We start from the raw sequence: 57,543 nt of genomic DNA, 5'->3' as shown, positions 1-57,543 counted from the left end.
GCTCTGTACCTGAAAACGCAAAGCTAACAGCGACCATCGTGGCTAAGACTGGCGTAAAACCATTCGGAAACATGCCGCCTTCTCCTGTAAAGTTAGAAAGGAGTGGAGCAGCCTGCCCTTCGATTGAGATAAAACCAAAAATAGCCATTCCTCCGACTATAATGAATACAATAATTGCTACTACTTTAATAAGAGAAAACCAAAACTCTGATTCAGCAAAAAAACGAACTGACAGTGCATTACATACAAAGATTGTAATCGCAAATAATACGCTCCAAATCCATACGGGCGAATCTGGAAACCAGCGCTGCATTAATAGCCCTACAGCAATAAACTCTGACCCTACGGTAACAACCCAAGTTAACCAATATAACCACCCTACAGCAAATCCTGTTCCAGGTCCAATAAACTTTGTCGCATAGACCTGAAATGAACCCGCATGTGGCATAGCTACGCTCAGCTCACCTAAACACAGCATCACCAAATACATAATAAAACCACCGACCAAGTAAGCGAGCATCGCTCCTCCCGGCCCTGCTTGTCCGATTGTATAACCAGAACTTAAAAATAAACCTGTTCCAATTACACCTCCGAGTGAGACCATAAATAAGTGACGACTTTTCATCGTCCGCTTCAGATCATTTTGTCCTTCATGTTGTGCCATTAACTTCACTTCTTTCCTTCTATCTTTCCCAACATTCTTTTACTCGCTTTTCGTTCTAGTTGTTTGACTAAAAGCAAGTATTCCTATCAGAATCATTGTTTGATTATAACATTTTTCTGATTTTTTACAACATTTCATGAATACAAAATAGAAAGATAACGTTTTCAAATAAAAAACGCTAGCTTTTCAGCTAACGTTCTTATTTTCATCTGTTGTATACCAAATAAATTTTCCAGTATAACCATAAATAATAGCAATAATAATAGAAACAAAGCTTAACCACATAAACGGTAGATAAGCAAACGTTGATACACCTAGGATCGTTGCTAAGAAAATACCATTATCGGTCCATGGAACCATACCTGAGGTTAACGTTCCACCTACTTCAGAGTTACGCGCTAATACAAGTCGATTGATTTTTAAACGATCATAGCTATCTTGCATAATCTTTGGCGTTAAGATAAGCGATACGTACATAGCGCAACCGAAGATATTTCCTAGTAGACCTGTAAAAATCGTAGCTGTCGTGACGTTCCCGGCATTTATTAAAAATTGTTCAAATTTAGAGAGAAGTACTTTTAGTACACCTAACTCTTCCAGCAGGCCACCAAAGCCTAATCCAAAAATAATAACAATAATTGAACCAACCATACTCTCAATTCCACCGCGGTTTAGCAATTCTGTTATAAAGGTGATGTCTGACTCGATGGAAAATCCGCTGTAAGCTGTATGAAAAGCAGTTGATACGCTTAAATCTTGAAAAAGGACTCCCCATACTACACCAAGTAAAGAACCCACTGCAATTGATGGTAGTGACGGCTTTTTTAATGCTAATAAAACAATAACAACAACCATTGGAACAAGCATCCACACATTAATTTGGAACACATCGTGTAAAGATGATTTTAAAAACTCTACTCGCTCACTATCAAAGTTGTTACCACCGTACATAAATCCAGCAATGGTAAACAAAATAGATGTAACAATATAAGCTGGAATATCTAAGTAAAGCATTGCTCGCACATGAGCAATTACATCCACTTTTGCCATGGAAGCAGACAAGATTGTACTATCAGATAGTGGAGATAGCTTGTCTCCGAAATATGCTCCAGAAATAACTGCCCCAGCTACGAGCGGTAGAGGCATTCCCATTCCTTCCCCTATCGCCATCATTGCAATACCTGCTGTTCCTACTGTGCCCCATGATGTACCCGTTGCAACAGAAGTGATTGAACAAATAACTAAAGTAGCTAATAAAAAGAACGTAGGGTTAATAAACTCTAAGCCGTAGTAAATTAATGATGGAACAATCCCTCCAGAGATCCATGTTCCAATTAAAGCTCCTACTGCTAATAAAATCAGAATCGCTTCTAACCCGTTCCCAATCCCTTTTGTAATCGCTTTCTGTAAAAAATCATATTTATACCCTAAGCGAATACCTAACGCAATAACAATAAACCATGAAATAAAGAGCGCTAGCTGGATGGGAAGTTCGAAAATGAGTGCGAATGAAACAACAACCGCTAGAAATAAAAGTAACACGATCATAATTTCACCAATTGAAGGTAACCTTGGTGTTTTCAAAATCAAATCCCCCTAAACTTATGACTTGAATACTAGATGGCTGCAGGATGTAAAAGCGCATACATCTTTTGATAAAAATGTATAATTCGAACAAATTTATGTAAATATACTTTCAATTCATTCACCTTTTCACATCTAAAAAGGCCATTTTTATCCCATGTAATATTCACTATTTTCACAAGGCAAATAGTACCACAACCTCACCGGCTCGTTCAAGCCTTTATTTATATCGATTTCTTCACATTTTTTGAAAAGAATAAAAATACGTAACAAGATGTTGTGCATAATGCACAATTGTTTCATCTTTATTTATTGGTAGATAGGCTGTCGTAATCGTATTTTTTTTCATAGAATAGTGTCCATCTTGTAAAATCCAGGGTTGATGAAAAAGCTTTCCTCGAAAAACTTTCTGTTTGTGCACCGTAAAGAGACGATCTCTATCCGTTAACCACTCATCAACGGTCCCTTCTTTTGTATAATAAGGAGCAGATATAGGCTTATACGTCAGCAAAATTTCTTTATGTTGAAATCCTTTATGCTTTCTTCTGCATTGAAATTCAGTCAACTCCCCACGTTTGTTAACCATTATGTCGGCATGTAGATAAGGTAAATGAAAGAAACGTCTAGCAATCCATACCCCAAGAGCATTTGTTGCATCCAAACTAAAGAAATAAACGCCCCTTTCACCTTGATACTCCACATACGTTCGCACATTCAATTCATGAAGCTGAGATATGCGTGGCACAGACGGCGTACCTTTAAAACGAATACCTGTCATTGTAAAAGGAACAAGCGAAATAAATGCCTTCCCTTCAAACGTATCTATATTCAAAGGTTCTGGTAAAAGTTTTTGTAATTCTTCCGCAGGAACGGGCCAATGTATAAATAATAGATTTCTCCACACTTGCTTCATCAACCAATTGCTTTTCATTATCAACACCTCTTTTCAATTTCAAACAGTCTTTCTTTAGTATACACTCGCATTATTTTTAAAATTACGAAAGCTTGTCCATTTACTACTTCTAAATTCTATTCCCTTGCATACTACTAATTAATAACGAGTAAAAAGGAGTGACTTAGGTATGATGCTATATGACTTGCACAATAAGCTTTATTATCAAGTGTTCAATTCAGCTCAACCTAAAATGACCGATTCACACCAAGGAAGAAGCTGGGGGTACGTAAAGAAGCTTGTGAACGGCAAACCAATTAAGTTTTGGCTAGACTATACGTGGGGACGCTTTATGTATTTTAGCTATAATGAGAAATGGTATCGAGTTGAATACCTGCAAGCAAATGATAAAAAGCAGGTGTCTGATTTATTTAATGGTGCCTTAATTGACTTAATTTTAGAGGGAAAAGAGCTTAATTTAGTACGCGGAACTTATGAAAATCGACGTCTTTTATTATAATAAAAAATAAAAACACGGATTAAACCGTGTTTTTACTCATTTTCTGCTGTTGTCCGAGGTGTGATTAAAATTTCTACCCGGCGGTTTTTCTTTTTGCCTTCCTCAGTGTCATTGGAGGCTACCGGCTTAAATTCACCAAAGCCCTTTGCACTGAACATACTTGGATTTAAGCGATTGTTTTCTAGAATAACCTTCATAAAGTTAATTGCTCTCATAACGCTAAGCTCCCAATTTGATTGAAAGCCGGCGTTGCGTATCGGTACATTATCAGTATGACCACTAATGATAATATTACGAGGAGGGTCCATTACAAGCAAATTTGAAATTTCTTTTGCTAGACGTATATCTTCCGGTCGAACATCAGCTCTTCCAGATGCAAAAAAGACGTTATCCCGAATCGAGATTAGTAACCCTTCATCTGTTAATGAGGTTTGCAACTCGTCTTTAAGTCCATTTTCTTCCATATATGCATTTACTTTTTGTTGAACAGTTAACAGCTCTTGCTGGTCGGCATCGTGAGCAATTTTCTGCTTTTGTTCTTCCGTTAACGGCTTTTCTCCTTCTTTTTCACTAGAATCCATTCCGCTATCTCTTGCTACATTTTTTCCCGTTGGGTCTTCAGCCGGGAGGTTTTCTTCTTTTGGAGTAGGTGGTGTTTGAAACTCTAACACACCTGTTCCCCCTTCAAACGTTGCATTAAACGCTTTTGATAAGGCTTGAAACTTTTGAGCATCAACAGAACTTATGGCAAACAAAACGATAAATAACGCAAGTAATAGCGTTAATAAATCCGCATACGGTAATAGCCAGCTCTCGTCAACATGAGCGTCCTCTTTTTGTTTCTTTGAACGCTTTTTACTCATTTTCAGCCACTTCGCTTTCCTGCAATAGCTTCTTACGCTCAGCTGTTGGTAAATAAGATGCCAGCTTTTGTTCAATCACTTTTGGTGTTTCACCTTCTAGTAAAGACAGAACGCCTTCGATCATCATATATTTAACCTTTGCTTCTTGCTTAGATTTACGTTTTAATTTGTTAGCAAATGGATGCCAAAAAACGTACCCCGTAAAAATACCTAGTAGTGTTGCAACGAAAGCAGCGCTGATAGCATGCCCTAAACTAGTTGTGTCAGCCATGTTTCCTAAAGCAGCAATCAACCCAATGACTGCTCCAAGTACCCCTAAACTCGGTGCATATGTACCTGCTTGTGAAAAAATAGCTGCGCCAGCCTGATGGCGGTCTTCCATTGCTTCAATCTCTTCAGATAACACGTCTCTAATGTAACCTGCGCTTTGCCCATCAATTGCTAAATTTAATCCATTTTGCAAGAAAGGGTCTTCCACATCAGCTGTTTTTGCTTCTAATGATAATAACCCTTCTTTTCGAACAACTTGTGCCCATTCAGAAAACATAAACACAAGATCTTTTGGTGTAGCCATCTTTGGCTCTTTAAAAAGAACGCCAAATAACTTAGGTACCCTTTTTATTTCACTTGTTGGAAACGCAATGACTACCGCTCCGATTGTTCCTAGAACAATGATTAAAATGGCCGCAGGGTTCATTAAAACAGCTGGGCTAACGCCTTTAAGAAACATTCCTACCATTAGTGCAACCAATGCTAAAATCAAACCAAAAAAAGATGTTTTATCCATTTCTATGTCTCCTATCTTTGTCCGCTCAGTGCATCGTGATTTTAGTGTATCTGCTTTTTATTTCGACATTTAAAACGAATTTTTGAATGTTTTTTTTGTTTTTCTTAAAATAAATATCAATGTCAGGATGATTTCATAAGGATTTAAAGACCTGCATAAGATAGCAATTTCATTATAAAAAGACTTTCTGCTTTTAGTGATGAACCAAGAGCAGAAAGCCTTCATACATATTTTTTATATTTATTTTTCACTTTGCGATACAAACGATAGACGTGTCTTGTTAGATTCAATAACGATGGTGAAATAGCAAGATGGTACTTTTTTATAATAGGCACATAGATTTTGTGATAAGCTTTCACCAAATCCGTCCACTTTTTATCAATGCCTTTTTTATAGAAATCAGAAATATCAACTACGTATCCGCGCCCTTCCTTCATCATTACGTTTTTCCCATGAACATCAAAGGGATTGAGCCCTCTTGATTTAGCATAAGCTAATGCGTCATTTACATCATCTATAACCGTTAACGGAATTATAACGCGCTTTTGAACAGCTTCATATAGTGTAATGCCTTGCAGCCTCTTTAGAATTAAGTAGTGATCTGTATAATAATAAAGCTGAGAATAAGCAGGATGTTTTCCTAATTTCTTATAGACATTTGCTTCTTTTTTTACCTCTTCAAATGACCGACCGTATACCTTCACTACTAGACCTTCATATAAAGGGTGATAAAAAACGGCTGCGTAGTTGCCTTTTCCAATTAAAATCCATTCACCAGGTACATACTCGACTATAACAGGGTCATGTTCATTTTCACTTTTAATAATTAAGTTAGGCAATAAGGATGTTTCAACAAGTTCAATAAATTGATTGGGTAGTTTATCCATAAGCTCCTCTATCTGTACCTTTCATAATAGATGCACTTAATGATAGATTTCAATGAGTTTAATGTCAATACGTTCATATATCAATAATGAAAAAGCATCTTATAACGAGGTTACTATCGGTGATTTGTCTTTTGTCACAACAATAGAAAAAGGCTCTTTCATCTCCAATAAAATCTCTCCTTTTGGGTGAATAATGGACCGCACTTTTTTTATATTAAATGATGTTACTAACGGGAGGGTAATAGCTTTTACCATGGTCATAACATATTCCACTTGAGCTTCGGTTTCTGCAATCATGCCAAACGGTAAGTAAAGGTGTTGTGGTATATCGACGTTTAAATCTAAACAAAAACGCTCAGGTAAAAACTCATTAGGCTCTAAGAAATAAGCTTCATTACGATGGAGGCTATAAGGACTAATAAAAATCGTTTCATTTTTTTTAAAGAGATAGTTATCCACCTGAACAGCTTCTACCGCTTGTTTACCAAATAACCAAATCGGAGGATAGAGCCTCAGCGACTCTAAAATAACCATACGCATATATTCATCTTGCTCCTGACCTTTTAGCAACTGGATATGTCGTAGAATATCCTGATGCTCACAAAACGTATACATCAGCCAACTACATGCATTGCGAATTAAGTCGTACGTAATAAAGAATCGCTGAAGAATGTCACCTTCACTTTCATTATCAAGTACATTGTAAACATTATTTTGTTCACAAGTTGACCTGTGATTGTAAAGAGATTGAAGGCATGAAAAAACACCTGCTATAGCGTGTGCCTCTATTGGATTTCGCTTTCCAAGCTTGGGGATTGGCACCTTTATCATCGAAGGTTGATGTCTCTTAGTCCGCAACTCAGCCAGTTTTCGTAAGTGTCCTGTCAAATCATGCTTGTTGGCTACGCCAAAAAAGCTGTGTGCTAATAAACAGAGCGCCAAATCTTGCACTTCTTCATTGAATACTTTTAGATCTCCACTTTCCCATAAAGATATATGGGATTGCACGATCGTACGATGCTCAATTCGAAAGGTAGAAAAATGTTTTTTCACAAAGGAACCCTTGACATTTGGCACCCCCGTTGAAAAATTAAATTCATATAAGTCGTGAACCTGTAGTGTTCGAACAACATTTTTAATCCCTACATCCACAAAACTATTGGCATTTGTGAAAACAACATCTTTTACCATTTGCGGATTCGTTGTTAAGTAACATCGTCGATGACCTAGCCGAAAGCTTGTTGCCTCGCCATATTCACTAAGATGTCGTAAAAACAAAAGCGGATTTTCTTGAAAATCTTTCAAATGGCCTGTCATACGATAAGTCGACGGACCCTGTATTCCTTTCATACCCATCACTTCTTTCTATGGAATTAGTAGTTACTAATTACTTCCGCAAAATACTAGATGGTTTATGCAACGTATAATAAAAAAGAGTAGTCCACTAAAGACTACTCTTTTTCACAAATAGATATGCTAATGTTTCTGAAATTGTTTTTAAGATTCCATATTAACCCATACACTTTTTACTTCTGTATAGTTATCAAGCGCATAGCTACCCATTTCTCTTCCAATTCCAGACTGTTTATATCCGCCAAACGGACTAGCTGCATCAAATACATTGTAGCAGTTCACCCAGATTGTTCCGGCTTTGATACCGTGAGCTACATAGTGAGCTTTCTTCAAATCTTGCGTCCAAACGCCCGCTGCCAATCCATATGTCGTATCGTTTGCCTTGGCAATTAAATCATCTAAATCATCAAAAGGCATCGCTGCAACAACAGGGCCAAAGATTTCTTCTCGTGCAATTGTCATGGAATGATCAACATCAGCAAAGATTGTTGGTTCCACAAAATATCCTTTTTCAAACGGCAGCGAACCTCCTGTTAAGATTTCAGCTCCTTCTTCTACACCTTTATCAATATATGATTTGACTCGCTTCTGCTGCTGTGCAGACACAAGCGGGCCCATCGTTGTATCTTCTATTAATCCATTACCCTGTTTAATCACCTTAGACTGTGCCACTAAGTCTGCTATTACATTATCATATAATTTTTTTTGTACGTATAACCGACTTCCCGCACAACAAACTTGTCCTTGGTTGAACATTACACCCGCCAATGCTCCTGGAACAGCTTTTGATAAATCTGCATCAGGTAAAATGATATTTGGAGATTTACCTCCAAGCTCTAACGTAACTTTCTTTAAGGTTTCACTCGCTTGCTTCATAATCGACTTTCCAACCGCAGTTGATCCCGTAAAGGCAATCTTATCTACAAGCAAATGATTAACAAGTGGTTCACCTGCTGTTTTACCGAAACCTGGAACGACATTTAGCACTCCTTTAGGAAAGCCCGCTTCCTCAGCAAGACCTGCTAGATAAAGAGCTGATAAAGGCGTTTGTTCTGCTGGTTTTAGTACAATTGTACAACCGCTAGCTAACGCAGCACCCAGCTTCCATGCTGCCATGAGCAGCGGGAAATTCCAAGGGATAATTTGCCCAACCACTCCTAGTGGTTCATGACGCGTATAGTTAAAGTATGCTCCTTGTACAGGAATAGTTTGTCCAACAATTTTTGTTGTCCAACCAGCATAGTATCTAAAATGTTCAATAGCTAAAGGAATATCTGCATTTGATGTTTCACGAATTGGTTTCCCATTATCGAGCGTTTCTAATTGAGCAAGTTCAAGTTTGTGTTCTTCCATGAGGTCAGCAAGCTTATAAATCAAACGACTTCTTTCCGCTGCAGACATTTTTGTCCACGGTCCTTTATCAAAAGCTTCACGAGCTGCTAACACAGCACGGTCAATATCTTCAGCATTTGCTTCAGCTACATCTGCTAACTTTTCACCAGTTGCAGGGTTTACTGTTTCAAACGTCTTTCCAGATGCCGACTCCACCCACTCACCGTTAATATAAAGCTTCTTTACACCTTGTAAAAATTGCTTCAGTTTTGGACTTACTTCAACTTGTTTTGCTCCAATATTTTGCATCAAATCCATACCTCCTTCAATTTTAGAAAGCGTTACCAATAATTAGTTTACACTACCCTTTTCAAAAAAATCAACCGATATGTTATATTATTTAGAAATTTTAATCTTCTCGCAAAGAAAGAGAGTGAGACATAATTAAATGTTTCCTTCTCAAAGACCGATCATGACGTTTCTACAATCGTTAAGCTGTAAGAACAAGTTCGTTCAAAATGTTTTCCAAACAAAAAAATATCCGAGCTATCGAAAGTAGTTAACTCACGATAGTTCGGATAAATCATTGACCGAAATACTTATGTCCCAGCTTTTTTATGCTTCTGCCGTTTCAGGCGAAATTGTTTTATCATTATAAACTGTTGTATCTAATTCTTTTGTTACTTTACTTGTTATAACACCTGCTGTCATACTTCCGCTGACGTTCAATGCTGTACGCCCCATGTCGATCAGAGGTTCTACTGAAATAAGAAGTCCTGCAAGTGCAACTGGTAAGTCTAGTGCAGATAAAACAAGAAGTGCCGCGAATGTTGCACCTCCACCAACACCTGCTACTCCAAATGAGCTAATAGCTACAATAGCAATCAGTGTGGCAATAAACGATGGTGATAAAGGATTAATACCGACTGTTGGTGCAATCATAACGGCTAGCATTGCTGGATAAATACCCGCGCATCCATTTTGACCAATTGATAAACCAAATGACCCTGCGAAGTTTGCAATTCCTTCTGGAACGCCAAGCTGTCTCGTTTGCGTGTTCACATTTAGCGGTAAAGCCCCTGCACTTGTACGAGATGTGAAAGCAAATGTTAAAACTGGAAATGCTTTTTTTACATACGTAATCGGGTTAACACCGACAAGCGTTAGTAAAAGTAAGTGAACAGCAAACATTGCTCCTAACGCTACATAAGACGCAATAACAAATTTACCAAGCTTCACGATAGCATCAATATCGCTCGTAGCGATTGTCTTTGTCATGATGGCTAATACACCATATGGCGTTAAGCGTAAAATTAATGTAACAACGCGCATCACAATTGCATAAATCATATCAATAATCTTTGAAAAAAGAGCTGCTTCTTCTGGCTTTTTACGCTTTACGCCTAAATAAGCAATTCCGATAAATGCAGCAAAAATAACCACTGCGATTGTTGAAGTTGGTCGTGCTCCTGTTAAATCTAAAAATGGATTCGCAGGCAACAATTCAATGATTTGTTGTGGAATTGTTTGGGCTTGCATTCCTGACAAATTCTCCTCTAATGCTGCTCCACGCTCGGTTTCAGCTGCTCCTTGTTCAATCTGAACAGCTTCTAAGTTAAATCCCGTTGTTGTCACAATCCCAATTGCTGCTGCAATGGCTGTTGTTCCAACTAAAATCCCGATAATTAAACCGCTGATTTTCCCAATGTTACTCGTTAATTTTAAGCGAGTGAATGCGGCCACAATCGAAACTAACACAAGTGGCATAACGATCATCTGAAGAAATTTCACATAACCGCTACCAACAATACTAAACCAATCTGATGTTTGAGCTGTCACTTCTGAAGTTGGTCCATATACCAATTGAAGAGCAAATCCAAATACAATTCCAAGTCCTAGAGCAGTGAATACACGCTTTGAAAATGAAACGTATTTTTTTTGCATCATATATAAACCAGCGATTAATGCCAGCATGATAATGATGTTAAGAATAACTAATAATAAAGTCAAAATAATTCCTCCTACAACACTTTCCAAATATAAGTCTCCTTTATTTATATTATAAGAATTCCAATAAGTCAACTCGGTTTTTGTGTTTTTTACGATTTTTCACTCTAATTGTTCGCCAATTTTTATATTTATCATCGTTAAAGCTTTAGCATACAAAAAAAACATCCCTTTGTAACGGGATGTTTCGCATATGTATTTACATTTCATACAGTTCGTTTAGCCATCTAACAAATAAATGCTTTGGGAGCTCTAAGTAGTGTAAATCTGTATACTGTATATCAGACAGCGTTGTCCCCCTTGACATGTAATAATACCACTGCCAACCAATATCTTTTGCAATGGCATACGACCTTGCCAAGTCTTGGCGCGCATCAGGTTGTTGCATATCACTCATCCACTGCTTTTCATCTGCATCGTATTCATAATAATGTAACGTAAATTTATCACACCAATAAGCGAGCTCTTGATGCGAAAACATATTTTCATCATCACAAACTTGTAACAGTAACATTCTTAGATTCTCAGGCGTATATGGCAATATAATCTTTTGACATGCATCTCTCATTCTTTTACCCTTCCTGCTTCACTTATTTCTTTTATTACATCATGTCCATGAAACTTTATCAATAAGAATTCGATAACGGTTTGATTACTTTTCTTTTACAACCTCTTCTCAATTTTATAATTTCAGACATAAAAAATAGCATTTTACCTTAGAACATTCAAACTAAATAGGAATATTTACCCTTTTTTTATTTTTGGGAATATTATAAATTTTAAGTTGTATCTATAATTTCCCAAAGGAGGAACACAATGAAAAGAACAAAAAAGACAATTGTATCCGTTGCTCTAGCAACAAGCTTAGCCCTTTCAATATCTAGTACATATACTGCAGCTGCTCCTGCTACTCAGGCTTCAGCGAGTCAAGCTTACAATGCGGTAGATAAAAAGGTTCTCAACAAAATTAATGTAGATAACATCTACAATGATATTGAATATTTAGCAAAAACGCCTCGCGTAGCTGGAACTGCGGCTGAACATAAAGCAGCTTGGTATATTCAAAAGAAATTAAAATCATTTGGTTATAAAGCAAACGTCGAGCCATTTACATTCGTTGGCTATACAGAAGCATCTAAAGTTGAACTTTCAGCTGATGGGACAAGCTATTCACCTAGCGCTTTCACATATAGCATAAACGGTAATGTAAGCGCTGAAGTTGTTGATGCTGGCCTTGGAACAAAAGAAGAGTTAACGAATCAAGACTTGACAGGCAAAATTGCACTGATTCAACGTGGCTCTATTAGCTTTGGTGAAAAAGTATTAAATGCAGCTGAAAAAGGAGCCAAAGCCGTTATTATTTATAATAATGCTGACGGTGAGTTAAACGGGACGCTTGGTGGAGCTAATGATGGTTATGTACCAGCTGTAGCTTTACCAAAAGCGGAGGGTGAACAGCTTCTTGAAAAAATAAAAGCAGGCAATCTAACAGCTACTGTAAATATTGAAGGTGCTGAAGTTAGTGAGCGTATTTCATATAACGTAACCGCAACAAAATCACCAACTGAAAAAAAACGCAACACGGATGATATCATCGTAATTGGGGCTCATCATGACTCAGTTGAGGGTGCGCCTGGTGCAAACGACGACGCATCTGGAACAGCAATGGTCATTGAATTAGCTCGCGTATTAAAGTCTCTACCAACAGATACGGAGCTACGCTTTGTAACGTTTGGAGCTGAAGAACTTGGCTTAATTGGTTCTCAAGAGTACGTGGATGGTTTATCTCACGATGAGAAAGATCGTATCGTTGGTATGTTTAACTTAGATATGGTTGGGAGCCGCGATGCTGGTGATTTAGTATTAAAAACAGCAGATGGAAAAGCTAACTTTGTAACAAAATTAGCTCAGGCGTCAAGCTTGCGCCTAAATGGTGCGGCTACTCCATATTCAGAGGGTGGGCGCAGTGATCATGTTCCGTTTGCAGAAGCAGGCATTCCTGCTGCACTATTTATCCATGATCCAGCTGAACCATGGTACCATACACCAGAAGATAGCATTGACAAAATTAGTAAAGAAAAACTTCAAGATGTCGCTGAAATTGTGGGAACTGCCGTGTATGATCGCGCTCGACCAGATCATAAAGGACCAAAAACACAAAAAGGAAAACCATTTAAAGCACCTGAGCTTTATTACCAGCAAGATCTTAAATAAGAATGAGAGAACTCGGTTATACAACCGGGTTCTTTTTTATTAAAAAATACTGAAGCATAATAATCTCTTCTATTCTGACGATTATGGTATACTTTTATTGATACAGCTTTTTTGCTGTAGATTTGGTTATTATAAGGAGGAACATAATGAATTTGACGTTTATTAGCAGCTTTTCATCTGTTATCCATTCAAAAGTAAATTCAACTTAATTATGAAAAAGAGGTGAACAATCATTGAGTTTTACGATTGACAATTTAATTTTCCTTTTATCCATTCTTCTAGTTACGGGAGTCTTAACAGCAAAATTCTCTTCGCGTTTAGGTCTACCTTCCCTCGTACTGTTTATTATTGTTGGTATGATACTCAGTCATTACGTCTACTTTGACAACGCTCTTTTAGCACAAGGTGTCGGAGTAATTGCTCTCATTATCATTCTATTTGATGGTGGTATTCAAACAAAGTGGACCGACGTCAAAAGCGTCGTTCGCCCTTCTATTTCTCTTGCTACATTAGGAGTTTTAATTACAACTGTTGTAACCGGTGTATTAGCAAAGTACATTTTGGATGTTACTTGGCTAGAAGGCTTATTATTTGGAGCGATCGTTGGATCTACTGACGCTGCAGCCGTCTTTTCTGTTTTAGGATCTAAAAACATTCGTCAAAAGCTCACGTCAACTTTAGAAGCAGAGTCAGGTTCAAATGACCCAATGGCGATTTTCTTAACTGTTTCAATTATTGAACTAATCCAAGCACCTGAATCACCTATCTTTACTCTTTTCCTCGACTTTTTCTGGCAAATGGGAATGGGGTTACTAATGGGATTAGTGCTCGGAAAAGCTTCCGTATGGATTATCAATCGCATTAATTTAGATTCATCCGGTCTTTACCCAGTATTATCTCTTGCTTTAGCAGCTTTAACATATGGCGTCACTGCTTTTATTGGAGCAAGTGGATTGCTAGCTGTCTACATAATGGCTGTTATTATCGGAAACTCCCATTTAACATATCGTCATGCAATTGTACGCTTTAATGAAGGTTTTGCATGGATGATGCAAATTCTTATGTTTATTATTTTAGGTCTACTCGTCTTTCCAAAAGAGCTTATTGAGGTTACATGGCAAGGTATCTTATTGTCGTTTTTATTAATGCTCGTTGCTCGACCATTAGGTGTTTTCATCAGCATGCTTTTCACTAAATATACAATGAAAGAGCAGCTATTCATTTCGTGGGGAGGACTAAAAGGAGCCGTTCCAATTGTTCTAGCTACATATCCAATGATGGCTGGCCTTGAAAATAGCACACTTATCTTTAACGTGGTATTCTTCGTTGTTCTTACTTCTGCGTTATTACAAGGAGCAACCATTTCTCCGTTAGCCAATTACTTGAATTTCTCAGATGGTGAAAAAGAAGTGGTTCCACACAGTTTAGAACTTGTTTCGATGGGCAAAACCAATAATGAAATGATTGAGCTAAAGCTGGTTCCAGATGCCGCAATCTCTGGAAAATCACTTGAAGAACTTCCCTTGCCAGAAGATATTTTAATTACGGCTGTTATCCGTGAAGAAAAGCTAATTACACCTCGCGGAAATACTAAAATCTTTTCTGGCGATACTCTGTACGTTCTTGTTTCTAAAAAGAAACGCGAGCGCGTTACGGAATATTTCCAAAAGAAAAAAACCTCTCTCGAAGAGGATGTATCTACCCCTTAAAAAACAAAGGCATCTCCTATTTTAAAGGAGTGCCTTTGTTTTTGTTTTCCTTTTGCATTAAATAAAGCGATTCGTAGTTTGGATGATGCTTCAAAAGCTCTGAAATTGTGACAAAACGATATCCTTTTTCCTTTAGCTCAGGCAGTATTTGTTTCAGTGCTTGAACCGTTTGCGTGCGATCCCCCCCTGTATCGTGAAACAAAACGATGTCGCCAGAGCTTGCATTTTTCAGAACTTGATGAACAATTTTGTCTACACCAGGGTTTCTCCAATCAAATGTGTCTTGATGCCATGACCATAATACAACAGTATACTGCTGATTTTTAGCTGCTTTCACCACTTTATCATCATAGTAACCAGTTGGTGGCCTAAAAAGATAGGGTTTAATACCCGTTATCTGCTGAATTTTGTCATCAGCCTTTTCAATCTCACCTTCTATTTTTACAGTATCTTTACCACGAACTTCTAAGTGACTATACGTATGATTTGCAAGTTCATGCCCTTCTTTAACCTCTCTTTTAGCAATTGTAGGATATTGAGTAACTCGGTCACCTAAAACAAAGAATGTAGCTTTTGCATTGTATTCTTTTAATAAATCTAGAATGAGTGGCGTATACGTTGGATCAGGTCCATCATCAAACGTTAATGCAATAATCTTTTCTTCACTTGTTGGAACTTCCCAAACAATATCACCTTTTTTCTCATAGTAAAAGCGGCTTTTCTTTGCTGCTTGTCCGTTCGATGCACCTGTGAAAAAGAGAAGTGCGCAAAGAAGCAAACAACCTTTTTTCATACGCTTACCTTCTTTCTTGTTTCTCTATTTGATCTTGCTCTAGTTGTGATATGACAATGGCTCGTAAGTCATTCTCAAAAAATGATTCACTGCATACATACGAATGCTTTGACGACTCCTCTTGTTTCGACTTTTGATTCACTCGATATCCACTCTCTTTCTTTTTAGAATGTTCTTTTAGGTTCTCCCAAATAAATGAAAACAAATCGATAAAAACAACCGTATTGCGTTTACTTTTAATGGAATGGGGGAAAATGTAAGAAATTGAACACTATACTCATTGAAGGGTTGATTTTGACAATTTCACTATAGATAAAGGAGACTGTATATGATCTATCGAATAGTAATAGTAGCTCTGTTTATCTTTACGCTTAGTGCGCTTCAAACAAAAACGAACATATTGCCTTTAGCAAGTGAGCAAGAAAACGCTAGAAAAGGTACGTCCAGTCATCAAGGCTTTTCAATAAATGTATTACCTGACTATGAATTACAAAAAGAAGAAGAAGGAAAAGACATTATTTTCTCTACGCATTCACCTCATACTTGGATGAGAATTCAAGTCTTAGAAGTCGATACAGCAAATAAACTTACGTCGGTTAATACGGCTACATCTACTTTTGAAGAACAATTCGGAAAAGCTAAAATGATTGCCGATCAGCACCATATTAAGAAGCCACTCATTACTGCTTTTGAAGCCTACACTGATCAAGAAAAAGCGGCCTTATATATCGTAAAGGCTCCTAGCAAAGCACAAATACTAGTTATTATAACTAATATAAAAAAACATTCACCTGATGAACAAGAATTGTTTACTATGATTAATAGCATTCAATTAAAGGAGAGATAGTGTGCAAAAATATTTGTTAGTTCTGTTTACAGCAATTATGCTGACGGCTTGTGGAACAACACAAGAAAACTCTAAGTCCCATAATTCTTCTCATAGTACAAGTGATCAATCTCCAAAAGAAAAAACATCGAAAGAATCCTCAGACACTTCATCTGATGAACAAACCATTCGTCTTCCTGAACAGATGATGGCGTATGAAAACGAAGGTATGCAAGAAGAAAAAATGGGGTTTTTAAAAACTAGTGAAAACCAAAAATATTCTTTATATGTCTTAGAAGGGTATACGTTTACAGAAGAAGAACCACGAAAAGATGTTATTTACTACGACGCTAACGATAAGCTGTGGATGCGTATTGAAGTTCTTCCTGATAACGTAGATTGGGACAAGGTAGAACAAGAAGCTCTAAAAGGATTAGAAGCTGTATCAACTGACGTTCAAAAAAGCTCTGTCACGTCTTATAATGAGACTTTTTCATTCCACAGTGTACATTCAGCCAGCAACGACAAGAACCGAACTACTTCATATTTAGTGAAGGCATCTGATAAGCGTCCAGCTATGCGGCTCACCATCTTCACTCCGGTTGAAACAGAAAATGTTAACGCCTTTTTAGAAATGGCTAATTCGATTGAAAATTTATAGACTCAAAAAGCCGAACACAAAGGTGTTCGGCTTTTTGAGTCTATTTTAAATCCATTAGCTTTGTTTTCAAGTCAGTTTCCATTTGATACAGCTCTGCTTCTGCTTCTGTTCTTTTTGTACGACCTTCTTCTTGAATTTTTAATACTTCTTCAAGCGTAGTAATTAAATCTGATTGTGTTTGTCTAAGCGTTTCAATATTTACTATTCCTCGCTCGTTTTCTTTTGCTACTTCAATTGTATTTTGCTTTAACATTTCTGAATTACGTGTTAATAAATCATTTGTTGTTTTAGATACTTGTTTCTGAGCTTCCATTGCAGCTTTTTGTCGCAGCAGTGTAGTAGCAATTACAATTTGATTTTTCCAAAGGGGAATTGCGGTCAAAATAGAGCTTTGAATCTTTTCTACAAGCGTTTGATTTACTTCTTGAATCAAGCGAATCTGCGGTGCACTTTGAACAGCAATTTGTCTACTTAACTTTAAATCATGAACGCGCTTTTCTAAACGATTAATGAATTGGCTTAAATCATTTACTTCCTGAGCCATCAAGTAATCATTTTTTGCTTTTGCTTCCTGCTGAAGTGCCGGCAACGCTTCATTTCTAAGCGTTTCTAATCGATACTCTGCAGCTCCGATATAAATATTTAACGCATCATAAAACTGTTTATTTTTATCATACAAACTATCTAACATTGTAATATCACGATAAAGCATTTGCTTTGAACGTTCTAATTTATCCGCAATCTTATCAATTTCAACGTTAATACTTTGATATTTTGTTAATAAATTTTGAATTGGCTTTGACAAACCAGAAAATACTCTGCTGATAAATCCTTTTTTCTTCGTTGTGAAATCATCTGGATTCACCTGACGTATTTTAGACATTAAGTCAGCGATCACATCTCCAACAGGACCTGTATCTTTCGTTTGCACATGCTGTAAAACAGACTGAGAGAACTGCGAAAGCTCCGACTGTGCGGCTACTCCATATTGAAGAATAGCCTGCTGGTTTTTATAATCGATTTGCTCGGCGATTTTCTGTGCTTTTTCTTGGTATTCAGGGGCTAAGTTATTGTATGTTGAAAGCTGCTTAGCTACCGGTTGGTCAAGCTGAGTCGCCAAAGTTGGTGATGCAAACGGATCATTTAAAAGTTCATCTAGCGATTGTTTTTTTTCCACTTCTTTCATATAAACCCCACCCTTATTTCATTCGATTTATTGGCGCATATTCTTCTTCATTTTGAAAATGTTGTTTTAAAACCTTCATTTCTGCATCTAAACTTAGCACATCTTGAGAAAGTGCAGAATTTAAAAGCTGGTCATACTGTGTTGACAGTTCATGTATCACATTTTCAGCCTCATGAATACTTTCTTTTACGTCAATACTTTTTGTAGGTTTAGATAATAAAAATACGTAGCGTTCAATAACCGTCACCGTTGCTTGCAAATAGTTCGTAAAAAATGGCTGAACACTTTTATAACGCGCAGGCTCTTTTTCAACCATATCAACGATACTTTTCCCTACTCTATATAGCTTAGAAAGCTCTGTCCACATGTGAATTGATTTTAGCTTAAAGCGAGAACTGCTAATAACTTTTAATTGCTTACGTGCTTCACGAGCCTGATGCTTGATATAAGCAAGTTCTTCTCTATAAGGGTCTTTATATGCAATTCTAGCGCTTTTAAAAACGAAGAATATTGCTGTTAGTGCAGCCGTACCAAAGCTTAATAAAATGCTATCACCAATCCCTACACCAAACCCTAAATAACTAATTGGAATCGTAGCTGTACCAACAGCCCATACGATAAACAATCGTTTTAAAAATGTCACCACTTTCATGTCCGCTCACTCCTTATCGTCTCTATTTATGTTTAAAATCGTTACGTTTCACTTATTATGATAAGAATATTATACCATTTAACTCCTAGTTCTAAAATAAATTACCTTTATACGTTATATACGAACGAAGAGCAAATAAGTTTCAGTTCCCATAAAAAAAGCGAAGGCATGTTTGCCTTCGCTTTTTTCTTAGTCACGCTTATTGTAATCATATTGAGAACGATCTACTGGTTTAAAGCCTTCTGGGGTATGGAAACGTAATAAGTCACCATATACAAGCTTATCGGACAGCTCAAGCTTTTGTTTTACCAGTTCGTCGTATTTATCATATTTTTTTGCTTCTTCTTCTGGTAATTGCTCACCAGTTTCGTTATTGAATACTTTTTGGTCCACTTTTGTAATCTCAGGAGTTACAAAGTCACCGTTTCTAAACGGAACAATTTCCTGGTGGTCTTTTGAAAGTAAGTCTGTACCAAAGTCAATATAGTCTTTCGTATCAATACCTAATAGGTGCATAACTGTTGGGCGAATATCAACTTGACCACCGTACGTATGCTTCACGCCACCCTCTAGACCAGGAGCATGAATGAATAGTGGTACTCGCTGTAATTGCGCTTGTTCAAAGTCACCTACATCTTTACCAAGAACCTCAGACATTGCACGCTTATGGTTTTCAGAAATACCATAGTGGTCACCATACATAACAACCATCGTGTTATCGTATAAGCCAGAAGCTTTTAAATCATCAAAGAACTGCTTTAATGCCTCATCCAAATAGCGAGACGTTTGGAAGTATTGGTCAACTGATTTATCGCCTGTAGTATGCGGCTCAATTGTTTGATCTTCCTCATCTAATGGATAAGGGAAATGGTTAGATAGCGTAATAAATTTTGCGCTAAATGATTGCTTTAATTCTTTTAAATAAGGCATAGAATCTTTAAAGAATGGCTTATCTTCTAAACCATAGTTTAGCGTATCTTCCTCATTCATATCGTAATATGCTGAGTCGAAGAATTTATCAACACCAAATGACTTGTACATTTCATCACGGTTCCAGAATGTCTTACCATTACCATGGAATACTGCATTTGTATAACCGTTTTGGCCTAAAATAGCAGATCCAGCTTGATACGTGTTATTTGCCTTTGTTGTGAAAACTGATCCTTGAGGTAATGGGAATATTGAGTTTTCTACCATAAACTCAGCATCCGATGTTTTACCTTGACCTGTTTGATGGAACACGTTATCAAAATAAAGCGTATTTTTATCATTTCTAAGTGAGTTCATAAATGGCGTAACTTCTTCACCATTTAATTCATATCCCATCATAAATGTTTGTAATGATTCAAGTGAGATATAAATTACGTTCATATCCTTAGCTTTACCAAAGTATTCTTCATTTGGCTCAGCGTAAGTTGCTTTTGCGTAGTTTTCAACCTCTGTTACGTCACTGCTGTCAGCTAGAGCTCGTTGAGCTGACGATTTCGAGCTTTGAATAATGTCATAAACTGTATAGTTATATGCACCTAAATATTTAACTAAATAGTTACGGTCAAACGTACGTGTTAAAAGCTGTGGACGATCTGTTTCTGCAATGGCAATATTTGCACTTACAACTAGAACCCCAACTAAAAATACGCTTGTTACCGTACGTTTACTAATTGTTGTAGGTAAATCAAACTTCTTCCACATTACAAGTGCAATTAAAACAAAGAAGTCAATGAAATACAGAATATCTGTTGGCTGAATTAAAGCCATTGCACTTCCACCTAATTGACCAAAGTTATTTGATTGAGTCAAAACAGGTACTGTAATGAAGTCATTAAAGAATCGATAGTACACAACGTTTGCGTACAAAATAAATGATAATAAGAAGTTAATACCTAGTAATGCTCGTACCTTTCCTCTCCCTTTAAATAGTAAGGCAAAAGCAAAAAAGATAATTGCTGAACCGAGTGGGTTCATAAATAGTAAAAACTTTTGGATAAAATTCTCAAGACTTAAATTAAATTCAATTTGATAAACGGCATAAGTTTTAATCCAAAATAACAATACTGCAACTAAAAACAACGGTAATTGCTTAACAAAAATGTTTTTTCCGTTTGTCATGAGCTGTTTCATATTCCCACCTCTATATCTATTTGAAATTTGAGCTCATTTATTTTAGACGTAAATCTGGATGGATGTTAGTCTAAATTCGTAAAAAGAAATCTCCCTTACAAAAACTGTAAGAGAGCTAAACTGTTCTTTCACATTTTAACTCTTTAAAAAAAATTGTCAACACTCTTGCTGTATATTTTATTGAAAACATGAAAAAATAACTAGTTCATTGCTTCTTCTATTTATATGCCCAGCCTGTACAAACATCTACTTAAAAATAAATTTATCCTTATGTTCAATTTATATTTTTCTCAAGCTTTTTATCACCATTATGTTAAGTTTGCCATTCCTACACACTGACAATACGCTGGACACTATGAATTCTATATCTTATGCCATTCCATTTTTTTTCTTAAGAAAAAGGACTTCTTGTTCTTTCATTGAAATACTATTCTAAATGTCGTTGTTATGACTGGTACATCATCTATAACTTAGAGGATCGAGAAGAAGAAAACAACCGAGTAGTTTTACTTCCGGTTTCTTTACCCAAATAGAATTGAAACGAAACAGTTGTAAATCATTTTGTTTCACGCCATATGCTTACACAAAATTACGTTTAAGTATATATAGAAAGTAAGATACAGGATGGTTCATAACGAAATGATTTCAAAACCAACAAAAAATATCCCAACTATCAAAAGGATTTAACTCACAATAGTTGAGATAGATCATTAACTGAAATACTTATGTTCTAGCCTCATTCTGAAACGAGTATACGCTGTGAAATTCTCACAATCCGAATTCGGTTATACCGTTGAATAATAATAAATGGCAGGTTTGTAATACACGCATAAACAACCATAACCCACCCGACATAAGCTGAATTCCATAGAAAGAACAGAAATGCAGGACAAATGCTCAACCAATGAGTTAACTCTGCTCTTTTTGTCTCCAGTAAAAATTGGCGTGTATACTCAGGTGAACGAGATTGCCATGTTTTTTTATAAAAACCGCTCTTCATCACTTTCCCTGCATCTGGTAAAAAAGTTTTCCATTTATGAATCCAAACCTTTTTGTATTTCTGATCTGTCTCCCACTTCATTCGCTTAAAAATGAGATAATCTTTTTCAAAAAATGTAATGGGGATACTTCCACAAGCATAGGAGATGGCTATATGAAAGAAGAGCCATGCGCTAATGTTTATACATGTAATAAAAACAGGACTAGCGTTCATCATTTAAAAAACCTCTTTTTTGCATGATGAACCTGGATTTCTCTTCCTTTCCAAGCAACTTTTCTTACTATCGTTGTTTGTAACAATGAATACGCAAATACGATTAAAAAAAAGAAGAGATGAACAGGAAAAAGAAAACATGTTACATATGAGAACGTTCCTATATGGCGCAGTTTGCTGAATAATATGATTCCTATTAACACATAGCTAGTTCCAGCCAACATTGGATATTTTTCTATAAGAAGCGGAAAGGAAAAAACATAGTGTATCATACCTGTAAGCCATAAACTCACAAGAAACAAATAAATTGGTTCCGTTTTTCCAGCTCCTGATACAAAACTTTTGCTCCACCCTTTTATGAGCTCACCAATTCCGTTAGGGTACATTCTCATACTAACTGCACCTCTACCACTCATGCAGTAAACCTCCCCTTGCTGTTCACGAACGTAGTTAGCAAAAGCCATGTTTTCAACCACTTCTCCGCAAATTGATTCGTGACCCCCATAGCGAAAATAATCGCTTTTTTCACACACCAAGCACTGACCAAATCCACCTGATGCTTTTCCACTTGGGTTAAATAAGTGAAAGCTCCCTACTGAAGCAAAAACAATATAGTGAAAAAAAGCAGATAACGATTCGTATGGCTTCTTAACACAATGAAACGGATGAATGGATAAAAACCCTTTCTTAACTTGAAACACATCATAAATTCTTTTAATCCCCTCTTTTTCTACCCACGTGTCCGCGTCTAAAAACAATAGAATGGAGCCGTTTGCTTTTTTTGCACCATTCCAGCATGCCCAAGATTTTCCTAACCACCCTTTTGGCAACTTTTTTGGCTTTACAACAACCGCTCCCATCTCTGTTGCTATATGAGCAGTCTGATCCGTAGACCAATCATCAACGACAATAACCTCATACAAATTTGAACGATTTTCATTAAGGGTTTTTAAAAGCTTTCTTATATTATGCTCTTCGTTACGAGCTGGAATAATAACAGAGACTTTCTTTACCTCTTTCAAAGGTTTTTGAACGCTCACACGCTGAAACGTTGGAATTCGAGTAATTAAAAGTGAAGTAAGAAGTAGCATAACCATTATAAATGACATTATTTCTCTCCTTATGAATGTATATTTTCACAAAAATTAGGCAAAACAAACAGTTATGAAAAGCTCTTTTTCTAAAAATATGCATGGTAATTTTTATTATTATGCTTACCAACTACTCGTTAGTTTATAAGGAGGAATTATAGTGAATAAAAAAGTACTCATCGTTGGCTCAGGTTTAGGTGGGCTATCCGCAGCGGTTCGCCTTGCTTCTGACGGCTATAAAGTAACCATTTTAGAACAAGGAGAGCGGATCGGCGGGAAGTTAAACACGCGTAATGGAAAAGGCTTCTCATTTGATACAGGTCCCTCTATTCTTACGATGCCTTGGGTATTAGAACAGCTTTTTGAAAGTGCTGGAAAAAACATGCATGACTACATGAGCATTGAGCGTGTAGAGCCCCAATGGCGCACATTTTTTACGGATGGAACCCAAATCGACTTAACCAGTGACTTACCAAAAATGATTACAGAAATCCAAAAGTATGCGCCAGAGGATGTAAGCGGCTTTTTTGACTACCTTTCCTATGCACATAAAATGTATGAATCCAACTTAAAAAGTTTCTATAAAAAGAGCTTAACGGGCCTAAATGACTTGCGTTCTATGCATACAGTCAAAGAATTGTTCCAAATGGATCCAATGAAATCAATGGACGCTACTACGCGTAAATACTTCTCAAGCAAACATCTGCGTCAAATCTTTAATTTTTTAATTATGTACATCGGTTCTTCCCCTTATAATGCACCTGCTGTATTAACGCAGTTGGCTCATGTACAGCTAGGTCTTGGCATTTATTATGTTCAAGGTGGAATGTATAAAATTGCTGAGGGAATTGGCAAGTTATTAAATGAATTAGGGGTAGAAATTAAACTAAACACGCCCGTTGAGAAAATTACAACTGAAGGTTCGAAAGCATCGGGTGTAGTCTTGAAAAACGGGGAAAGCTTAGCAGCAGATTTTGTTGTTTCTAATTTAGAAGTGATACCAACGTATAAAACATTATTGAAAAACCACCCTCAAGCAAAGCAACACACAGATCAGCTTGCTAAATATGAGCCGACTGTTTCGGGATTAGTTCTGTTATTAGGCGTTAACAAAAAATACGAGCAGCTTGCTCACCATAACTTCTTTTTCTCAAAAAATCAAAAGCAAGAATTTGATACGATTTTTAATGAAGGTGAAATTGCTTCAGATCCAACGATTTATATTGGTGTTTCATCTAAATCTGACGTGACACAAGCGCCCGAAAGAAAAGAAAACTTATTCATTTTAACGCACGTTCCTTCATTAAAAGAAGGTGAAGACTGGAACGTTATTGAAGAACAATACCGAGATGTCGTTCTTACCAAACTTGAAGCGATGGGTCTTGAAGGCCTACGTGATAGCATTGAATTTGAAGAAAGGTTCACGCCAAACACCATCCAGCAGCTATACGGCGCAAATGGAGGCTCTATATACGGCGTAGCAACCGATCGTAAAAAGAACGGTGGTTTTAAAATCCCTGCTCGTAGTCAAATTCTATCAAATTTATACTTTGTTGGTGGTTCTACTCACCCTGGCGGTGGCGTTCCGATGGTCACTCTATCGGGGCAGCTAACTGCTGATGCAATTAATGAAGATTTTCAGTTACCTTCTATTAATAAAAAGCATATCGGATAATAATGATGAAAAGCCCACACACCTGCTCAGATTAAAGAGCTGGAATGCGGGCTTTTTGCTATTAAAAATTCATTTTTGACTGCCCGCCATCTACATTTAAGCTTGCTCCAACAATCCACGAAGCTTTTTCAGATGCTAGAAAAACCACAGCGTTAGCTACTTCTTCCACGGTTCCAAAACGACCTGCTGGAATTTCATTTTTTACAAACTGATTAATTTTTTCAGGATTTTCTTCTAACCGCTTCTTCCAATTACCCGTTTCATGTAGAATACTTCCAGGCGCAATGCTGTTAACGCGTATGCCATAGGAAATCATTTCATCCGCAAATGACTTAGTAAAGCTAATTAAAGCAGACTTGGCGTTATTATACGTTACTTTACCTCCGCTTTCTCGGCCAAAAATAGATGTAATGTTTACAATGGAACCTGTTTTTCGTTCTTTCATATACTCTGCTGCAAGCTTGCTTAAATGAACCGCAGAAAAGTAATTAAGCTCCATCGCTTCATAAAACAATGATAAATCTGTTTCTAGCGCTTGCCCTCCATTGCTTCCGCCTGCATTGTTAATTAAAATGTCGATACCTTGAAAATCTTTTACGACATTTTCAATCAATTGAATGCGCTCGTCTTGTTTCGTCACATCTACTTTATATGTACGGATGTTGGTAAATCTCTGACTTAAACGCTCTAAGTCATCTTCACCTCGAGCTGCAACCGCAACATCTGCTCCTTCTTCTGCAAAGAGCACAGCAATTGCTTGACCAATCCCTTTCGTCCCACCTGTTATGAGCACCTTTTTACCTTTTAAATTTAAATCCATTGTAATGCCTCCTTGTTTTTATTTAATAGTAATATATTAACTATTCTTTCGCAAAAACAAGCCTCATCGTGATATAATTTTTCTCGTGTGAACTTGACGGATAGGAGTACAAACATGAATCAAACATTCTCTAAAACGGAAAAAACGAAGCAGTTTTTATTTATCTTATTACCTATTTTGATGACGCAGTTCGGTATGTTTTCAATGAGCTTCTTTGATACGATGATGTCGGGTCGTGTAGGAGCAGATGATTTAGCAGGAGTTGCTATTGGCTCAAGCCTTTGGATGCCTGTATTTACTGGACTAAGTGGTATTTTAATGTCCGTAACTCCTATTGTAGCTCAGCTGATTGGGGCTGATAAAAAGAAAAATGTCGCTTTTACAGTTGTTCAGGGACTATATGTTTCAATTATCATGGCCTTAATTGTTATTGTTATTGGATTCTTTGTCGTAAACCCCATTTTAAACGCTATGAATCTAGATCCAAACGTAGCTCGGATTGCGTTAGATTACTTAGTGGCGTTATCAATTGGTATTTTTCCTCTATTCATTTATACCGTCTTACGTAACTTTATTGATGCACTGGGTCAAACAAGAACATCGATGTTTATTACCCTTCTTGGCTTGCCTATTAACGTTGCGTTAAACTACTTATTGATTTTCGGAAAATTTGGTTTCCCTAAGCTTGGAGGCGTTGGAGCTGGATATGCTACGGCTATTACTTATTGGTGCATTTTGCTCGTGGCAATTTGGATTATCACCAGAAAAGATCCTTTTCAATCATTTCAGGTATTTCGTACATTTTATAAACCCGCTTGGCCTTCATTTAAAGAAATACTTGGGATCGGCATTCCAATTGGATTTGCTATCTTTTTTGAAACAAGTATCTTCTCAGCCGTTACATTGTTTATGAGCGCATATGATACGGTGACAATTGCTTCTCACCAAGCAGCAATAAACTTTGCATCGTTTCTGTATATGATTCCGCTCAGCATTTCAATGGCCTTAACAATTGTTGTAGGATTTGAAGCTGGTGCTAAGCGTTTTGAAGATGCAAAGATGTACAGTCGTATCGGTATTTTACTTGCCGTTTGCTTAGCTCTTTTAGGTGCAGTCTTTTTATTTTTATTTAAAGAAAAAGTAGCTACTTTATACACAACAGATCCCAAAGTGTTGGCATTAACAACTCATTTTTTAATTTATGCGGTCTTTTTTCAATTATCGGATGCAATTCAAGCACCGATTCAAGGGGCTCTGAGAGGATATAAAGATGTGAACATTACCTTTTTTATGGCGTTGATTTCATATTGGGTAATTGGTTTACCACTAGGATATATATTGGCAAATTATACAGGACTTGCAGCTTTTGGATATTGGATTGGACTGATTAGTGGTTTGGCTGTAGGTGCAATTGGATTAAGCTATCGGCTTAAGACGATTCAAAAGCGCTTTATTTCATCAGCCCAGGCTTCGAAAACTGCATAATAAAAAAGAACGTCCAATGACGTTCTTTTTTTATTTGTTTAAAGTACGTTGAAGTTCGTTCAGAAGTCGTTCCGCTCCTTTTTTACTTAGCACGACATTTCCATTAGCGAACGTAAGGTTATCACTCTTAATTTCACCAGTTACGGCACAAGCACCATATGGGCTATATTTCTGTAGAATAATAATGTCTTCATCAACGTATATTTCGACTGGATCACCTGTATTAATATTTAGAATTCGTCGCAATTCGATTGGAATTACAACTCGACCCAATTCATCTACTTTTCTTACAATACCTGTAGACTTCATAATCTCCATTCCTTTCGTACGATGTAAAATATTCACCTTATGCAATAAACTCTTGTACATCCTCAGTTCTAAAATGCTCTTATTTGGTCCTCATACATGGATTTTGAATCTCAAAATAAGGCATTTCTGTTTTTAAAATTTATGTACAACTTGTATCATATCAATTCAACCTTTATTTATGAATAGTACATAGTCTTTAAAAAATAATCTATCCATATATGTTAAAAGTGTGTATTTAAACCATTTTATACCTATAAATCCATCTTTTTCACTACTGCTGACCCATAATATAACTTTTCCTAACGTGAATTGGACGAAATTCCCTCTTTACAAATATCTTTTTTTCAGTTAAAAAGAGGTATTCATGATTGAATACCTCTTGAAACAACGCTAAAGTTATCGCGAATGGCTTTTTGAATCATTGCCTCACATCTTTCTAGTTCTACCTTTAGCTGCTTTTTATATAGTTTTGCTTTTTCCTCTCCGCCCGCTGCAAACTTGTAATATACTACTTCCTGCAGCTTCATTCCTTCTTTCTTCTTTTTTACTTGTTTTAATACACCATCTTCAATTAAATCATGTAATGCTTTATATACTTCCGAATGATTAGGTTTAAAACCAAACGGTCGAAATTCTTCACGCAGGACATCTAAAAGCCTGAGTCCATATAAGCGTTCTTGCTCGGTCATTGTAATCATATATAACTTTAAAAAAGCACGCTGCTTTAATAGGAACCCACTAGACGTTCGTTTTTCTCTCATACGTATACCTCCGCTTCAAGTTTACTTGACAATCGCTATATAATAATTATACTTTCTTACTCTCTCATAATCCTGCTTTTCATAACATAAGTCTAAATATTTAACTCCGTTTGAAACTTTTTTTACAGCTAAAACAAGAACTTATGTTCCTTATTTTATAATATATACCATCATAGGGGATTTCTTCAACTATCTCGCCTCGTTAAAGATGACATACCACCAATGAGCAACATTCAAAAATCATGTCAAAAAAGAAATGATTCCTTCATATATATAAAATGAACCCATAACATTCTATAAATAATCACTTATTACTGACTAAGGAGGCAAATATCATGTCAAAACACTTTGATGATTTAGATTGGAGTTCTCTACATGACAAAGTCGAAGAAATGTTAGGGACTCACTTTTGGAACGACTTTACCACACTTCTCCCTAAAAAATTCCCAGCAGTTGATTTATATGAAACTGAGAAAGAAGGAATTATTGTGGCTGAACTTCCAGGTCTTCAGTCAGCTAAGGATGTAGAAATTAAAGTAGAGCTCAACACGCTTACAATTCAAGGTCAGCTCCCCTACTCCTATGAAGTTGCAAAACCACATTTGAAAATCAATGAACGCCATACAGGTGTATTTATGCGTACGATTAAGCTTCCTTTTCAATTTGTAGAAAATGAAATTAAAGCTAAGTATCGCAATGGGTTATTAGAAATTAAACTCTTAAAGCAAGAAGTAAACCAGCAAATTGCAATCGAATTTAACGAAGAATAAGCAGCCGTAAAACAGCTGCTTATTTTTATTTCATCCCAATACAGCTAGCGACCAAAAAATGCTTTTTATTCCGAAAATTTAAATTAAATTAATAACTTTTACTCTCTTATAAAGTATGTTATTTTTATAACGTTGCTGTTTTAAACATACAATCAATTTATAGATTTATGCATTTAAACACAGCCAGGTTCCGCTCTAATTTCTTCGGAATTTGAGCATACTTCTTTTGAATAACTATGTATGTGCATAATGAGGTGAAAGTATTGAAACAACCCCTTACTGAAAAAAAGTTTGCTTTATCAACTTTATTGATATTCTTACTCCCTTCTCTACTAGGGATTTTCTTGTTTATTGTTCCGTTTTCTTATAAAGGAGAACTAACCATCCCTATTGCTATTTTAGCAAATGCTGTACAAGCAATGCTTGAGAGTCAGCTTCCATTAATAATGACAATCATCGTTGTTGCAACAGCTGTTTTTACAATCTTATTTAAATTAACAAAGCCGGATTTTATAAAGAATAGTCCTTTTCTATCTTCTCTTTTTCTTGTTAGTTGGGTGTGGACTATTACGCGCTTGGTTGGTGCTGTATATGTCATCTTAACTTATTTTAAGATTGGACCTGAGGCTGTTTGGTCGGAAAACACAGGTGGGACGCTTTTATATGATTTAATTCCCGTATTGTTCTCTGTATTTTTATTTGCTGGTCTTTTACTACCTCTTCTTTTAAATTTCGGTTTATTGGAGCTATGTGGTGCTCTATTTACAAAATTTATGCGTCCAATTTTTACGTTGCCAGGGCGTTCATCCATTGACTGTCTTGCATCATGGTTAGGTGATGGAACAATTGGTGTATTATTAACGAGTAAACAGTATGAAGAAGGTTACTATACAAAGCGTGAAGCAGCGGTAATTGGTACCACTTTTTCAGTCGTATCCATTACGTTCACAATTGTTATTCTTTCATATTTAAAGCTAGAAGCATATATTATTCCTTACTACTTAACGGTATTGCTTATTGGATTGGTTTCAGCCATTATTATGCCGCGTATCCCCCCGTTATCAAAAAAACCGGATACGTATCATGAAAATGCTAAAGATCATACCGTGGCAGACGAAACAATTCCAAAAGAGCATACGTCCTTTTCATGGGGAATGAAAAAAGCGTTGGATCGAGCAGAGAATAATACAGGCGTTAAGGCATTCTTTAAAGATGGAATTCAAAACATCCTTGATATGTGGATGGGCGTTGTACCTGTCGTAATGGCAATTGGTACAACTGCGTTAATCATCGCAGAATATACGCCGCTATTTAAGTGGATTGGCTTACCTTTTGAGCCATTATTAGCTTTATTGCAAGTACCAGAAGCAGCCGAGGCAGCTCAAACTATGGTTGTTGGGTTTGCTGATATGTTCCTACCAGCTGTTATTGGATCAAGCATTGAAAGTGAGCTTACTCGTTTTGTTATCGCGTGTGTGTCTGTCACACAGCTCATTTATATGTCAGAAGTTGGTGGCTTACTACTAGGGTCAAAGATTCCAATTAAATTTATGGACCTTGTAATCATCTTCATTCTTCGTACGCTTATTACGCTTCCAATTGCTGTTATCGTAGCAAACTTACTGTTCTAGTATGTAAAAAAGGTATCATCAAAATTTGATGATACCTTTTTTTATTAATTATAATGCGGAGCTAAGCACAATATCACCTTGTGGTAATTTATTATTAGCACTAGGCTCCAAAGTAATTGCCATCGTATCCCACTTTTGTTTCCGCTGCTCTTCTGTCATTTTATAAATCACTGTTCCGTTTCCTTGTTCATCCGCTACAAACGCACCTGCAGGAACCGGCTTGTCATCTTTAATAAGCCAGACTTGATAGACTTCATCTTTTTGAAGTTGTTGAAGGCCACTTGCTTGAATGACCACGTTTGCTTTTCCATTGTCGTCCACAATAGAAGCTGTTGCCTTTCCTTTTTCAGGGTTTGTCGGCTGTAAAGTAACCGTTTGAATAGAAGTCGCAGGCTCAGAAAGTTTCGGAGACTCACTTACCTCCTGCTCACTGTCTGACTTTAACAGTAGATACCCATTTCCGACTAATGAGAAAAGTAAGCCCGCTGCTAATAACGGCATCCACCTGCTAGTAGACCTTATCTTATTCTTCTGCTTAATTTCTTCTTTATGATGCGATAGTTCACTCACTCGTTCATCTTCATGAAATACATTTGCTAATACGCGTTCTTTCATACCTGGAGGAAGCGCTTGCTCTGCTGCTAAAAATGTTAAGTCACCAAGTACTTCTTCAAGTTCTTGGAGCTCTTCTTGACAGCTTGAACATGTTTGAAGGTGTGACTGGAAGCTTTTCTTTTCACCAGGTGTTAAATTGCCGTTATAGAAATCAATTAATTTGTCACACATGCTCATGAATCAGCTCTCCTTTCCAAGTCGTTATTCAAATAAGTCTTTAATTTCCTCAATGCTAGCCGCACCCTACCTTTAACTGTCCCCAAAGGGATTTCGTGTTCTTCTGCTATTTTTTGTTGTGTTAACCCTCTGAAATAAACGGCGTTAATAATTTGCTTTTGTTCTTCAGAAAGCTGAGAAACTGCTTCTTGCACGCGAAGCTTTTCCTCTTGCCACTCTACTTCTTCATCTGGCTTTGCCTGCTCATCCTCTATATAATCAAACACTTCATCTGAAAAAATAGGATCTGATTTTCGCTTTCGAATTAAATCAATCGCTGTGTTTCGCGCAATTGTAAAGAGCCACGAAGAAAATTTCCCTTTTCCTTCATGATAAATACCTTTCCCTCGCCATATTTTAACAAATACTTCCTGTACAACTTCTTCAGCTAAATCAGGCTGGTTTGTTAATCGATACACAAAAGAGTATAAAATTCGTTCATACTTGTCATATAACAATTCAAGAGCAGCTTGATCTTTTTGCTTTATTCGGTTGTATAAAATAACATCATTTTGTTCTTTCATACCTTTCTCCTTTAACTCATCTGAGTCCTTATTATATAATCGTAATAACGTATCTTTTTGGATCATTTTACTTACAGCTTTTAAACGTACCTTTCTTTTTGCTAAAACACAAGTATAAATAGGTTAAATGATACCTGAGCAGGAGGCTTTTTAGACGTGAGAAAAATTATTTTATTTGATGGTGTGTGCAACCTTTGTAACCACAGCGTTCAATTCATTATTAAGCACGATCAGCATGCTTTATTTTCATTTGCATCCCTACAATCAGAAGCTGCCGCTCATTTATTAGGGGAGTTTAACTTATCAAGCAATCAGCTTGATAGCGTCGTTTATATTGACGGAAATAAGCTTTACACTGAATCCACTGCTGCTTTAAAAATTGCTAACCATCTAAAAGCACCTTGGAAATTTGCTTCTATTTTCATTATCATTCCAAAACCTCTTCGCAACTTTTTTTATAAAATCATTGCTAAAAACCGCTATAAATGGTTTGGAAAACAGAGTGAGTGCATGATTCCAACACCAGATATGAAAAAGCGATTTATTGATTAATTCTTCGCAAAAAAAAAGAACGTCATATTAGACGTTCTCTCTTTACACCTTAAATGCTTCCATTAGCCTTTGAATTGGTAGCGTCTACAGCTCGATGAATCATTTCTTTAAAACGATGCTGCTCCATCACTTTTAAACCCTCTGCTGTCGCACCTCCAGGCGTTGTTACCTGCTTCCTTACAGCTGATGGGTTTGCTGCATGTTTAATCAAATTAGCCGAACCTGACATCATCTGCACAACAAGCTTTTGGGCAAGTTCTTTAGACACTCCGTAGTTCATAGCTGAATCAATTAATGCTTCTGAGAAATAAGCGACAAACGCAGGAGCACTCCCTGTAATAGCGGTAAGATATCTCACTTCATCTTCTGTGCAAAGCTGAGAGGATCCTATGCTATTTAAAATAACTGTTAACGCTTGTTTATGACTTTCACTCAGTGAGCTTCCAACGGCATACAGCGATATTGACTCACCTATTGTAGCGGCTGTATTTGGCATGATCCAAGCAACCGCTGTATGAGCTGGCAACCTCTCTTCTAAATAACTAGGCCCAATTCCCGCTGCTACTGTAATGACAAACTGATTGGTTACAAGCTTAGAGAGTTTTTCAAGAACTTCGTCATGTACCTCAGGAGGCATTGCTAAAACAATAGTTGTAGCATTTTTAACTTCTGCTTCCCAATCTTGCGTCACGTCCACAACATACTTTTCTTTAAGCTCTGCTAAACGTTTTTTATCGCGTTGATTTGTCATCACGATACGTTCATTCATAGAAGCATTCGTATGAATTAATCCAGCCGCAATAGCTTCTGCCATTCGACCTGCTCCAATAAATAATACTTTTTGATTTGTCATCTTAGTCGTCCCATTTATACGTCCAGAATTCTTCTCGTAGAAGCATTCTTTCAAGCTGCGGGTTGGATAACAAAGCATCAACCTCCACGCCGTCAAACATCGCTTCTGTTTGTGAACGGTGCGCCTTTAATGCCTCAATCTTCTTTGCTTTTACACTCGATACATCGATAACAACGTCGGGATTACCAATATGCTCGATGCGATCATGTGAGAAGGCATGACACCAAACGATCGGGCGCTCTTCTTTTGGCATTCTCTTTACCGCATGAAGCGTAGCTGCTCCAGTTGCGTTATGGTCAGGGTGAACCGCAAAGCCTGGATAGTGAGTAATGATATGAGTTGGCTTTACCTCTTGAATAATAGATTCAAGACGATCGGCAAAATCTTCAATATCTAAAAACTCCAATGTTTTATCACGTAAACCCATCATACGTAAGTCTTGAATATCAAGGACTTCAGCTAAATCCTGAAGTTCTTTTTTACGAATCTTAGGAAGCGTTTCTCTGTTAGCAAACAACGGTCTTCCCATATTTCGTCCCATTTCACCTAACGTAATGCAAGCATATGTAACCGGTGTTTCTTTTTGCCTTGCTAACGTAATCACTCCCGCTGCTCCAAACGCTTCATCGTCTGGGTGTGGAAATACAATTAATAATCGTTCTTGCACAATAATTCTCCTTTCTTACTCAAACGGTTTTTCACTTAATTGAAACGCAACGGCTAGACGACCATCCGAATCATGGCCCGCTAATAGTAATCTGTTATGGTCATCAACTTCCCAATCTGTTAAGCCTTCCGCATAGATCCAGCCTAAATCAATTTGAAGTCCTACTCGATATGGCCCTTCACCTGTAATTTTGCCACCTGATACGTTCACTTTCCCATTGCGGATAAATGCTCCTACGTTCATTGCCTTTGCATTTACATGAGACGCATATGCTCCATTTGTTGTTTCAAGATGAACATATATATCTTTATGAAAAAAAGTTTCTAATTTTGCTTGTACGCTTTCTTTATCAATTGGTTGCAACGTTTTTACTCCTTTCAAGCTTTCCTCTTTTTTATTTTACTAAAAATTACGTTTGAAGCATAATGTTTAGTTCTAGCCGGTTTATTTCTACTTCCCACAGTGATAAATTTCGCTCAAATTTTAGTTGAGGCCACTCGGTCAGATTAACCGCTTCAATATCCGTATCAATCTTTACAAGCTCTAGGCTCAATTCAGCTAATTCTTGGCCGCTCTTTAGTTTTTTCTTATATCGATTAAAAGTTACATCTAAATCGTCAACCTGTGCATAAATTCCTTCAATTGAACCATATTGTTGTATAAGAGGTAATGCAGCTTTTTCACCCACACCAGGAACACCTGGAATATTATCTGACTTATCACCTAACAAAGCTTTTACATCTACCCACTGAGTGGGAGATATGCCATATTCAGCTTTAAAGTCCGTAGCTGTATACAAAACATCACCAATTTTTGGCTTCGCCACAATTTGCGATACATGCTCATTTAACAGCTGAAACAAATCGCGATCATTGCTGTAAATATACGCTGGAGACTGTTTTTGTTTTGTCCATTTTAACGAAAAAGCACCAATAACATCATCTGCTTCATATAGTTCAACTGAGAGCTGAGGAATTCCTACAGTTTGAAAGAAAGTACGCAGCGTTTCATACTGTTGAATTAATGATACTGGTAAATCATTTCTCGTTTCTTTATAAAAACTATATGCTTGTTTGCGTTTTGTCTCGTTACGCTTTACATCCCATGCGACAACGATGTGCGTTGGCTCATATTGCTTAATTAAGTTATTCATCTTTTGAACAACTACACGCAGCGCATTTGTAAATAAACCTTTGCTATTGCGAGGTAAATCAGCTTCTTCTCGCCCATATGATGTAGCAAAGTAGCATCGGCTCAGCAAATTAAAGCCGTCAATTAATAATAATTTTTCGCTCAAACAAACACGTCCTTTTTACTTATTTAACAACGTTCCACATTGCTGGATTAGCTGGATTTTTTGAAAACATACTATAGCATTATGCTTGCTAATCGTCAATTTAACAGCCTAAGAGCTAGTTTTAGAAGACAACTTTTTGTAAATACATTATAAAGATGTTAAATTGTTGTTATACTTATGGTGTTTGACTTTCCGATTTATTGACTATGCTATAAAATAAAAACACAGATCACTTTGTATTGAAGGTGAAAATGATGATAAAATTGTTAAAAACAACGGCCGTTTTATTACTTATTACACTATTGCTTATTAGTGCTTATAACCATACGATGTCAAGTACGGTCATCATAGTATGCAGTTCGCTTATTTTTTTCTTATTCGTGTTAAGTGACTTCTTTCTTGCGCAAAGATCGTGGGGATTAAAGGGATTGCAGCTATACATGTCCATTATGTTTTTCATTATTGCTATCTTTGAAATGCATCACGTAGTTAGCTCTTTATGTATACTTTCCATTATTGCCCTCCCACGGGTTATTGACGAAATTGCTTAAGTATTAAAACCAAGCTGTAATAGAATACAGCTTGGTTTTGTCGTCTACATATTTACTTTCGTAATTAAGCGCTCAGAAATTCTAAGCGCTTCAATCAATCCAAATTTTTGGACTAAACGAATAGCCTCTTTCATTTCTCTCTTCTTCACGACGTGGTGCTGAGTAATATTTAATAAAACCTGCATGACAACCAAATCTTTTAGCGTAAATATAAGATTCTTTTTCATGTCACGTTGAAAGAAATATTGTTCCGTCAACAGTCTCTCACTTAAAGTGATAATCTCAGCGTCTGATAAATGAAGTATTGCCCGAGCCTCACTCCGAGACCATAACCTCTTCGCTTCATCTCCATTTGCTATTTCTTTTACACTAGCCGAAGTAAAGCGCTTATTTCCAACAACTTTTTTCACTTTGGATGTAGCAGGCTCTACAGCTTTTTTAACCTCTACCTGACAATTAGTATGCTCAGCTCTTAGAGGCCGCTTATGCTTATACTTAATGCCATATTGATTATAGATAGGGAAATACGCATTAATGAGCATCGTTTTAAGCGCTTCGATCGTTTCTTTTGAACCTTCTATCTCCAACCAGCCAATAAACGCAATAGGCTGGTTTTCTTGAAAATCACCGCTTTTAAGATGTGCAAACACCCTTTGTTTTAATGAATTCATTGTACTACCAATATAGACAAGTTCCTTTTCCGTATCAAAGAGAAAATATAGACCCTTTTTTGAGGAAAGGCTTTGTACCTGCTGAACTGGAACAAGAGACTTTATCACATCTAATTTTGCAAAATCAATTGTCAAGCTCACTGGTTATCAGTCCCTTTTTGAACTTTCTCATATACCTTTAAATGTTGATAGACAATATGTAAAATGTCTGATTTCACATCATATTTTTGCGCTAACCGTAGGAGGTACCCTTGAAGATGTTCCGCTTCAGTCATATACCCCTTCTCAATGTCTCGTTGCATGGATGATTTCATAGTATAAGTCATCGATTCCATTGTTTTCATATGCTGCTGTACAATTCCATCGCTAACCGGAGCACCTTCTCTTACCATGATTTCATACACTTCTTGAAGAAGAGATTGAATAAACGTTCTACCTCCTTCTACATCACGAATAGGCCCAATTGGTGAACGCATCAAGGTAGTAACTCCAGAAAGGGTTGTAATAAATAGATACTTATGCCACATCTCTTGTTCAATACAATCGCTTAGCACAAATGAAGTTTTTGTATAGCTAAATGCAGTTTCTAAGCGCTCGATTCGATTTGTTTTTTCACCATTAAATTCTCCATAAACGACTCGATGTGCAGGGCTTGTTTGAATAATCTCCCCATCTGCGTTCAATGTCGTTTCGATAAAACAAAGACCACCTATTACATTATCCTCTCCGAAAGCTCTTTGCAACGTAGACAGATGATCAATTCCATTTAACAGTGGAATGACAGTAGTATCACTTCCTACAAACGGTTTTACATCAGCTATTGCTTGATCCAGATGATATGCTTTTGTCGAAAATAAAACGCAGTCAAAGGGATGTACTCCCTCACTGGTTGCTGTGATTAACTTTGGAGAAAATGAATAATCACCATGTATGCTTTTAATGACTAATCCACTTTTTTCAAGCTGTTTTTTTCTTTGACTTCGAACTAAAAATGTAACATCTTCTCCTTTTTCAGCAAGGCGCCCACCGAAATAGCCCCCTACTCCACCAGCTCCTAATACTAAAATTCGCATGAAAGCATCTCCCTTTCCCTCTATACACTTGCTATCTATTATTCTATTTTAGCATAATAGCGTTTTAAAATTGAGAATATTCATTTTATCTTTTCGCTTTTTCCAATTTATTTTCGTTTGTGATACCATTTATATAGTAGAGTAAGCATGCTTTTAATGTATTACCTAGATAGATATATACAAAAATGCAGACATAGTGTATGGTATATAATCATAAATCATAAATCATAATCATTTCGATTTTATACAGGAGTTAGAAAAATGATAAACAAAACTGAAATTTATATCTTATCCGGCTTTTTAGGAAGCGGAAAAACATCATTGTTAAAAAATGCATTAAAGCAAGAAAAAGAAAACGGCCGTCAAATCGCCGTTATTATGAATGAACTTGGCAAAGTCTCTATCGACTCCGATGAAGTAGAAGAAGACACGCCGCTTAAAGAATTACTAAACGGATGCGTTTGCTGCACCATTCAAGGACAGTTTGAAACGCAGCTCCATTCGCTTCTACAAGAAAATAAGTTAGATGCCATTTACATTGAAACGACAGGTGTAGCACATCCAATTGAAGTATTAGACGCCTGCATGTCTCCCCTCTTTGCTAACGATGTCGTTGTAAAGTGTATCGTGACAACGGTAGACGTTCACAGATGGCAAGACAGAGGCAGCTTAAGTATTCAATTGCAAAAGCTACTCCAAGAACAAATTCGACATGCAGATGTCATCCTATTGAACAAAGCTGACACATTATCTGAATCAGCTAAAGCAGCGCTACTGTATGAAGTTCAATCGATTAACCCACAAGCAGCTTGCGTATTCACAAGTTATTCTTCTATTCAGTTGAAACTTTTAACAAGTGCGAAGCTTTCAGAGAAACAAGCGCACCAGCAAGCTCATGTTGAAAAACAGTTACACTTAAAAACATTTGTTTATGAATTTAAAAATTCAGTTGACCTTGAAAAATTTGAAGATTGGCTACGTCATACGCCAGATACAATTTATCGAATGAAAGGTTATTTACGCTTTACTCACTCTACTGATACGTATTCATTTCAGTACTCGTATGGAATGCCTTTATATATGAAAGAGCTGATGAAAATGCCAACTAATCTTGTCATCATCGGAGAAAATCTTCGTCATGAACAGTTAAAAAAAGAGCTTACAACTTTAGATCAAGTCTAAACACAAAACTCCCGCTTTGGCGGGAGTTTTTTTATCGTACGGGGATTACTACCCCTTACTATCCATTTTGGACTCTCCTGAGAATTTCATAAGCATGGTTACCTGCTAAAACGGTTAATTCTTCAAACTTTTCATCTCGTTTTAAATCCAGCTCAATAATTTCTGTAGCAAGTTTTATAACTTGTTTCTTTATCACTTCGTTGTCGCTCATCTTTTTTATTCCTTTCTTAGTAACTTTTTCTGTTCTATTTTATAAGAATTATTTCCTAATTTCATCACCTTTGTTATTTTCCCTCACATTTTTCTAAAAAACATCACATAATTATGTTAGAATATATAACATGTTATAACTTTTTTGTATTTTTTTCCTTTATAATAAGGATATAACATAATTATCATACACTCAGGGGTGAGGGAGATTGTCCACAAATGAAGCATCTTATCGTGACAAAAAGGTTATGTCAATTGGCATCGTGAAGGAATTGACGGGACTATCTGAAAGACAGATTCGCTATTACGAAAAGCGCAGCTTATTGTTTCCAGAGCGTACAAATACAGGAATTCGAAAGTATTCCTTTTCAGACGTAGAACGGTTAATGGAAATCGCAGATCGCATTGAAGAAGGGGTACAAACAAGCGAAATTCGAACTGAGCTAGCAAAAAAAGATGAAGAACGAAAAATGAAAGAAGTTAAAAATCAAATGCTACGTGGGCAGTTAAACGCTCACTTTCAACGCAAGCTATAATATACATACGGTGGTGTTCATTCCTAATGCTACCGTCTCCTTTCATTTTTCTCACAAAAAAAGTTCAACATCCAGCATACAGATGTTGAACTTTATATTACAAACCTACCGAACGGCTCTTGCGAATCTTGGGTTGATGAGCGACCATGAACTTTGTTTTTGATAATGCAAAGATAACCGATCCGCCCCAAATAAATAAAAAGGCAATCATATGAACACTAGAGAATGCTTCATGATAAACAAAAACACCTAAAAGTAAGGTCATCGTCGGTGCAATATACTGTAAAAATCCAACCATAGATAGAGGGATTAAAGGTGCACCTTTTGCAAAATATAAAAGCGGCATGGCCGTCGCAACGCCTCCTCCAATCAGCAGTAAGCTTGTTGTCGGATTGCCAACTACAAAGCTAGAATCCCCTTTGGCATATAGCACAATAAAGTACACAAGTGCAATTGGTGTGACCATAAATGTTTCGAGAGTCAAACCAACTTTAGCTTCTAGCTGAATGGTCTTTTTCACAAGCCCGTATATACCGAAGCTAAAAGCAAGCCCTAACGATACCCAAGGAAACTCTCCATAGTGAAGTGTTAAAAACAGCACGCCAATAGCGGCTAAACCTACTGAGATAACCTGCCAGAAATTCAGCTTTTCTTTTAAAACAACAATACCTAACAGCACGCTCACAAGAGGATTGATATAATAACCAAGGCTGGTTTCAATAATCCTTTCATTATTGACAGCCCAAATATAAATAAACCAATTAAGACTAATTAATAAGGACGCCGAAAATAAAATAAGCGTTTTTTTTGGATGACGAAATAAATACCCAATGGTTTCTTTAAGACTACCAAGCTGCCGTGTTATGCACAGCAATAGTAGCATAAATAAAAACGACCAAATCACGCGATGGGCTAAAATTTCGTCTGCAGGAACGTTATCTACCAGCTTCCAATATAAAGGAAACACTCCCCACATCACATACGCACTAGCCGTATATACTAGGCCGGCTTGATAAGGTTGTTTCAATGTACCTTTATTCATTCTCCTAACCTCTTTTCTCTTTCTTTACACTGCTTTTATTATAGAGGCAACCGCTGATTTTTTACAGACATTTATTTCAGGTTTCGAATATTTCACAAATAAAAAAGTGTGGATAAAAAATATCCACACTTTTTTATTTATTTTTTCTTTCCTTTTTTAAATACTTTCGCACTGCGAATATACTCAACATCTTGTACATTTTCTCGTGAGTTGGCGATGCGCGCAGCTGCAAAGAAGTAATCGGATAAACGATTTAAATATTGAAGGACCGCATCGTTAATTTTAAACTCTCGCTGAACCCCAACAACCAATCTTTCGGCTCTTCTTGTCACGGTGCGGCACACATGAAGTGTTGCTGCTGCTTGCGTACCTCCTGGCAAAATAAACCGCTCAAGCTCAGGTGCTTCTTTCATATATTCATCAATTCTTCGTTCTAATACTTCAATCATACTTGCTTCAACTTTATAAGGGTGATCATCTCTCGCAAAAGCTAAATCACTTCCACAATCAAATAGCTCGTGCTGAATTGTCACAAGCTCTTCTTTTAATTCATTAAATACCCTATCATTTAACTGAGTAATTGCTTGACCTACATAGCTATTTAACTCATCAATTGTCCCGTAAGCTTCCACTCGAATGTCGTCTTTATTTACACGACCTCCTATTAAACTTGTTTGCCCTTTGTCTCCTGTTTTTGTATAGATATTCATTCCCTTATTCCTCCTTTATCCGATTCGAAATTCCATACCAGATGCGGTCAACTGTTTCCGCTTCTGCTACAAGCATTTGATAGACATAGCCACATGCATCACGCCAACTGCGATCATTTTGGCTCATTGGAACAATCCCTTTTCCAATTTCTGTTCCAATAACAATTACATTTTCTAGCAGGTTCTCAGCTCGCCATGCTTGTAATTGTTCTTTGAAATAGCAGCACACTTCTTCAACAGTTTTACCGCTATCAATTAATTCTTTAATGTATAGCTCCATTCCTTCTATAACTATGTATTGATCTCCTTTTACGAATGTAGGCATTTTTATAAAGTCTTCATAAGCACTATGCCACTCTGTAATTTGGTTCTCATACTGTTTCTTTACCCATTTTCGCTTCCCATTGAACGCACCACCGAATACGAAATGCATGGCTTTCTCTCCTTTATATCATCCTTTTTGAAACGCAGTCGTATTCCTTCTCCATACGAAAAAGAATGATCCCAAAATGAAGACTGTTCTAGAAAATAAGAGGTAATGAAGCGAAGAGGTCCACCGTGAGTGACAACCGCTGTTAAACTAGCCTTTTGCTGCAGCATCAAATCAACCGTTCGATCCCAAGCTTTCCAAATTCGACTAGAGAAGGCTTCAAAACTTTCCCCGTTGGGTGGTTGCTCTTCAAAAGGCGCATCAATCCACTTTCGATATGCGGAATCATTTTTTAACTGCTCATATGTACGCTCTTCCCAATCGCCAAATGAAAGTTCACGCCAATCTTCAAAGACAGTATATGGCTGATTGGGAAATAATATTGCGCTCGTTTCTCTTGTACGATTCAAATCACTTCCAACAACTAAGTCCGGCACCACATCCGACGCTTTTAACATTGCAATTCCTTCACTACTTAACGACGGATTGCTCCATCCGATGTACTGGCGCAGCTTATTAGGTTCTGTTAAACCGTGCCGAATAAATAGCATATCCACATACTCAACCATACAAGGGTTTCCCCTCCTTCAATCGTTGCTCCAATGACATCTCCCGTAATGCCTCCAAACTGAGCGCGATAAAATTTAATCCATATAAAAACAGTGATAGCACCAATTAAAACTACAGCTTTATTTTCCATTAAATAGACAAGACCTGCAATCATTAGTATGCTCATTGCAGCATAGATCCACTTTTGTCTTTCAGTTGAGCCTTTTTGAAAATAAGAAGCTAACCCTGTTTCTTTAGCAGGCTGATCCCAAAGCAAAATCCACCCTGCTACAATACGAGGCAATACAAATACGCTCATGAACGTAACTAAATTAATTGATTCAATGTTAATCAGCTCATTTATTCCGCTAAAACGCAGAGCTAATAGAGCTAGAATTGACAGAACTGCAAATGCACCTACGTTAGGATCACTTAAAATCACAAGCTTTTTTTCTCTTGGTTGATGTGAAAAATAAGCATCGCTCACATCTATCCATCCATCTAAGTGTAAGCCTCCTGTGAGTATCCCACCAGCTAGCATAAGCAAAATAGCCGTCGTGACAGCGCTAACCCCTAACCATTCTAGACCTAAAAATAGCCCATAGCTAACTGCTCCTATACAAGCGCCAATCCATGGTAGAAAATAAAGTGCTTTGGCCGTGCGCTTTTCCGTCCATTGAATTGTTTTTGCTGTTGGCAAGATTGTAAAAAACTGCAGTGCTAAGCGCGCGATGACCATCCACTCTTTTACTGCCATGCTGTTTCATCTCCCTTATAGTAGCAGGAAATACCCGCTTCTACACAAATCGCTAAGTCTGCTTGATTCACAATCTCCTGATGAATTTGCCCCAATAACTTCATATATGTAAACGTAGGTCCCTTTAGGACGCTCTCTTCAAACAACTCGTTTGATACAATGATAAGATGCTGACATCGCTCATTCAATTGATGAATTACTCCTACCATTTTGTTGAATAGTTCGTTTGCTTTCAAATGAGATTGCCACTTTTCTTCCTTGGTAAAAAGCTCGTTTGCCAGCCAATTTGTAGCACAATCTAGCAAAATGACATCCGTTTCTTGAATCGATGAATAGATACCAGATAGATCTTTTGGAACTTCAAGAGTAGACCATGACAAGTTAGAATCATTTCGTTGCTGTTGGTGCAACGAAATTCGCTCTTGCATTTCATGATCAGTCACGCGGCTAGTCGCTAGATAGACGGCACGATTGGTCATTAGCTTTTGAACAAATGCCTCTGCCGCTGCTGACTTTCCGCTGCGAACACCTCCGGTTACAAATACTAACATGACAACCCGACCCCTTTTTTCAATACGCTAATAAGCTGATCATTCTCTGCTTGTGTTTTGACTGCTAATCGAACATAACGACCATTTAAGCCTAGGAAATTCTCCGTGTGTCTTGCTACAATTCCTTCTTGTGCTAAAAATGACAGCCATTCAGCTGAAGTGTAACTCTCTGGAATACTGCATAAATAGTAGTTAGTTGCCGACTGAGATATGGTAAACCCTAGCTTTTGTAACTCGTTTGTCACTCGCTTTCTTTCTGTATCAATATACTCGACCGTCTTATTCACGAACTCCACTTCAGATAAGCACCACCGGCCAATTTGCTGCGCCATACCATTCACACTCCAAGGTGGCTGCTTTTGCATCAACTTAGTAATGATGCCTTGATGAGCTAAAACATACCCTAACCTTACCCCTGCAATATTGAACATTTTTGTCATAGACCGAACAATGATTAGATATGGATACTTTTGAATCCATCGATCAAACGAGAAAGCTCCCTTTACAAAATCAATAAACGCTTCATCAACAACTAGATAAGTCTTCTCACGATGAGCTAAGTCAATTAGCTCTTCCCACTCATTTATGTCATACATTCGTCCGGTAGGGTTGTTGGGATGACAAATCCATATCGCTTTTAAGATTGGAAGCTTTTGTTTTATTTCCGACATATTCCAATTCCAATTATCTGTTTCTTCCAGAGAAATATGAATGATTTCACAGCCATGAGCTAAACTCGCCTGTTCATATTCAATAAAAGTAGGCTGTAAAATCCCTACCTTTTCGTTTGAAAATATGGAAGCAAGCAAAAAGAAGGCTTCTGCTGCACCGTTTGTTACTAAGACTTCATTAGAAGTAAGCTTATGGTAAGTAGCAATGAGGCTCGTTAGCTTTTTCACATCAGGATCAGGATAAGAAAAAGCGATTTCTCTAAGTTCATCCCAATTTTCATTAATGATATTCGGTGCTCCTAAAGGGTTTGTATTCACGCTAAAATCAATGAATGAACGTTCTGCATTTTGGCCTATCGCCTCTAGAAAAATTGCGGGGTTAGCTCCATGTGTAGGTAATGCCAATCAGTATCCCTCCTATCAGATAAAAAAACCAAGTACACCAAACGGTCCGCTTCATCACTTGGACTGTTTTAAAAATATGACTAACATTTAAAGAATAAAGAGGATCTCCCATTTTCGCACGATTTGAAACAATTCCTTTGTATGTGTTGCGACCTCCTAGCTGAATGCCAAGCAAAGCGGCAACAGCACTTTCACCATAGCCGCTGTTTGGACTAGGATGTTTAGGTGCATCCCTTTTAATAATGCTAAACACATGTTTCGCTGTAAATTCACTTTGCATCACGTTACTAATAACCATAATAAACGCTGTCAACCGACTAGGAATAAAATTAAGCCAATCATCTAACTTGGCACTAAAGTATCCAAACTTTTCATACGTAGGATTTTTATAGCCAACCATTGAATCACACGTATTAATACTTCGATAAAAAAAAGCGCCTGCTCCGCCTAATAAAAAAGCAAAAAATAAAGGAGCTGTAATGCCATCACTTGTGTTTTCCGCCACTGTTTCAACTGTCGCTCTGGCAATTTCGCTTTCGTCAAGCTGATCGGTATCTCTTCCCACAATCATGCCCACTTGAAAGCGCGCTTCCTGTAAGTCACCTTTTTGTAAAGGCAGCGCTACTTTATAGGCAGCTTCCCCCAAAGATTTTGTTGAAATTGTGGTAGCAACCATTATGCCTTCGACTATAATTCCAATCCAGTAGGAAATTTCATATAGAGCGATTAGAAGAGCTAGAGGTAGTACAAAACACCATACTACCATGCTTAATACAAGGAACAGACCGTTCATTCGTTGAAACTTACCTTGGTTTAAACGCCTATCAATGAAAGAAATCCAGCGCCCAAACCACCTGACAGGATGCGGCCAATTTACGGGATCTCCGATAATAGCATCTAATACAAGCGCCATTGAGATAGCTAGCAAATGCGCTACAATTAATTGTTGAAAGTCCATACACATCACCTTTTTTGAATGGTTTCAAGTAAACTTAGCTTAACGAGCTTTCCTACCGCTTGTCCCAGAGCCGTCATGGACCCACCGTACTCATACATGCTACCGGTTTGGCTTGCGGCAATACAAATGCTATCAGTAGATGTTCCTGTCGCAAGCGTCTCTGTGTTCGAATCTTGCACTCCCAGCTCGTAAAGCATTCGCGTTTTCACTTCCGTTGCTGCGATAAACAGCTGTAAAAACGCAGCATCCGTTAATTTCCCGTCAATAAATATGAACATATTAATCGTTCCAGGCCCTGAAGAAAATGGAGTAATATCATCAGACGTCAAATCAACGGCATTACCAACTCCGGCAGTAATAATAGATGAGACTGTAAGACTATCTTTACAATATGTATAAACCGATTTGTTCCGTAAATAAACAGCCGTCATCAACCCTACTACTTTATCATAAACGAAGCCTTTTTCTTTTAAAAATGCTCTATATTCTTCAGCAGGTGAATCAGCACGGTAGTATTTGTGTACAAAACGATTATAAAAAACGTTAGTCTCAAGCATACCATCTCCTAGTACGCCTGAACTGTACGCTTTAAACGGTATACTTGTTTTCATCGTTAATAATTCATCATCCTGCTCAAGACGTAACGATAAAAAAGGACCAATTCCTTTTTGAATTGGAATATGGTCCTTTTCTCGATTAATTATACACCTCAGGATATACGGCTTTCGCGAACTCTTCTAACCCTTCTACAATTCGTGGTCCAGGTCGATTTGTTTTATTAGAATCAACGTTTACGATTTGATTTTCTTTTACAGCTGTAATATCGCTCCATGCTGGACGATTTTTGATTTCGTTGGCGTCACCATCATATGTTGTAACGATTGTATCTGGATTTAGCTCAACCACTTTCTCTTCCGAAAGTTTTACCCATCCCTCTTCATTTCCAGCTACGTTTTCTGCTCCGATTATTTTAATCATTTCATCCATAAACGTACCTTTACCAGTTGTATAAATCTCAGGCGCAGGTGAAACCTCTACCCATACTTTCTTACGATCTTCGTCTTTAATTTCTTTCGCTTTTTCTTCAATTTCTGAAACAGCAGCTTTCATTTCTTTTACTGTTTTATCTGCTTCATCTGTTTTGTTCGTTAGTTTTCCGATGTTCCCAATCGTTTCATACACGGTATTGAAATCAGTTGCATCATTTACAACAAATAATGGAATACCAGCACTTTCAATTTGCTTAAAAACTTCATCCGACATTCCCATGCTTGAACCATGAGCTAACACAAGGTCTGGATTTAATGCAATAACTTTTTCTGCGTTGATATTCATATCTCCTACCTGCTCTTTTTCTTTCACGCTTGCAGGATAATCATCGTTGCTTGTTACTCCGATTAATTCTTTTTCAAGACCTAACTCATAGACGATTTCCGTGTTACTTGGCATAAGAGAAACAATTTTCTTGGGTGCTTGTTCAACCGTTACTTCTTCTCCTCTTGCATCTTTAACCGTAACAGCTTGCTCTTCTGATTGCTTTGTTTGCTCTGTTTGTTTGCTTCCTTCATCAGTTGCCCCACATGCTGCAAGAACAACAAGGAACATCGCAACAATAACAGATGATAACCACTTTTTCATTTTGATAACCCCTCCTAATTATGTATCGGTTATGAAGTCGCTCAGCACACATAAAAAAACTTTACTTTCAATCGAAAGTAAAGCAGGTAACGTTAAATGATGCGAATGACTTTCGCATTGTTTATGTACGTCAAATACCCTGCTTCCCCTCTCCTCGAAGGTTTCACAGTTGACAATAAGGCAGGTCTCCTGACTTACGTATATGATGTACTAAGCCTTCCCATTTTTCAAACAGTGGCATCTTTAGACATCTAACGTTTACAGTGGCGGGACCGCGTTGGACTTGCACCAAACTTCCCTTTTCACTCAATGTTAAAATTGAGACCTTATTGCTTCACGATTATTCACCTGTCTTAGTATAACGCACTCCATTCAAAATGGAAATAGAAAATCGACATAACTTTCATACATTTTAGGTCAGAAGTTCTAGCAAAGTAATAGTAAGATATAAACATTTTTGCTATTGTATCATTATGATAGGCTGAAAATTTAGGGGTAAGTCTTTGGAGTCTGTGAAAAGACTCTTTTTTTATAGCCTAATTACTTTTAAACAGGAGGGTTTTCCACGCCTACACCAACCCATCCTTCTTTGGTGGGACCGTATACACCAAAAGGTTCAATTCCAGCTTGACGCATAAGTACCGTAACTTGTCCACGGTGATGAATAATATGTTTGATCAATCCCATTAAAATTTGAGCATTCGTCTCTTGTCGACCAAAGGCTGTTTGAACTTCTTTTAACGTTTCATCTGTCCACTGCTGGTTAATAGCTTTCGCTGCTTGTAAGCTAATTCTATTGAAAACTCCAGCAATCTCTTTAGCGGAAGAGGGTACATGTTCAGCATTTTCTAGCTAATCTATCTCCAACCCAAAATGAGCCAAATAGTCTGGAATATTTGTTGTAAAGTGCCACACAATTCTTCCTAGAGTACGACCTTCTGTATAAACTTTTTGAGTTAACGCCTGATCAGTTAGGCCTTCTAAAACTTTTTGAGTTAGCATGGCTTCGCGGTTCCACTCTTTAATAAAATCTTCTACTGTTATGTACATTCAAAACCCCTCCATATTACCATGTATTCCCACATTTAAATTATAAAACATACGTTCGTGTTCTACAAGCTTGTTTTTTATCTAATAAAGTGTTTAAAGACAAGAAAGACTCTTAAAAAATAAGAGCGGGACGTTTAGCAAAACTCTATACAAAAAAAGCTACTTGCTTATGTAAACAAGTAGCTAATCAACTTAGATTGAACTTAAAAACTCACGCACTGCTTCAGGTGTTTTTGCATTTGCACTATGAAGATGTGCAATTTTCTCACCATTTTTATAAACAAGAAGAGACGGAATTCCCATTACATTGTTTGCTGCAGAAAGTTCTTCAAACTCATCTTTATCCACTTCAAACCAAGCTTTATCTTGGTTTTCTTCAATAATTTCACCAATAAACATATCAAGGCGTTTACAGTCTGGACACCATGTTGTTGTGAAGATACCAACGCTTAGCTCTTCTCCTTTGATTTGTTCATGAAACTGCTTTTCCTCTGTAATCTTTTTCATTACTAAATCCTCCAATACCAAACTTCATACAATTATGTTCGTGTTTAACAACCTTTGTCAAATCACTCATTTCTATTATAACGAATTCATTTCGATTTATCATATTACTTGCTTGGCACCTTAAAAGTTCCGTCCACCAATCACTTCTTCTAAGTAACGAGCTGTTTTCGGGGCATTTTCTTTCAAATAAGTACGCGTAAACGAATTTGCATAATACATGGCAAATACTTCAGCAAAGTATTCTTCTGGGTAGTTTAAAAAGTAATGTTGATTTGGAAATAATATTTGTTTCTCTTCGTTCCAAACCGTTAAAAATTTCTCTTTATGACGGAGGTTGTGTAAAATATGACGATCAACCGTGTGAGCAATCTCGTGAAGCTCTAGATTGACCGAACCGTGCCCTTGCCCTTTTTCGCTGTGACCAATTTTTACGTAAACCGTTTTTGAACCTCCCGCCCCAGGGACGTCGTCCCACACTTTACTCGAAAGCTCATAGCCTCTTGGTACTTTTCCTTTTAAAAATAAAAACCCTGGCTCATCGGTTAGCTGGCCATTAAACAACTTTATATTAATTTCTTTTTGAGCCATTTCTTTTAAGAGCGGGGACGGTATGCGACTAATATAGTGCAAGCTAGTCATTACTTCTTGTTCGTTATAGTTGTCTTTTGGGATGTAAACTATTTCATTTAGATAGCGAGAAATGTATGATTGGTTGCTTGTTTCCATTCCAATATCCACATTTTTTAATAGCGTATAATTTCTTTCAAACGAAGAATACGTTATTGCTGGACCCATGCCAAGCAATAACATGCAAACAAATAAGATTCTCTTTTTCACCTGCTGTTCCTCCCCTAGCTTTATGCTATCACATAAAGCTAGGGAGACTCCCAAGCAAATCTTGGCATCTACTCTTCTCATACAACCTATCACCAGAGATAAATAAAAAAACTAGATTTATCAAAATCTAGTTTTAGTCACTGAACCTGATTACGACATCCATTTTGGAGGCATATTACGGTTCCAATAAATTTTCCCTAACGTATAGTGTTTTTGAAAATTATCTTCTGCTTTATGATAATGGAAGTTAAACCAATACCCATCTTTTGGAGGGTTCTCTCGCCGCACATGAAAGCGAATTAAATCTTGCCCAGACTGCAGGTCATAAACGTGAAAAATTTTCTCTCCGTAACCCGAAGCTGGATGCTCACTTATCTCTAGGTTTGTAATATCTTGTTCTCTTTCTGTGCCAATATCAGTAAGGACTTTTTCAATCTCTGGTAGGACAGCCCCTCGAAACTCCTCTTCAATAACAGGGCCAATTTTCGTTCCAAACTTTTCAACGGACTGTTTCTCTGCTTGGTCCATTGCATATGCAACAAATGAATCAACATCTTCAAACTTAAAGTGAATAGAGGGAAGCTCAGCATCTTCAAACGTGGTTGTGGAAGGCACAACATCACGTATATAGCCTGATTTATGCTGCTTGTCGGCTTTCGCGTCATCAACGTATAAATACTCAGGTGGCGTGACAAGCCCAAATGTAAATACCGTAATTAATACAACGAGCATTCTTTTCAACCATCTAGGCATCTTTATCGATCCTTTCAATTCTTCTTTCATTCAACTATTTTTAATATAGTGTGTATTGTATCATATTTCAATTTTTTTCACCTTTTTTTTAAAACTTTTTTCTTACTTAAAAAATATAGTTAAAAAATTTTTTAATACTGCTTTTAGTTTCCCTTTACCTCTTTTATAGTGAATATAAACCATATTTTTATTTTATCTACCTTCCTTTATCTCAATAACACCGTAATGAAAAGCGGCAGTTTTACGCTTATACACATGAAATTGATGCTCATGAAAACGCGTGCTTTTGTAATGATCTTTAAGCACAACACGCTTCCTTGCAACTCGCTTTGCCTGCGTCATAACTTGCTCCGTTAGCGGTGTGTATAAAGCAAGTTGCTTTAACCCTTGAATTCCGTTAGAGTCAGCAAGGTTTGCTTCAAACATGGGATCAAAATAGACAATATCAAATGAATTATCTTCACAGCAATGAAGATATGTTTCGAATGTTTGGTGCACGACAGAGATTCTGTTCATCGCTTCATCTATTTCACGAATACCACTTTTCCACGTTTTTAAGCCTTGCTTTAATAAATACGCCATAAAACGATTTCCTTCTAATCCCTTTACTAGCCCTCTTTCTCCGACGGCAAGGCTGGCAATAATACTATCGGAAGCAAGTCCTAGCGTGCAGTCTAATACGCTCATACCAGTTGTTAATTTTGCGGCTTGAATAAACGGGTCTTGTTCACCTTTTAATAACCGCTTTGCCCGAAACATCGCTGAGTTTGGATGAAAGAAAAATGGTTCTTCTGCTTCTTGGATATGTAGTTCCATTCTCTCTTTTCCAACAACTAAAAGATCTGATTTTTCTTTTTTCTGCAACGTTTTCACAGATGTTTTTGCTCGAGCAACGTATGGAATGTGCAAATCATTTGCTACGCTTTTAGCAAATCTAATCATCTCTTCATCCGTTCTCCCAGCTGTCGTTACAATCATTGATTTTACTCCTTTCCACCTAAGCTACATTATTTACGCAGAAGAAAAAGGATGCCTGAAGACATCCTTTTCGCGTCTTACATTATTCATCTACTTCGTAGCACGCTATAAATTAGCAGTGCTTGTTAAAACCGTCTAAAACATTTTCAAAAATGGCTTCTAATGATTGACCTTCAATTTCGTGACGTGGAATGAAGTGAACAACTTCTTTTCCTTTTAATAGAGCCATTGATGGAGAAGATGGTTCAATATCACCAAAATATTCTCTCATCTTTGCTGTTGCTTCTTTGTCTTGGCCAGCAAATACAGTAACCGCTTGATTCGGTTTATTTTCAGCATGTAAAAATGCTTGTGTTGCCGCAGGACGAGCTAACCCAGCAGCGCATCCGCATACGGAATTCACAACAACAAACGTTGTACCTTCTGCATTTTCCATAAATTCTGTTACCGCTTCTTCTGTTGTAAGCTCTTTATACCCAGCACGAGTTAACTCTTCACGCATCGGCTTAACAAGCTGACGCATATATTCTTCATATGCCATTGACATCGTAATCTTCCTCCTTACAATGATTCATCCACACATCATACTACAAATGCCAGGAAAAATCTAGCTAGAGCTCGGTTCAGTACCACATAAATTGAGAAGAAACAGCAATTACTAAAATTCGTTCAATTTTTGCCGTATTTTACTATTATTCTTCCATTTTTTATACTATAGTTATAGGTAGAAGTTTATACATAGAAAGGATTTTTTCAATTGAAACCGGCTTTACAGAAATCAAAACAATTTTACATTGGAATTAGCTTAGTACTACTCATTTTTCTTTTATTGGTGGCAATTGGCAAGTATACGAATGCACAAACAATGAGTGCAGCAGCAAAAGAACCCTTGGCTTACACACCAATGCCACAAAAAGAAAACGGTGTAAACTATGCAGGCAAGACGTTAAACACATTGCATCACAGCGCGTATTTAGCAAATACGCTAAACGATCGCAACGAACCGCTTACTAAACCAATTTTTATTACGTTTGATGACGGACCTAACAATGATACTCCAAAAATCTTAGATACTCTAAGAGACTACAACGTCAAAGCAACGTTCTTTTTATTAAAGAATCAAATTGACCGATATCCTGACATCGCTAAGCGCATTGTTGCTGAAGGGCATAGCGTCGGATGTCATGGAGTTTCACATGATATTCATCAGATGTACGGGCAAGATGGCGCTGCTTTAAACGAAATGACAACGTGCTTAAAAGCTCTTAAGGACGTGACTGGCGTTGATAGCAAGCTCATCCGCGTACCTTTTGGTAGCGTGCCGTACTTAAAGGAACCGCATAGAACACAGCTGACTTCTCGTTACCAGCTGTGGGACTGGAATATTGACAGTGAGGATTGGGCGCTACGCTCTGCGCCAAAAATCATTCAATCCATTGAGCCACACATTGAACACGTGAATGCAAGCGAACAAACACCGGTTATCTTATTTCACGATAAGCCTTTTACGGCACAGTCTTTGCCAACTATATTAACCTATTTACATTCTAATCATTATCAATCTATGACGATTAATAATACAATGAAACCATTGCAGTTTCCTTCTCACACATAAAAAAAGAGCATTCATCTGAATGCTCTTTTTTCTCTTACCCTTTACGACTTTCCGTCATTTGTTTCCAAACGGATCCTTTTGCTTCTTCTCCGCCTGCAATTCGTTCAATTGCTAGTTTAATTTGTAAATCAACCTCAAACTCTGGATCGTTTTCCGCTGCTTTTAAGGCTGACAAAGCTGTTTCGTCTCCTACTTCGTATAAAAACATTGCTGCTCTCCAGCGCACAAGCTTACTTTTATCTTGTAGCGCTTCACACATCGCCGCAATCCCTTCTTCAAACCCTAAATCTGACATACAGTCTCCTGCAGTACGACGAACCGTTACAGATTTATCTTTTAAAGCTTTATATAAGAATGGAAGGACTTCTTTCGATTCAATCATTCCAAGATAGACCGTTGCTAAGCGGCGGATGGATGCTTTTTCATCATCAAGCGCTTTGTTCAAAACGGGTAAATCCTCTTCTGTTGGATTCATTTGCTCTAAATGAGCATAACGAACTGTCCAATCTTCCTCATCTAACATTTCTTCTGTTACTTTATATGCTTCGCGTGGCTTTACAACTTGCTCTCCACTTTCCTCTTGCTTTGCAAGTTGGACAAGTCGATTCAAACGCTCCTCAGGATAAGCTGCTGATAATTCCTCTACAACATCTTCTCCAATTGCTTCTAGTTCACCGTAGCGAACTCCTTGCTCTTTCCATTTACGCTCCAATACAACGTTTGATGCAAATTGCTGAACTTCAGCAACCGCTTTTGCAAAACGATCTGGAAGCCCAAATCGCTTCTCTTCTGTTCCATCCGTTAACTTTACTTGCATAGGGACATTTTTAAACAGTTGAACAGCTACGCTCACTTCCCCGTAGTGCTCATTAATCTGCTGGTTTTCAGTCTCATCCTGTACGTCTTCTCCAAAAGCTGCGCGAACCTGAGGTAAAATTTGTTTCCAATCATATTTTGCATTACGCTCAACTGCCAAAAAATCAGCAACGTGATATACGCCTTTTACGCCTTCAACCTTCATGATTTCTTGAATAACCGCTGGGGCTTCATGACTATTATCTTTATGGTAGTTGTTGCTTTTTCCTCCAGGCAACACTTCATTTAAATTGATCTTCATTGTATTCGGACTTGGTGTGGGTTCAATAGATTTAATCTTCATACACTCATACTCCTCAATTTCATTTTTTTACATTGTAACATGCTCAAAAACAGAGGGTCTAATCACCTGCTTTTTTACGCATTTTCAATTTCTTCAATTAGTTCCGAAAGCTCCGTCCAGCGTTCTAGCAGCTCATTTAAATCATCGTTTGCTTGCTCTTGTTCCATCGATAAGGTATGGGCTTTGGAGTAATCACTTCCAGCTCGTTCAATTTCAGCTGTTAAGCGTTCAATCTCCTCTTCTTTGGCTGCAATTTTATCTTCAATTTCATCCCATTCTTTTTGCTCTTTATATGATAAGCGGCGCTTTTTCTGCTTTTCTTGTACTCTAGGCTTTTCTTCTTTCACTTTGGTCTCTTGCACTTGTTTTTGCTTTTGTCGTCTTGCTTCTTCCAGCTGATCCGTATAAGCACCGTAATAGGTTGAAATGACGCCGTCTCCTTCAAATACTAACAAGTAGTCAGCGACTTTATCTAAGAAATAGCGATCATGTGAAACAGTAATAACAACGCCTGGAAATTCCTCTAGATAGTCTTCTAGAACCGTTAACGTTTGTGTATCTAAATCATTGGTTGGCTCATCTAACAGCAACACGTTCGGTGAGGTCATTAAAAGCTTCAATAAATAAAGGCGACGACGTTCTCCACCTGAAAGCTTTCGAATAGGCGTTCCGTGTGTATGAGAAGGAAATAAAAAACGTTCAAGCATTTGCGAAGCTGAAATTACTTTTCCATCCGTCGTTTGGACGATTTCAGCTGACTCTTTGATATAATCTAGCATTCGGTTATTTAAGTCCATATCGTCACTTTCTTGCGTATAGTACGCAATTTTAACAGTTTGCCCACGATCAACCTCTCCGCTATCAGGTCCAATACGACCAGCAAGCATGTTTAAAAGCGTTGACTTCCCGCTTCCATTTTTACCGACAATCCCAATCCGATCTCCTTTTTTCACAATGTGAGTGAAATCGTTCAAGAGCATCTTACCTTCAAATGCTTTTGACACTTCTTTTAGTTCAACAACTTTTTTCCCTAAACGACTGCCTGCTAAACTTATATCCAGTCCCTCTTTTTCAGTACTTCCTACTTTTCCTTCAAGTTCTTCAAATCGTTGAATGCGCGCCTTTTGCTTCGTTGTTCGCGCCTTGGCACCACGTCGAATCCAAGCTAATTCATTACGGTATAAATTACTTAACTTGGATTGCGTTGCTTTTTCTTGCTCTTCACGAAGTGCTTTCCCTTCCAAAAACGCTCCATAATTTCCTTTGTAGCTGTATAAATTCCCACCATCTAATTCAAAGATGCGATTCGTAACGGCGTCTAAGAAGTAACGATCATGCGTTACGAGTAAAACGGCACCTTGATACTTCGCTAAATATTCTTCTAGCCATTTTACCGTTTCATAGTCCAAGTGGTTTGTCGGTTCATCTAAAATTAAAAGATCCGGCGTTTGAATTAAGCTTTGAGCAATGGAAACACGTTTTTTCTGACCACCAGATAATGCCCCAATTTTCTCTTGCATATTGGTAATACCAAGCTTCGTTAGAACGGCTTGGGCACTAGAGTTCGCTTCCCATGCGTTCATTGCATCCATCTTTTGCTGAAGATCATATAAATTCTGCTGCGCTTTTTCACTCGAAGCATCTTGCTGGAGCTCGTACAGCGCAAGCTCATATTGCTTTAATAGCTGAAGAAGCGGCGTATCACCGCTGAAGACCTGCTCTAGCACCGTAAGTTCAGGATTAAAATCCGGGTGTTGAGGCATATACGTAATGCGGTAATCCTTCGCGTGCATGACTTCGCCACCATCGGCTATTTCCAGTCCTGCAATAATTTTTAGCAACGTTGACTTTCCTGTACCGTTGACACCAATTAAGCCAATTCGTTCATTTTCAGTAATGGTAAAGGTTAAATGATTAAATAAGTTCTTTTCCCCATACGTTTTTGTTAATTCTTCAATCGTAATCATTTTCATTGTTATAATTCCACTCTTTCTTAAATTGTGCTAAAAAGCCAAGCATATAGTCATGACGTTCCTTTGCAATTGCTTTAGCTGTGTATGTATTCATTCCTTCGTACAACTTCAGTAGCTTTTCATAAAAATGGGCAACAGCCGTTGACTTTCCATTTCGATATTCTTGTTCCGACATCACGTCTCGAATCTTAATTGAAGGGTTGTATAAAGGTGTTCCTTTAGCTCCTGCATACATAAATGTTCGCGCGATACCCACTGCTCCAATTGCATCCAAGCGATCCGCATCTTGCACAACTTCTCCTTCTAACGTCGTCATTTCCGGACGGTTTCCACCTTTAAAAGACACTGTTTTTAAAATATGTATAATATGATGACAATCCTTTTCGCTAATCCCGTGAACAATCAGCCACTCTTCTACTTCTTTGTAAGCTTTATTAACATCAACCACTAGTTTATCATCTACAACATCATGAAATAAAGCAGCCAGTTCTACTACCTGTTTATTTCCACCTTCTTTTTCACATAGAATCATAGCTAAATTGCGCACGCGATTAATATGCTGCCAGTCGTGGCCCGTAGTGTCATGTGCGAGCTTCTCTTTCACAAATGCTTCTGCTTCTTTTATCGTTCGCTTCATTTTAGCCTCCTTATGAAACGCATTTATTCAATTCATTTTACCACAAAGAAGCTCAGGGTGTTTGAGTAACAAAAAAGCAGATGAACACTACGCTCACCTGCTTTGCCTTATATTAATTCTTCAATGTCTTTCTTTATATCTTTTGGTGAAGTTTGTGGCGCATAGCGCTTAATTACTTCTCCTTGACGGTTCACAAGAAATTTAGTGAAGTTCCATTTAATTGTTTTAGATCCAAACACACCGGGCGCCTCTTCAGCTAAGTATGTAAATAGAGGGTGTACATGTTCGCCTTTCACGTCCACTTTATCAAACATCGGAAAAGATACTCCGTAATTAAGTTCACAAAACTGTTCAATATCACCTGCGCTACCCGGCTCTTGACCACCAAACTGGTTACAAGGGAATCCAAGAATCTCTACGCCTTGGTCCTTCATCTCTTCATAAAGTGCTTGAAGCTCTTTATATTGCGGAGTAAATCCACACTTACTTGCTGTATTAACAATGACCAAAACTTTATCTTCGTATTGGGAAAGCGACACTTGTTCACCTTTAATCGTTTTTGCAGAATAC

The 57,543-nt window shown here is 37.4% G+C and carries 61 protein-coding genes, 1 pseudogene and 1 riboswitch (2 of these 63 running past the window's edge); of the genes and pseudogenes, 14 read left to right on the top strand and 48 right to left on the bottom strand.

Annotated features, from left to right (window positions below; translation table 11 throughout):
- From LZP85_RS06750 to LZP85_RS06740, 3 genes are all read right to left on the bottom strand, one after another.
- On the bottom strand, nt 1-664 hold the 5' portion of the coding sequence (locus LZP85_RS06750) for an amino acid permease (RefSeq protein WP_226639478.1). Its footprint begins 743 nt before the window's first position; the window shows 664 of its 1,407 coding nt (coding positions 1-664); the start codon lies at nt 662-664; its stop codon lies beyond the left edge, outside the window.
- A gap of 186 nt (nt 665-850) precedes the next feature.
- Entirely contained in the window at nt 851-2,248 is a 1,398-nt protein-coding gene (gene nhaC / locus LZP85_RS06745) for a Na+/H+ antiporter NhaC (RefSeq protein ID WP_119542763.1), read from the bottom strand.
- A gap of 238 nt (nt 2,249-2,486) precedes the next feature.
- A complete protein-coding gene (locus LZP85_RS06740; RefSeq protein ID WP_206782466.1) occupies nt 2,487-3,179 on the bottom strand; it encodes a YqjF family protein in 693 nt (230 codons plus the stop codon).
- 151 nt (nt 3,180-3,330) lie between these two features.
- Here LZP85_RS06740 and LZP85_RS06735 point away from each other — a divergent pair, with 151 nt between their 5' ends.
- On the top strand, nt 3,331-3,660 hold the full coding sequence (locus LZP85_RS06735) for a hypothetical protein (protein WP_206782467.1): 330 nt from the start codon (nt 3,331-3,333) through the stop codon (nt 3,658-3,660).
- A gap of 32 nt (nt 3,661-3,692) precedes the next feature.
- On the opposite strand, the gene motB is transcribed toward LZP85_RS06735, so the two are convergent.
- The 7 genes from motB to LZP85_RS06700 form a co-directional block, all read right to left on the bottom strand.
- A complete protein-coding gene (gene motB, locus LZP85_RS06730; protein WP_206783007.1) occupies nt 3,693-4,523 on the bottom strand; it encodes a flagellar motor protein MotB in 831 nt (276 codons plus the stop codon).
- Nucleotides 4,516-5,310 carry a flagellar motor stator protein MotA gene (gene motA / locus LZP85_RS06725; RefSeq protein ID WP_226639476.1) on the bottom strand — a complete coding sequence of 265 codons (795 nt, stop codon included), beginning with the start codon at nt 5,308-5,310 and terminating at the stop codon, nt 4,516-4,518. Before motA ends, motB begins: the two co-directional genes overlap by 8 nt.
- A 221-nt stretch (nt 5,311-5,531) precedes the next feature.
- Complete coding sequence (locus LZP85_RS06720; protein ID WP_025909155.1) at nt 5,532-6,197, bottom strand: serine/threonine protein kinase; 666 nt, start codon at nt 6,195-6,197, stop codon at nt 5,532-5,534.
- A gap of 99 nt (nt 6,198-6,296) precedes the next feature.
- Nucleotides 6,297-7,547 (bottom strand): cytochrome P450, encoded by a 1,251-nt coding sequence (locus LZP85_RS06715; protein WP_061785594.1) that lies wholly within the window; start codon nt 7,545-7,547, stop codon nt 6,297-6,299.
- A 147-nt stretch (nt 7,548-7,694) separates the two neighbouring features.
- Nucleotides 7,695-9,191: an aldehyde dehydrogenase family protein gene (locus LZP85_RS06710; protein WP_025909157.1), complete on the bottom strand. Its 1,497-nt coding sequence runs from the start codon at nt 9,189-9,191 to the stop codon at nt 7,695-7,697.
- A 306-nt stretch (nt 9,192-9,497) separates the two neighbouring features.
- Entirely contained in the window at nt 9,498-10,856 is a 1,359-nt protein-coding gene (locus LZP85_RS06705; protein WP_182840853.1) for an L-cystine transporter, read from the bottom strand.
- A 232-nt stretch (nt 10,857-11,088) separates the two neighbouring features.
- Nucleotides 11,089-11,457 (bottom strand): hypothetical protein, encoded by a 369-nt coding sequence (locus tag LZP85_RS06700; protein WP_025909159.1) that lies wholly within the window; start codon nt 11,455-11,457, stop codon nt 11,089-11,091.
- A 248-nt stretch (nt 11,458-11,705) separates the two neighbouring features.
- Here LZP85_RS06700 and LZP85_RS06695 point away from each other — a divergent pair, with 248 nt between their 5' ends.
- Nucleotides 11,706-13,103: a M28 family peptidase gene (locus tag LZP85_RS06695; protein WP_025909160.1), complete on the top strand. Its 1,398-nt coding sequence runs from the start codon at nt 11,706-11,708 to the stop codon at nt 13,101-13,103.
- 233 nt (nt 13,104-13,336) lie between these two features.
- Entirely contained in the window at nt 13,337-14,812 is a 1,476-nt protein-coding gene (locus LZP85_RS06690; protein WP_119543553.1) for a potassium/proton antiporter, read from the top strand.
- Between the two features lie 16 nt (nt 14,813-14,828).
- Here LZP85_RS06690 and LZP85_RS06685 read toward each other — a convergent pair whose 3' ends face one another.
- The gene (locus tag LZP85_RS06685) at nt 14,829-15,605 is read right to left on the bottom strand and encodes a polysaccharide deacetylase family protein (RefSeq protein WP_119543552.1); all 777 of its coding nucleotides are present in this window, start codon (nt 15,603-15,605) and stop codon (nt 14,829-14,831) included.
- A gap of 328 nt (nt 15,606-15,933) precedes the next feature.
- Here LZP85_RS06685 and LZP85_RS06680 point away from each other — a divergent pair, with 328 nt between their 5' ends.
- On the top strand, nt 15,934-16,452 hold the full coding sequence (locus tag LZP85_RS06680) for a hypothetical protein (RefSeq protein WP_025909163.1): 519 nt from the start codon (nt 15,934-15,936) through the stop codon (nt 16,450-16,452).
- 1 nt (nt 16,453) lies between these two features.
- A complete protein-coding gene (locus tag LZP85_RS06675; protein ID WP_119543551.1) occupies nt 16,454-17,092 on the top strand; it encodes a hypothetical protein in 639 nt (212 codons plus the stop codon).
- Nucleotides 17,093-17,132: 40 nt separating this feature from the next.
- On the opposite strand, the gene LZP85_RS06670 is transcribed toward LZP85_RS06675, so the two are convergent.
- The 5 genes from LZP85_RS06670 to LZP85_RS06650 form a co-directional block, all read right to left on the bottom strand.
- Nucleotides 17,133-18,278: a toxic anion resistance protein gene (locus tag LZP85_RS06670; protein ID WP_119543550.1), complete on the bottom strand. Its 1,146-nt coding sequence runs from the start codon at nt 18,276-18,278 to the stop codon at nt 17,133-17,135.
- 13 nt (nt 18,279-18,291) lie between these two features.
- Nucleotides 18,292-18,930 carry a 5-bromo-4-chloroindolyl phosphate hydrolysis family protein gene (locus LZP85_RS06665; RefSeq protein ID WP_119543549.1) on the bottom strand — a complete coding sequence of 213 codons (639 nt, stop codon included), beginning with the start codon at nt 18,928-18,930 and terminating at the stop codon, nt 18,292-18,294.
- A gap of 189 nt (nt 18,931-19,119) precedes the next feature.
- Nucleotides 19,120-21,051, bottom strand: a complete 1,932-nt coding sequence (locus LZP85_RS06660) for a lipoteichoic acid synthase (RefSeq protein ID WP_234562091.1) — start codon at nt 21,049-21,051, stop codon at nt 19,120-19,122.
- A 736-nt stretch (nt 21,052-21,787) separates the two neighbouring features.
- Entirely contained in the window at nt 21,788-22,267 is a 480-nt protein-coding gene (locus LZP85_RS06655; protein ID WP_224840362.1) for a glycosyl-4,4'-diaponeurosporenoate acyltransferase CrtO family protein, read from the bottom strand.
- Nucleotides 22,264-23,373 carry a glycosyltransferase family 2 protein gene (locus LZP85_RS06650; RefSeq protein WP_206833784.1) on the bottom strand — a complete coding sequence of 370 codons (1,110 nt, stop codon included), beginning with the start codon at nt 23,371-23,373 and terminating at the stop codon, nt 22,264-22,266. The genes LZP85_RS06655 and LZP85_RS06650 overlap by 4 nt, the downstream gene beginning before the upstream one ends.
- Nucleotides 23,374-23,515: 142 nt before the next feature.
- On the opposite strand from LZP85_RS06650, the gene LZP85_RS06645 reads away from it, so the two are divergent.
- A complete protein-coding gene (locus LZP85_RS06645) occupies nt 23,516-25,030 on the top strand; it encodes a phytoene desaturase family protein (protein ID WP_226639474.1) in 1,515 nt (504 codons plus the stop codon).
- Nucleotides 25,031-25,091: 61 nt separating this feature from the next.
- Here LZP85_RS06645 and LZP85_RS06640 read toward each other — a convergent pair whose 3' ends face one another.
- Complete coding sequence (locus LZP85_RS06640; protein ID WP_119544160.1) at nt 25,092-25,850, bottom strand: SDR family NAD(P)-dependent oxidoreductase; 759 nt, start codon at nt 25,848-25,850, stop codon at nt 25,092-25,094.
- A 114-nt stretch (nt 25,851-25,964) separates the two neighbouring features.
- Between LZP85_RS06640 and LZP85_RS06635 the strand changes: the two genes are divergently transcribed.
- A complete protein-coding gene (locus LZP85_RS06635) occupies nt 25,965-27,335 on the top strand; it encodes an MATE family efflux transporter (RefSeq protein WP_119544161.1) in 1,371 nt (456 codons plus the stop codon).
- Between the two features lie 30 nt (nt 27,336-27,365).
- Here LZP85_RS06635 and LZP85_RS06630 read toward each other — a convergent pair whose 3' ends face one another.
- Nucleotides 27,366-27,644, bottom strand: coding sequence for an AbrB/MazE/SpoVT family DNA-binding domain-containing protein (locus LZP85_RS06630; protein ID WP_025912108.1), 279 nt, complete (start codon nt 27,642-27,644; stop codon nt 27,366-27,368).
- A gap of 362 nt (nt 27,645-28,006) precedes the next feature.
- Nucleotides 28,007-28,405, bottom strand: coding sequence for a replication termination protein (locus tag LZP85_RS06625; RefSeq protein ID WP_025912109.1), 399 nt, complete (start codon nt 28,403-28,405; stop codon nt 28,007-28,009).
- 335 nt (nt 28,406-28,740) lie between these two features.
- On the opposite strand from LZP85_RS06625, the gene LZP85_RS06620 reads away from it, so the two are divergent.
- Together LZP85_RS06620 and LZP85_RS06615 are read left to right on the top strand one after the other, a co-directional pair.
- Complete coding sequence (locus LZP85_RS06620) at nt 28,741-29,175, top strand: Hsp20/alpha crystallin family protein (RefSeq protein ID WP_025912110.1); 435 nt, start codon at nt 28,741-28,743, stop codon at nt 29,173-29,175.
- 254 nt (nt 29,176-29,429) lie between these two features.
- A complete protein-coding gene (locus LZP85_RS06615) occupies nt 29,430-30,806 on the top strand; it encodes a YjiH family protein (RefSeq protein ID WP_374700379.1) in 1,377 nt (458 codons plus the stop codon).
- A gap of 48 nt (nt 30,807-30,854) precedes the next feature.
- On the opposite strand, the gene LZP85_RS06610 is transcribed toward LZP85_RS06615, so the two are convergent.
- Together LZP85_RS06610 and LZP85_RS06605 are read right to left on the bottom strand one after the other, a co-directional pair.
- Nucleotides 30,855-31,598 (bottom strand): anti-sigma factor, encoded by a 744-nt coding sequence (locus tag LZP85_RS06610; RefSeq protein ID WP_206783002.1) that lies wholly within the window; start codon nt 31,596-31,598, stop codon nt 30,855-30,857.
- The gene (locus LZP85_RS06605; RefSeq protein ID WP_206783001.1) at nt 31,595-32,161 is read right to left on the bottom strand and encodes an RNA polymerase sigma factor; all 567 of its coding nucleotides are present in this window, start codon (nt 32,159-32,161) and stop codon (nt 31,595-31,597) included. Before LZP85_RS06605 ends, LZP85_RS06610 begins: the two co-directional genes overlap by 4 nt.
- 156 nt (nt 32,162-32,317) lie before the next feature.
- Here LZP85_RS06605 and LZP85_RS06600 point away from each other — a divergent pair, with 156 nt between their 5' ends.
- On the top strand, nt 32,318-32,713 hold the full coding sequence (locus LZP85_RS06600) for a thiol-disulfide oxidoreductase DCC family protein (protein ID WP_025907716.1): 396 nt from the start codon (nt 32,318-32,320) through the stop codon (nt 32,711-32,713).
- A gap of 49 nt (nt 32,714-32,762) precedes the next feature.
- On the opposite strand, the gene proC is transcribed toward LZP85_RS06600, so the two are convergent.
- The 4 genes from proC to LZP85_RS06580 are packed head-to-tail and all read right to left on the bottom strand — an operon-like array spanning nt 32,763 to nt 35,530.
- A complete protein-coding gene (gene proC, locus LZP85_RS06595) occupies nt 32,763-33,566 on the bottom strand; it encodes a pyrroline-5-carboxylate reductase (protein ID WP_076513689.1) in 804 nt (267 codons plus the stop codon).
- 1 nt (nt 33,567) lies between these two features.
- Nucleotides 33,568-34,233, bottom strand: a complete 666-nt coding sequence (gene bshB2, locus LZP85_RS06590; protein ID WP_025907714.1) for a bacillithiol biosynthesis deacetylase BshB2 — start codon at nt 34,231-34,233, stop codon at nt 33,568-33,570.
- Between the two features lie 15 nt (nt 34,234-34,248).
- The gene (locus tag LZP85_RS06585; RefSeq protein ID WP_119543183.1) at nt 34,249-34,596 is read right to left on the bottom strand and encodes a YojF family protein; all 348 of its coding nucleotides are present in this window, start codon (nt 34,594-34,596) and stop codon (nt 34,249-34,251) included.
- 46 nt (nt 34,597-34,642) lie between these two features.
- Entirely contained in the window at nt 34,643-35,530 is an 888-nt protein-coding gene (locus LZP85_RS06580) for a 5'-3' exonuclease (protein ID WP_076513688.1), read from the bottom strand.
- A 254-nt stretch (nt 35,531-35,784) separates the two neighbouring features.
- Here LZP85_RS06580 and LZP85_RS06575 point away from each other — a divergent pair, with 254 nt between their 5' ends.
- Nucleotides 35,785-36,081, top strand: coding sequence for a hypothetical protein (locus tag LZP85_RS06575; RefSeq protein WP_225001639.1), 297 nt, complete (start codon nt 35,785-35,787; stop codon nt 36,079-36,081).
- 44 nt (nt 36,082-36,125) lie between these two features.
- Here LZP85_RS06575 and LZP85_RS06570 read toward each other — a convergent pair whose 3' ends face one another.
- Together LZP85_RS06570 and panE are read right to left on the bottom strand one after the other, a co-directional pair.
- Nucleotides 36,126-36,893 carry a GIY-YIG nuclease family protein gene (locus LZP85_RS06570; RefSeq protein ID WP_100347606.1) on the bottom strand — a complete coding sequence of 256 codons (768 nt, stop codon included), beginning with the start codon at nt 36,891-36,893 and terminating at the stop codon, nt 36,126-36,128.
- Nucleotides 36,890-37,825, bottom strand: a complete 936-nt coding sequence (gene panE, locus LZP85_RS06565) for a 2-dehydropantoate 2-reductase (protein WP_025907709.1) — start codon at nt 37,823-37,825, stop codon at nt 36,890-36,892. Before panE ends, LZP85_RS06570 begins: the two co-directional genes overlap by 4 nt.
- 261 nt (nt 37,826-38,086) lie before the next feature.
- Here panE and LZP85_RS06560 point away from each other — a divergent pair, with 261 nt between their 5' ends.
- Nucleotides 38,087-39,007 (top strand): CobW family GTP-binding protein, encoded by a 921-nt coding sequence (locus LZP85_RS06560; protein ID WP_078989896.1) that lies wholly within the window; start codon nt 38,087-38,089, stop codon nt 39,005-39,007.
- A 58-nt stretch (nt 39,008-39,065) separates the two neighbouring features.
- Here LZP85_RS06560 and LZP85_RS06555 read toward each other — a convergent pair whose 3' ends face one another.
- The gene (locus LZP85_RS06555; protein ID WP_167556146.1) at nt 39,066-39,218 is read right to left on the bottom strand and encodes a hypothetical protein; all 153 of its coding nucleotides are present in this window, start codon (nt 39,216-39,218) and stop codon (nt 39,066-39,068) included.
- 208 nt (nt 39,219-39,426) lie between these two features.
- Between LZP85_RS06555 and LZP85_RS06550 the strand changes: the two genes are divergently transcribed.
- Nucleotides 39,427-39,753, top strand: coding sequence for a MerR family transcriptional regulator (locus tag LZP85_RS06550; protein ID WP_025907707.1), 327 nt, complete (start codon nt 39,427-39,429; stop codon nt 39,751-39,753).
- Nucleotides 39,754-39,850: 97 nt separating this feature from the next.
- Here the strand turns inward: LZP85_RS06550 and rarD are convergent, their stop codons facing one another.
- From rarD to LZP85_RS06470, 16 genes and pseudogenes are all read right to left on the bottom strand, one after another.
- Nucleotides 39,851-40,795 (bottom strand): EamA family transporter RarD, encoded by a 945-nt coding sequence (gene rarD, locus LZP85_RS06545; protein WP_025907706.1) that lies wholly within the window; start codon nt 40,793-40,795, stop codon nt 39,851-39,853.
- Nucleotides 40,796-40,932: 137 nt separating this feature from the next.
- Complete coding sequence (locus LZP85_RS06540; RefSeq protein WP_025907705.1) at nt 40,933-41,505, bottom strand: cob(I)yrinic acid a,c-diamide adenosyltransferase; 573 nt, start codon at nt 41,503-41,505, stop codon at nt 40,933-40,935.
- A gap of 4 nt (nt 41,506-41,509) precedes the next feature.
- Nucleotides 41,510-41,938 carry a bifunctional adenosylcobinamide kinase/adenosylcobinamide-phosphate guanylyltransferase gene (locus tag LZP85_RS06535; protein ID WP_119543169.1) on the bottom strand — a complete coding sequence of 143 codons (429 nt, stop codon included), beginning with the start codon at nt 41,936-41,938 and terminating at the stop codon, nt 41,510-41,512.
- Nucleotides 41,890-42,504 carry a histidine phosphatase family protein gene (locus LZP85_RS06530; RefSeq protein WP_035319883.1) on the bottom strand — a complete coding sequence of 205 codons (615 nt, stop codon included), beginning with the start codon at nt 42,502-42,504 and terminating at the stop codon, nt 41,890-41,892. Before LZP85_RS06530 ends, LZP85_RS06535 begins: the two co-directional genes overlap by 49 nt.
- A complete protein-coding gene (locus LZP85_RS06525; protein ID WP_061785033.1) occupies nt 42,462-43,241 on the bottom strand; it encodes an adenosylcobinamide-GDP ribazoletransferase in 780 nt (259 codons plus the stop codon). Before LZP85_RS06525 ends, LZP85_RS06530 begins: the two co-directional genes overlap by 43 nt.
- A complete protein-coding gene (locus tag LZP85_RS06520) occupies nt 43,232-43,792 on the bottom strand; it encodes a bifunctional adenosylcobinamide kinase/adenosylcobinamide-phosphate guanylyltransferase (RefSeq protein WP_078989898.1) in 561 nt (186 codons plus the stop codon). The genes LZP85_RS06525 and LZP85_RS06520 overlap by 10 nt, the downstream gene beginning before the upstream one ends.
- On the bottom strand, nt 43,786-44,868 hold the full coding sequence (gene cobD / locus LZP85_RS06515) for a threonine-phosphate decarboxylase CobD (RefSeq protein WP_206782998.1): 1,083 nt from the start codon (nt 44,866-44,868) through the stop codon (nt 43,786-43,788). The genes LZP85_RS06520 and cobD overlap by 7 nt, the downstream gene beginning before the upstream one ends.
- On the bottom strand, nt 44,843-45,826 hold the full coding sequence (cbiB, locus tag LZP85_RS06510) for an adenosylcobinamide-phosphate synthase CbiB (protein ID WP_119543171.1): 984 nt from the start codon (nt 45,824-45,826) through the stop codon (nt 44,843-44,845). The genes cobD and cbiB overlap by 26 nt, the downstream gene beginning before the upstream one ends.
- Nucleotides 45,827-45,831: 5 nt before the next feature.
- Nucleotides 45,832-46,437: an adenosylcobinamide amidohydrolase gene (locus tag LZP85_RS06505; RefSeq protein WP_078989900.1), complete on the bottom strand. Its 606-nt coding sequence runs from the start codon at nt 46,435-46,437 to the stop codon at nt 45,832-45,834.
- Nucleotides 46,438-46,522: 85 nt separating this feature from the next.
- A complete protein-coding gene (locus LZP85_RS06500; protein WP_078989901.1) occupies nt 46,523-47,464 on the bottom strand; it encodes an ABC transporter substrate-binding protein in 942 nt (313 codons plus the stop codon).
- Between the two features lie 162 nt (nt 47,465-47,626).
- Nucleotides 47,627-47,808, bottom strand: a riboswitch (cobalamin riboswitch).
- Nucleotides 47,809-48,010: 202 nt separating this feature from the next.
- Nucleotides 48,011-48,514: pseudogene (locus LZP85_RS06495) on the bottom strand (DinB family protein).
- Nucleotides 48,515-48,706: 192 nt separating this feature from the next.
- Nucleotides 48,707-49,021: a thioredoxin family protein gene (locus LZP85_RS06490; RefSeq protein WP_119543172.1), complete on the bottom strand. Its 315-nt coding sequence runs from the start codon at nt 49,019-49,021 to the stop codon at nt 48,707-48,709.
- A 120-nt stretch (nt 49,022-49,141) separates the two neighbouring features.
- Nucleotides 49,142-49,858: an anthrax toxin lethal factor-related metalloendopeptidase gene (locus LZP85_RS06485; protein WP_119543173.1), complete on the bottom strand. Its 717-nt coding sequence runs from the start codon at nt 49,856-49,858 to the stop codon at nt 49,142-49,144.
- Between the two features lie 150 nt (nt 49,859-50,008).
- Nucleotides 50,009-50,611 carry a YpjP family protein gene (locus tag LZP85_RS06480; RefSeq protein WP_025907695.1) on the bottom strand — a complete coding sequence of 201 codons (603 nt, stop codon included), beginning with the start codon at nt 50,609-50,611 and terminating at the stop codon, nt 50,009-50,011.
- A 192-nt stretch (nt 50,612-50,803) separates the two neighbouring features.
- Nucleotides 50,804-51,589: a class I SAM-dependent methyltransferase gene (locus tag LZP85_RS06475; protein WP_078989903.1), complete on the bottom strand. Its 786-nt coding sequence runs from the start codon at nt 51,587-51,589 to the stop codon at nt 50,804-50,806.
- Between the two features lie 112 nt (nt 51,590-51,701).
- Nucleotides 51,702-52,136 carry a BrxA/BrxB family bacilliredoxin gene (locus LZP85_RS06470; RefSeq protein WP_061785039.1) on the bottom strand — a complete coding sequence of 145 codons (435 nt, stop codon included), beginning with the start codon at nt 52,134-52,136 and terminating at the stop codon, nt 51,702-51,704.
- A 210-nt stretch (nt 52,137-52,346) separates the two neighbouring features.
- Between LZP85_RS06470 and LZP85_RS06465 the strand changes: the two genes are divergently transcribed.
- A complete protein-coding gene (locus tag LZP85_RS06465; RefSeq protein ID WP_119543174.1) occupies nt 52,347-53,204 on the top strand; it encodes a polysaccharide deacetylase family protein in 858 nt (285 codons plus the stop codon).
- A 34-nt stretch (nt 53,205-53,238) separates the two neighbouring features.
- Here the strand turns inward: LZP85_RS06465 and LZP85_RS06460 are convergent, their stop codons facing one another.
- The 4 genes from LZP85_RS06460 to LZP85_RS06445 form a co-directional block, all read right to left on the bottom strand.
- Nucleotides 53,239-54,363 carry a conserved virulence factor C family protein gene (locus tag LZP85_RS06460; protein WP_119543175.1) on the bottom strand — a complete coding sequence of 375 codons (1,125 nt, stop codon included), beginning with the start codon at nt 54,361-54,363 and terminating at the stop codon, nt 53,239-53,241.
- Between the two features lie 74 nt (nt 54,364-54,437).
- Nucleotides 54,438-56,336, bottom strand: a complete 1,899-nt coding sequence (locus tag LZP85_RS06455; RefSeq protein ID WP_119543176.1) for an ABC-F family ATP-binding cassette domain-containing protein — start codon at nt 56,334-56,336, stop codon at nt 54,438-54,440.
- Nucleotides 56,317-56,973, bottom strand: coding sequence for an HD domain-containing protein (locus LZP85_RS06450; protein WP_206782997.1), 657 nt, complete (start codon nt 56,971-56,973; stop codon nt 56,317-56,319). The genes LZP85_RS06455 and LZP85_RS06450 overlap by 20 nt, the downstream gene beginning before the upstream one ends.
- A gap of 107 nt (nt 56,974-57,080) precedes the next feature.
- Nucleotides 57,081-57,543 carry the 3' portion of a glutathione peroxidase gene (locus LZP85_RS06445; protein WP_119543178.1) on the bottom strand. It continues 14 nt past the right edge of the window, so the window shows 463 of its 477 coding nt (coding positions 15-477); the start codon falls outside the window, past its right edge; the stop codon is at nt 57,081-57,083.

The organism is Priestia flexa (genome assembly GCF_021441905.1).
Classification (GTDB): domain Bacteria; phylum Bacillota; class Bacilli; order Bacillales; family Bacillaceae_H; genus Priestia; species Priestia flexa.
Note: the sequence above shows the minus strand (reverse complement) of the source record. Positions and strands in the feature narration are given on the sequence as shown.

Bases quoted from the DNA above. Each gene is read 5' to 3' on its own strand.
- LZP85_RS06540 (WP_025907705.1), bottom strand. From the start codon at position 41,505: ATGAATATCTATACAAAAACAGGAGACAAAGGGCAAACAAGTTTAATA.
- LZP85_RS06480 (WP_025907695.1), bottom strand. From the start codon at position 50,611: ATGCCTAGATGGTTGAAAAGAATGCTCGTTGTATTAATTACGGTATTT.
- LZP85_RS06710 (WP_025909157.1), bottom strand. From the start codon at position 9,191: ATGCAAAATATTGGAGCAAAACAAGTTGAAGTAAGTCCAAAACTGAAG.
- LZP85_RS06685 (WP_119543552.1), bottom strand. From the start codon at position 15,605: ATGAAAAAAGGTTGTTTGCTTCTTTGCGCACTTCTCTTTTTCACAGGT.
- LZP85_RS06530 (WP_035319883.1), bottom strand. From the start codon at position 42,504: ATGGTTGAGTATGTGGATATGCTATTTATTCGGCACGGTTTAACAGAA.
- LZP85_RS06555 (WP_167556146.1), bottom strand. From the start codon at position 39,218: ATGAGCGACAACGAAGTGATAAAGAAACAAGTTATAAAACTTGCTACA.
- LZP85_RS06620 (WP_025912110.1), top strand. From the start codon at position 28,741: ATGTCAAAACACTTTGATGATTTAGATTGGAGTTCTCTACATGACAAA.
- LZP85_RS06610 (WP_206783002.1), bottom strand. From the start codon at position 31,598: ATGAGCATGTGTGACAAATTAATTGATTTCTATAACGGCAATTTAACA.
- LZP85_RS06720 (WP_025909155.1), bottom strand. From the start codon at position 6,197: ATGGATAAACTACCCAATCAATTTATTGAACTTGTTGAAACATCCTTA.
- LZP85_RS06680 (WP_025909163.1), top strand. From the start codon at position 15,934: ATGATCTATCGAATAGTAATAGTAGCTCTGTTTATCTTTACGCTTAGT.
- LZP85_RS06735 (WP_206782467.1), top strand. From the start codon at position 3,331: ATGATGCTATATGACTTGCACAATAAGCTTTATTATCAAGTGTTCAAT.
- LZP85_RS06500 (WP_078989901.1), bottom strand. From the start codon at position 47,464: ATGAAAAAGTGGTTATCATCTGTTATTGTTGCGATGTTCCTTGTTGTT.
- LZP85_RS06520 (WP_078989898.1), bottom strand. From the start codon at position 43,792: ATGTTAGTATTTGTAACCGGAGGTGTTCGCAGCGGAAAGTCAGCAGCG.
- LZP85_RS06635 (WP_119544161.1), top strand. From the start codon at position 25,965: ATGAATCAAACATTCTCTAAAACGGAAAAAACGAAGCAGTTTTTATTT.
- motB (WP_206783007.1), bottom strand. From the start codon at position 4,523: ATGAGTAAAAAGCGTTCAAAGAAACAAAAAGAGGACGCTCATGTTGAC.
- LZP85_RS06605 (WP_206783001.1), bottom strand. From the start codon at position 32,161: ATGAAAGAACAAAATGATGTTATTTTATACAACCGAATAAAGCAAAAA.
- rarD (WP_025907706.1), bottom strand. From the start codon at position 40,795: ATGAATAAAGGTACATTGAAACAACCTTATCAAGCCGGCCTAGTATAT.
- LZP85_RS06695 (WP_025909160.1), top strand. From the start codon at position 11,706: ATGAAAAGAACAAAAAAGACAATTGTATCCGTTGCTCTAGCAACAAGC.
- LZP85_RS06670 (WP_119543550.1), bottom strand. From the start codon at position 18,278: ATGAAAGAAGTGGAAAAAAAACAATCGCTAGATGAACTTTTAAATGAT.
- LZP85_RS06460 (WP_119543175.1), bottom strand. From the start codon at position 54,363: ATGAAGATTAAATCTATTGAACCCACACCAAGTCCGAATACAATGAAG.
- LZP85_RS06655 (WP_224840362.1), bottom strand. From the start codon at position 22,267: ATGATGAACGCTAGTCCTGTTTTTATTACATGTATAAACATTAGCGCA.
- LZP85_RS06665 (WP_119543549.1), bottom strand. From the start codon at position 18,930: ATGAAAGTGGTGACATTTTTAAAACGATTGTTTATCGTATGGGCTGTT.
- LZP85_RS06705 (WP_182840853.1), bottom strand. From the start codon at position 10,856: ATGCTGGCATTAATCGCTGGTTTATATATGATGCAAAAAAAATACGTT.
- LZP85_RS06475 (WP_078989903.1), bottom strand. From the start codon at position 51,589: ATGATTGTAACGACAGCTGGGAGAACGGATGAAGAGATGATTAGATTT.
- LZP85_RS06700 (WP_025909159.1), bottom strand. From the start codon at position 11,457: ATGAGAGATGCATGTCAAAAGATTATATTGCCATATACGCCTGAGAAT.
- LZP85_RS06450 (WP_206782997.1), bottom strand. From the start codon at position 56,973: ATGAAGCGAACGATAAAAGAAGCAGAAGCATTTGTGAAAGAGAAGCTC.
- LZP85_RS06660 (WP_234562091.1), bottom strand. From the start codon at position 21,051: ATGAAACAGCTCATGACAAACGGAAAAAACATTTTTGTTAAGCAATTA.
- LZP85_RS06625 (WP_025912109.1), bottom strand. From the start codon at position 28,405: ATGAGAGAAAAACGAACGTCTAGTGGGTTCCTATTAAAGCAGCGTGCT.
- cbiB (WP_119543171.1), bottom strand. From the start codon at position 45,826: ATGGACTTTCAACAATTAATTGTAGCGCATTTGCTAGCTATCTCAATG.
- LZP85_RS06470 (WP_061785039.1), bottom strand. From the start codon at position 52,136: ATGTCAATGGCATATGAAGAATATATGCGTCAGCTTGTTAAGCCGATG.
- LZP85_RS06490 (WP_119543172.1), bottom strand. From the start codon at position 49,021: ATGAAAAAGATTACAGAGGAAAAGCAGTTTCATGAACAAATCAAAGGA.
- LZP85_RS06535 (WP_119543169.1), bottom strand. From the start codon at position 41,938: ATGCATTTCGTATTCGGTGGTGCGTTCAATGGGAAGCGAAAATGGGTA.
- LZP85_RS06505 (WP_078989900.1), bottom strand. From the start codon at position 46,437: ATGAAAACAAGTATACCGTTTAAAGCGTACAGTTCAGGCGTACTAGGA.
- LZP85_RS06640 (WP_119544160.1), bottom strand. From the start codon at position 25,850: ATGGATTTAAATTTAAAAGGTAAAAAGGTGCTCATAACAGGTGGGACG.
- LZP85_RS06715 (WP_061785594.1), bottom strand. From the start codon at position 7,547: ATGAAAGGAATACAGGGTCCGTCGACTTATCGTATGACAGGCCATTTG.
- panE (WP_025907709.1), bottom strand. From the start codon at position 37,825: ATGCGAATTTTAGTATTAGGAGCTGGTGGAGTAGGGGGCTATTTCGGT.
- LZP85_RS06455 (WP_119543176.1), bottom strand. From the start codon at position 56,336: ATGAAAATGATTACGATTGAAGAATTAACAAAAACGTATGGGGAAAAG.
- LZP85_RS06740 (WP_206782466.1), bottom strand. From the start codon at position 3,179: ATGAAAAGCAATTGGTTGATGAAGCAAGTGTGGAGAAATCTATTATTT.
- motA (WP_226639476.1), bottom strand. From the start codon at position 5,310: ATGGATAAAACATCTTTTTTTGGTTTGATTTTAGCATTGGTTGCACTA.
- LZP85_RS06525 (WP_061785033.1), bottom strand. From the start codon at position 43,241: ATGGCAGTAAAAGAGTGGATGGTCATCGCGCGCTTAGCACTGCAGTTT.
- LZP85_RS06630 (WP_025912108.1), bottom strand. From the start codon at position 27,644: ATGAAGTCTACAGGTATTGTAAGAAAAGTAGATGAATTGGGTCGAGTT.
- LZP85_RS06560 (WP_078989896.1), top strand. From the start codon at position 38,087: ATGATAAACAAAACTGAAATTTATATCTTATCCGGCTTTTTAGGAAGC.
- proC (WP_076513689.1), bottom strand. From the start codon at position 33,566: ATGACAAATCAAAAAGTATTATTTATTGGAGCAGGTCGAATGGCAGAA.
- LZP85_RS06575 (WP_225001639.1), top strand. From the start codon at position 35,785: ATGATAAAATTGTTAAAAACAACGGCCGTTTTATTACTTATTACACTA.
- LZP85_RS06650 (WP_206833784.1), bottom strand. From the start codon at position 23,373: ATGTCATTTATAATGGTTATGCTACTTCTTACTTCACTTTTAATTACT.